The organism is Natrinema amylolyticum (genome assembly GCF_020515625.1).
Classification (GTDB): Archaea; Halobacteriota; Halobacteria; order Halobacteriales; family Natrialbaceae; genus Natrinema; species Natrinema amylolyticum.
Map to the genome: position 1 here is coordinate 110,655 of NZ_JAIWPJ010000005.1, position 54,435 is coordinate 165,089.

Annotated in this window: 56 protein-coding genes (2 of these 56 running past the window's edge); 30 read left to right on the plus strand and 26 right to left on the minus strand. The window is 66.5% G+C overall.

The window, feature by feature from the left end:
• Together LDH66_RS20645 and menD are read left to right on the plus strand one after the other, a co-directional pair.
• Positions 1 to 440, plus strand: partial view of an isochorismate synthase gene (locus LDH66_RS20645; RefSeq protein ID WP_226482968.1) — the 3' end only. It extends 901 nt beyond the left edge of the window; 440 of the gene's 1,341 nt are visible here — the last part of the coding sequence; its start codon lies off the left edge, out of view; its stop codon occupies positions 438 to 440.
• A gap of 10 nt (positions 441 to 450) precedes the next feature.
• Positions 451 to 2,292: a 2-succinyl-5-enolpyruvyl-6-hydroxy-3-cyclohexene-1-carboxylic-acid synthase gene (gene menD / locus LDH66_RS20650; protein WP_226482969.1), complete on the plus strand. Its 1,842-nt coding sequence runs from the start codon at positions 451 to 453 to the stop codon at positions 2,290 to 2,292.
• A 2-nt stretch (positions 2,293 to 2,294) separates the two neighbouring features.
• Here menD and LDH66_RS20655 read toward each other — a convergent pair whose 3' ends face one another.
• Entirely contained in the window at positions 2,295 to 3,305 is a 1,011-nt protein-coding gene (locus LDH66_RS20655) for a J domain-containing protein (protein ID WP_226482970.1), read from the minus strand.
• Positions 3,306 to 3,599: 294 nt separating this feature from the next.
• On the opposite strand from LDH66_RS20655, the gene LDH66_RS20660 reads away from it, so the two are divergent.
• The 8 genes from LDH66_RS20660 (at position 3,600) to LDH66_RS23330 (ending at position 11,223) form a co-directional block, all read left to right on the plus strand.
• A complete protein-coding gene (locus tag LDH66_RS20660; protein ID WP_226482971.1) occupies positions 3,600 to 4,490 on the plus strand; it encodes a 1,4-dihydroxy-2-naphthoyl-CoA synthase in 891 nt (296 codons plus the stop codon).
• 42 nt (positions 4,491 to 4,532) lie between these two features.
• Positions 4,533 to 5,732: a DUF7350 domain-containing protein gene (locus tag LDH66_RS20665; protein WP_226482972.1), complete on the plus strand. Its 1,200-nt coding sequence runs from the start codon at positions 4,533 to 4,535 to the stop codon at positions 5,730 to 5,732.
• A 65-nt stretch (positions 5,733 to 5,797) separates the two neighbouring features.
• Positions 5,798 to 6,742, plus strand: a complete 945-nt coding sequence (locus LDH66_RS20670) for a 1,4-dihydroxy-2-naphthoate polyprenyltransferase (protein WP_226482973.1) — start codon at positions 5,798 to 5,800, stop codon at positions 6,740 to 6,742.
• Entirely contained in the window at positions 6,739 to 7,833 is a 1,095-nt protein-coding gene (locus LDH66_RS20675; protein WP_226482974.1) for a mandelate racemase/muconate lactonizing enzyme family protein, read from the plus strand. Before LDH66_RS20670 ends, LDH66_RS20675 begins: the two co-directional genes overlap by 4 nt.
• The gene (locus LDH66_RS20680; RefSeq protein WP_226482975.1) at positions 7,830 to 9,449 is read left to right on the plus strand and encodes a class I adenylate-forming enzyme family protein; all 1,620 of its coding nucleotides are present in this window, start codon (positions 7,830 to 7,832) and stop codon (positions 9,447 to 9,449) included. The genes LDH66_RS20675 and LDH66_RS20680 overlap by 4 nt, the downstream gene beginning before the upstream one ends.
• Positions 9,450 to 9,530: 81 nt before the next feature.
• On the plus strand, positions 9,531 to 10,346 hold the full coding sequence (locus tag LDH66_RS20685; protein WP_226482976.1) for an NRDE family protein: 816 nt from the start codon (positions 9,531 to 9,533) through the stop codon (positions 10,344 to 10,346).
• A gap of 72 nt (positions 10,347 to 10,418) precedes the next feature.
• Entirely contained in the window at positions 10,419 to 10,769 is a 351-nt protein-coding gene (locus LDH66_RS20690) for a helix-turn-helix transcriptional regulator (protein ID WP_007108567.1), read from the plus strand.
• Positions 10,770 to 10,935: 166 nt separating this feature from the next.
• Positions 10,936 to 11,223, plus strand: a complete 288-nt coding sequence (locus LDH66_RS23330) for a hypothetical protein (RefSeq protein ID WP_425492982.1) — start codon at positions 10,936 to 10,938, stop codon at positions 11,221 to 11,223.
• A 269-nt stretch (positions 11,224 to 11,492) separates the two neighbouring features.
• On the opposite strand, the gene LDH66_RS20700 is transcribed toward LDH66_RS23330, so the two are convergent.
• From LDH66_RS20700 to gatC, 3 genes are all read right to left on the minus strand, one after another.
• On the minus strand, positions 11,493 to 11,906 hold the full coding sequence (locus LDH66_RS20700) for a DUF8048 family protein (RefSeq protein WP_226482977.1): 414 nt from the start codon (positions 11,904 to 11,906) through the stop codon (positions 11,493 to 11,495).
• A 130-nt stretch (positions 11,907 to 12,036) separates the two neighbouring features.
• Positions 12,037 to 13,305: an Asp-tRNA(Asn)/Glu-tRNA(Gln) amidotransferase subunit GatA gene (gene gatA / locus LDH66_RS20705; protein WP_226482978.1), complete on the minus strand. Its 1,269-nt coding sequence runs from the start codon at positions 13,303 to 13,305 to the stop codon at positions 12,037 to 12,039.
• A 2-nt stretch (positions 13,306 to 13,307) separates the two neighbouring features.
• Complete coding sequence (gatC, locus tag LDH66_RS20710) at positions 13,308 to 13,586, minus strand: Asp-tRNA(Asn)/Glu-tRNA(Gln) amidotransferase subunit GatC (RefSeq protein ID WP_226482979.1); 279 nt, start codon at positions 13,584 to 13,586, stop codon at positions 13,308 to 13,310.
• 196 nt (positions 13,587 to 13,782) lie between these two features.
• On the opposite strand from gatC, the gene LDH66_RS20715 reads away from it, so the two are divergent.
• On the plus strand, positions 13,783 to 14,772 hold the full coding sequence (locus tag LDH66_RS20715; protein WP_226482980.1) for a transcription initiation factor IIB: 990 nt from the start codon (positions 13,783 to 13,785) through the stop codon (positions 14,770 to 14,772).
• 139 nt (positions 14,773 to 14,911) lie between these two features.
• The gene (locus tag LDH66_RS23030; RefSeq protein ID WP_264182568.1) at positions 14,912 to 15,037 is read left to right on the plus strand and encodes a hypothetical protein; all 126 of its coding nucleotides are present in this window, start codon (positions 14,912 to 14,914) and stop codon (positions 15,035 to 15,037) included.
• Positions 15,038 to 15,209: 172 nt separating this feature from the next.
• Here LDH66_RS23030 and nirK read toward each other — a convergent pair whose 3' ends face one another.
• Positions 15,210 to 16,298 carry a copper-containing nitrite reductase gene (gene nirK, locus LDH66_RS20720; RefSeq protein ID WP_226482981.1) on the minus strand — a complete coding sequence of 363 codons (1,089 nt, stop codon included), beginning with the start codon at positions 16,296 to 16,298 and terminating at the stop codon, positions 15,210 to 15,212.
• A gap of 236 nt (positions 16,299 to 16,534) precedes the next feature.
• On the opposite strand from nirK, the gene LDH66_RS20725 reads away from it, so the two are divergent.
• Complete coding sequence (locus LDH66_RS20725) at positions 16,535 to 17,473, plus strand: alpha/beta fold hydrolase (protein WP_226482982.1); 939 nt, start codon at positions 16,535 to 16,537, stop codon at positions 17,471 to 17,473.
• Here the strand turns inward: LDH66_RS20725 and LDH66_RS20730 are convergent.
• The 3 genes from LDH66_RS20730 to LDH66_RS20740 all read right to left on the minus strand — a co-directional run bounded on the left by LDH66_RS20730 (position 17,457) and on the right by LDH66_RS20740 (position 18,355).
• Positions 17,457 to 17,720, minus strand: a complete 264-nt coding sequence (locus tag LDH66_RS20730) for a DUF2249 domain-containing protein (protein WP_226482983.1) — start codon at positions 17,718 to 17,720, stop codon at positions 17,457 to 17,459. The two genes, LDH66_RS20725 and LDH66_RS20730, sit on opposite strands and share 17 nt — an antisense overlap.
• 105 nt (positions 17,721 to 17,825) lie before the next feature.
• Entirely contained in the window at positions 17,826 to 18,059 is a 234-nt protein-coding gene (locus tag LDH66_RS20735; protein ID WP_226482984.1) for a DUF2249 domain-containing protein, read from the minus strand.
• Positions 18,060 to 18,127: 68 nt separating this feature from the next.
• Positions 18,128 to 18,355 carry a DUF2249 domain-containing protein gene (locus tag LDH66_RS20740; RefSeq protein ID WP_226482985.1) on the minus strand — a complete coding sequence of 76 codons (228 nt, stop codon included), beginning with the start codon at positions 18,353 to 18,355 and terminating at the stop codon, positions 18,128 to 18,130.
• A gap of 135 nt (positions 18,356 to 18,490) precedes the next feature.
• On the opposite strand from LDH66_RS20740, the gene LDH66_RS20745 reads away from it, so the two are divergent.
• From LDH66_RS20745 to LDH66_RS20770, 6 genes are all read left to right on the plus strand, one after another.
• Positions 18,491 to 19,165, plus strand: coding sequence for a helix-turn-helix domain-containing protein (locus LDH66_RS20745; protein WP_226482986.1), 675 nt, complete (start codon positions 18,491 to 18,493; stop codon positions 19,163 to 19,165).
• Positions 19,166 to 19,403: 238 nt separating this feature from the next.
• Positions 19,404 to 21,071: a 4Fe-4S ferredoxin N-terminal domain-containing protein gene (locus LDH66_RS20750; protein ID WP_226482987.1), complete on the plus strand. Its 1,668-nt coding sequence runs from the start codon at positions 19,404 to 19,406 to the stop codon at positions 21,069 to 21,071.
• On the plus strand, positions 21,068 to 22,420 hold the full coding sequence (gene nrfD, locus LDH66_RS20755; RefSeq protein ID WP_226482988.1) for an NrfD/PsrC family molybdoenzyme membrane anchor subunit: 1,353 nt from the start codon (positions 21,068 to 21,070) through the stop codon (positions 22,418 to 22,420). Before LDH66_RS20750 ends, nrfD begins: the two co-directional genes overlap by 4 nt.
• Positions 22,417 to 22,728, plus strand: coding sequence for a hypothetical protein (locus tag LDH66_RS20760; protein WP_226482989.1), 312 nt, complete (start codon positions 22,417 to 22,419; stop codon positions 22,726 to 22,728). The genes nrfD and LDH66_RS20760 overlap by 4 nt, the downstream gene beginning before the upstream one ends.
• 151 nt (positions 22,729 to 22,879) lie before the next feature.
• The gene (locus LDH66_RS20765; RefSeq protein WP_226482990.1) at positions 22,880 to 23,971 is read left to right on the plus strand and encodes an Mrp/NBP35 family ATP-binding protein; all 1,092 of its coding nucleotides are present in this window, start codon (positions 22,880 to 22,882) and stop codon (positions 23,969 to 23,971) included.
• 148 nt (positions 23,972 to 24,119) lie between these two features.
• Positions 24,120 to 24,446: a cupin domain-containing protein gene (locus LDH66_RS20770; RefSeq protein WP_226482991.1), complete on the plus strand. Its 327-nt coding sequence runs from the start codon at positions 24,120 to 24,122 to the stop codon at positions 24,444 to 24,446.
• A 23-nt stretch (positions 24,447 to 24,469) separates the two neighbouring features.
• On the opposite strand, the gene LDH66_RS20775 is transcribed toward LDH66_RS20770, so the two are convergent.
• Both LDH66_RS20775 and LDH66_RS20780 read right to left on the minus strand, forming a co-directional pair.
• A complete protein-coding gene (locus LDH66_RS20775; protein ID WP_226482992.1) occupies positions 24,470 to 25,603 on the minus strand; it encodes an asparagine synthase C-terminal domain-containing protein in 1,134 nt (377 codons plus the stop codon).
• Positions 25,600 to 26,283, minus strand: coding sequence for a PHP domain-containing protein (locus tag LDH66_RS20780; protein ID WP_226482993.1), 684 nt, complete (start codon positions 26,281 to 26,283; stop codon positions 25,600 to 25,602). Before LDH66_RS20780 ends, LDH66_RS20775 begins: the two co-directional genes overlap by 4 nt.
• A gap of 306 nt (positions 26,284 to 26,589) precedes the next feature.
• Here LDH66_RS20780 and purL point away from each other — a divergent pair, with 306 nt between their 5' ends.
• On the plus strand, positions 26,590 to 28,743 hold the full coding sequence (gene purL / locus LDH66_RS20785) for a phosphoribosylformylglycinamidine synthase subunit PurL (protein WP_226482994.1): 2,154 nt from the start codon (positions 26,590 to 26,592) through the stop codon (positions 28,741 to 28,743).
• Between the two features lie 168 nt (positions 28,744 to 28,911).
• Positions 28,912 to 29,499, plus strand: a complete 588-nt coding sequence (locus tag LDH66_RS20790) for a response regulator (RefSeq protein ID WP_226482995.1) — start codon at positions 28,912 to 28,914, stop codon at positions 29,497 to 29,499.
• Between the two features lie 4 nt (positions 29,500 to 29,503).
• Here LDH66_RS20790 and LDH66_RS20795 read toward each other — a convergent pair whose 3' ends face one another.
• On the minus strand, positions 29,504 to 31,360 hold the full coding sequence (locus LDH66_RS20795) for a PAS domain-containing sensor histidine kinase (protein ID WP_226483037.1): 1,857 nt from the start codon (positions 31,358 to 31,360) through the stop codon (positions 29,504 to 29,506).
• A gap of 236 nt (positions 31,361 to 31,596) precedes the next feature.
• Positions 31,597 to 32,826 carry a GNAT family N-acetyltransferase gene (locus LDH66_RS20800; RefSeq protein ID WP_226482996.1) on the minus strand — a complete coding sequence of 410 codons (1,230 nt, stop codon included), beginning with the start codon at positions 32,824 to 32,826 and terminating at the stop codon, positions 31,597 to 31,599.
• Positions 32,827 to 32,982: 156 nt separating this feature from the next.
• Between LDH66_RS20800 and LDH66_RS20805 the strand changes: the two genes are divergently transcribed.
• Together LDH66_RS20805 and LDH66_RS20810 are read left to right on the plus strand one after the other, a co-directional pair.
• Positions 32,983 to 33,642, plus strand: a complete 660-nt coding sequence (locus LDH66_RS20805; RefSeq protein ID WP_226482997.1) for a helix-turn-helix domain-containing protein — start codon at positions 32,983 to 32,985, stop codon at positions 33,640 to 33,642.
• A 137-nt stretch (positions 33,643 to 33,779) separates the two neighbouring features.
• The gene (locus tag LDH66_RS20810; RefSeq protein ID WP_226482998.1) at positions 33,780 to 34,961 is read left to right on the plus strand and encodes a sensor histidine kinase; all 1,182 of its coding nucleotides are present in this window, start codon (positions 33,780 to 33,782) and stop codon (positions 34,959 to 34,961) included.
• A 43-nt stretch (positions 34,962 to 35,004) separates the two neighbouring features.
• On the opposite strand, the gene LDH66_RS20815 is transcribed toward LDH66_RS20810, so the two are convergent.
• The 3 genes from LDH66_RS20815 to LDH66_RS20825 form a co-directional block, all read right to left on the minus strand.
• On the minus strand, positions 35,005 to 36,162 hold the full coding sequence (locus LDH66_RS20815; RefSeq protein WP_226482999.1) for a pyridoxal phosphate-dependent aminotransferase: 1,158 nt from the start codon (positions 36,160 to 36,162) through the stop codon (positions 35,005 to 35,007).
• A 2-nt stretch (positions 36,163 to 36,164) separates the two neighbouring features.
• A complete protein-coding gene (locus LDH66_RS20820) occupies positions 36,165 to 36,650 on the minus strand; it encodes an Lrp/AsnC family transcriptional regulator (protein ID WP_006430033.1) in 486 nt (161 codons plus the stop codon).
• A gap of 215 nt (positions 36,651 to 36,865) precedes the next feature.
• The gene (locus LDH66_RS20825; RefSeq protein WP_226483000.1) at positions 36,866 to 37,534 is read right to left on the minus strand and encodes a hypothetical protein; all 669 of its coding nucleotides are present in this window, start codon (positions 37,532 to 37,534) and stop codon (positions 36,866 to 36,868) included.
• Between the two features lie 124 nt (positions 37,535 to 37,658).
• On the opposite strand from LDH66_RS20825, the gene LDH66_RS20830 reads away from it, so the two are divergent.
• Positions 37,659 to 38,222: a thioredoxin family protein gene (locus LDH66_RS20830; RefSeq protein WP_226483001.1), complete on the plus strand. Its 564-nt coding sequence runs from the start codon at positions 37,659 to 37,661 to the stop codon at positions 38,220 to 38,222.
• A gap of 93 nt (positions 38,223 to 38,315) precedes the next feature.
• A complete protein-coding gene (locus LDH66_RS20835) occupies positions 38,316 to 39,104 on the plus strand; it encodes an HpcH/HpaI aldolase family protein (RefSeq protein ID WP_226483002.1) in 789 nt (262 codons plus the stop codon).
• Between the two features lie 55 nt (positions 39,105 to 39,159).
• Here LDH66_RS20835 and LDH66_RS20840 read toward each other — a convergent pair whose 3' ends face one another.
• A complete protein-coding gene (locus tag LDH66_RS20840) occupies positions 39,160 to 40,278 on the minus strand; it encodes an NADH:flavin oxidoreductase/NADH oxidase (RefSeq protein ID WP_226483003.1) in 1,119 nt (372 codons plus the stop codon).
• A 138-nt stretch (positions 40,279 to 40,416) separates the two neighbouring features.
• On the opposite strand from LDH66_RS20840, the gene LDH66_RS20845 reads away from it, so the two are divergent.
• Positions 40,417 to 41,256, plus strand: coding sequence for a BtpA/SgcQ family protein (locus tag LDH66_RS20845; protein ID WP_226483004.1), 840 nt, complete (start codon positions 40,417 to 40,419; stop codon positions 41,254 to 41,256).
• 14 nt (positions 41,257 to 41,270) lie between these two features.
• Here the strand turns inward: LDH66_RS20845 and LDH66_RS20850 are convergent, their stop codons facing one another.
• The 4 genes from LDH66_RS20850 to LDH66_RS20865 form a co-directional block, all read right to left on the minus strand.
• A complete protein-coding gene (locus tag LDH66_RS20850; protein WP_226483005.1) occupies positions 41,271 to 42,509 on the minus strand; it encodes a tripartite tricarboxylate transporter permease in 1,239 nt (412 codons plus the stop codon).
• 161 nt (positions 42,510 to 42,670) lie between these two features.
• Positions 42,671 to 43,021, minus strand: a complete 351-nt coding sequence (gene rpl12p, locus LDH66_RS20855; RefSeq protein ID WP_226483006.1) for a 50S ribosomal protein P1 — start codon at positions 43,019 to 43,021, stop codon at positions 42,671 to 42,673.
• Positions 43,022 to 43,039: 18 nt separating this feature from the next.
• Positions 43,040 to 44,080, minus strand: coding sequence for a 50S ribosomal protein L10 (locus LDH66_RS20860; RefSeq protein WP_226483007.1), 1,041 nt, complete (start codon positions 44,078 to 44,080; stop codon positions 43,040 to 43,042).
• Position 44,081: 1 nt separating this feature from the next.
• Positions 44,082 to 44,714 (minus strand): 50S ribosomal protein L1, encoded by a 633-nt coding sequence (locus LDH66_RS20865; protein WP_226483008.1) that lies wholly within the window; start codon positions 44,712 to 44,714, stop codon positions 44,082 to 44,084.
• Between the two features lie 306 nt (positions 44,715 to 45,020).
• Between LDH66_RS20865 and LDH66_RS20870 the strand changes: the two genes are divergently transcribed.
• Entirely contained in the window at positions 45,021 to 45,605 is a 585-nt protein-coding gene (locus tag LDH66_RS20870; protein WP_425492984.1) for a DUF8173 domain-containing protein, read from the plus strand.
• Between the two features lie 228 nt (positions 45,606 to 45,833).
• Here the strand turns inward: LDH66_RS20870 and LDH66_RS20875 are convergent, their stop codons facing one another.
• The 4 genes from LDH66_RS20875 to LDH66_RS20890 all read right to left on the minus strand — a co-directional run bounded on the left by LDH66_RS20875 (position 45,834) and on the right by LDH66_RS20890 (position 48,620).
• A complete protein-coding gene (locus tag LDH66_RS20875) occupies positions 45,834 to 46,322 on the minus strand; it encodes a 50S ribosomal protein L11 (protein WP_226483010.1) in 489 nt (162 codons plus the stop codon).
• Positions 46,323 to 46,417: 95 nt separating this feature from the next.
• Complete coding sequence (gene cutA, locus LDH66_RS20880; protein ID WP_226483011.1) at positions 46,418 to 46,720, minus strand: divalent-cation tolerance protein CutA; 303 nt, start codon at positions 46,718 to 46,720, stop codon at positions 46,418 to 46,420.
• Positions 46,721 to 46,787: 67 nt separating this feature from the next.
• Positions 46,788 to 46,973: an HEWD family protein gene (locus tag LDH66_RS20885; protein ID WP_226483012.1), complete on the minus strand. Its 186-nt coding sequence runs from the start codon at positions 46,971 to 46,973 to the stop codon at positions 46,788 to 46,790.
• A 135-nt stretch (positions 46,974 to 47,108) separates the two neighbouring features.
• Positions 47,109 to 48,620 (minus strand): phosphoenolpyruvate carboxykinase (ATP), encoded by a 1,512-nt coding sequence (locus tag LDH66_RS20890; RefSeq protein ID WP_226483013.1) that lies wholly within the window; start codon positions 48,618 to 48,620, stop codon positions 47,109 to 47,111.
• Positions 48,621 to 48,981: 361 nt separating this feature from the next.
• Here LDH66_RS20890 and LDH66_RS20895 point away from each other — a divergent pair, with 361 nt between their 5' ends.
• A complete protein-coding gene (locus LDH66_RS20895; RefSeq protein WP_226483014.1) occupies positions 48,982 to 52,200 on the plus strand; it encodes a disk-shape morphogenesis protein volactin in 3,219 nt (1,072 codons plus the stop codon).
• 90 nt (positions 52,201 to 52,290) lie between these two features.
• Here LDH66_RS20895 and LDH66_RS20900 read toward each other — a convergent pair whose 3' ends face one another.
• Together LDH66_RS20900 and LDH66_RS20905 are read right to left on the minus strand one after the other, a co-directional pair.
• Positions 52,291 to 52,422, minus strand: a complete 132-nt coding sequence (locus LDH66_RS20900) for a rubrerythrin-like domain-containing protein (protein WP_226483015.1) — start codon at positions 52,420 to 52,422, stop codon at positions 52,291 to 52,293.
• 133 nt (positions 52,423 to 52,555) lie between these two features.
• Positions 52,556 to 53,782, minus strand: a complete 1,227-nt coding sequence (locus LDH66_RS20905) for an MFS transporter (RefSeq protein WP_226483016.1) — start codon at positions 53,780 to 53,782, stop codon at positions 52,556 to 52,558.
• A 178-nt stretch (positions 53,783 to 53,960) separates the two neighbouring features.
• On the opposite strand from LDH66_RS20905, the gene LDH66_RS20910 reads away from it, so the two are divergent.
• Entirely contained in the window at positions 53,961 to 54,143 is a 183-nt protein-coding gene (locus LDH66_RS20910) for a DUF7501 family protein (RefSeq protein ID WP_226483017.1), read from the plus strand.
• A 212-nt stretch (positions 54,144 to 54,355) separates the two neighbouring features.
• On the plus strand, positions 54,356 to 54,435 hold the start of the coding sequence (locus LDH66_RS20915) for a class I SAM-dependent methyltransferase (protein WP_226483018.1). The gene runs 523 nt beyond the window's last position; 80 of the gene's 603 nt are visible here — the first part of the coding sequence; its start codon is at positions 54,356 to 54,358; its stop codon lies beyond the right edge, outside the window.

Below are 54,435 nucleotides of genomic sequence, written 5' to 3' on the forward strand. Positions count from 1 at the left end.
GGCTCGTCGCGGACGCGATCCGGGAGCAACTCGCCCCGTTCGCGCGCGATCTCACCGTGAGCGAACAGACGATCCGCCGGCTGGCGACGATTCAGCACCTCCAGACGCCGATCGAAGCGACGCTCTCGGGCGATCGCCACGTCCTCGAGATCGTCGAAGCGTTGCACCCGACGCCCGCGGTCGGCGGCGTTCCGCCGGACGCGGCGTGGGAGACGATCCGAGACACGGAGACGTTCGAGCGCGGCTGGTACGCCGCGCCGGTGGGCTGGTTCGACGCCGACGGCGACGGCGAGTTCGCGGTCGCTATCCGCTCGGGCATCGCGGCCGACGGAACGGTGACGCTCTTCGCCGGGAACGGCATCGTCGCCGACAGCGATCCGGACGACGAGTGGGACGAAGTACAGCTGAAGTACCGACCGATCCTCGATGAACTGCGGTAGTCCCTGACCGATGTCTGCACCGAACCGCGCGACCCTGTGGGGTCGCGTCCTCGCCGACGAACTCGCGAACGGCGGCCTCGAGGCCGTCTGTATCGCCCCGGGAAGCCGCTCGACGCCGCTGACGGTCGCGTTCGCCGAGCACCCCGAGATCGATGTCTACTCGCACTTAGACGAGCGCTCGGCGGCCTACTTCGCGCTCGGACGCGCCCGCCGGACCGGCGAGCCGACGGCGCTGGTCTGTACCTCCGGGACGGCCGCGGCGAACTTTCATCCCGCCGTGATGGAGGCCGATCAGGCGCGGGTCCCGCTGCTCGTCCTCACGGCCGATCGGCCGCCCGAACTCCGGGACAGCGGCGCGAACCAGACCGTCGATCAGGTCAAACTTTACGGCGACGCGGTCCGGTGGTATACCGAACTCCCCGAACCCGAAGCCGACGAGCGGAAGGTCCGGAGTCTCCGGACGACCGCCGCTCGAGCGCTCTCGGAGACGACCGGCGTCCCGCCGGGTCCCGTCCACCTGAACTGTCCGTTCCGCAAGCCCCTCGAGCCGATCGAGGTGCCGGGCGACGTGCCCGACTCGTTCGCCGAGACGACGGCCGGCTGGGGGCGGGACGGCCCCTTCGTCGACGCCACCGGTGGAACGCGGACGCTCGCCGACGACGACCACCGACGGCTGCTGCGAGCGCTCGCGGCCGCCGACCGGCCGCTGCTCGTCGCGGGTCCCGCCGATCCGGCGACGCTCGCGGCGCTCGAGCCCGCGGCCGTCACCGAACTTGCCGACCGGCTCGGTGCACCGCTCCTCGCGGATCCGCTCTCTGGACTGCGATTCGGCCCCCACGTCGGCGGGGAGAGCGAACGCGACGACGGAAACGGGGGACCGCGGACGATCTACGGCGGTTACGACGCGTATATCGCCGAGTTACCGGCTCCGGACGTCGTGCTCCGGATCGGCGACTCTCCGACGTCGAAACCGCTCCGTCACTGGCTGCGGGACGCCAACGCCCGACAGTTCCTCGTCGATCCCGCGGGCTCGTGGCGCGAGGCGACCTTTACCGCGACGGACCTGCTGGCGGCCGAGCCCGAGGCTGTCGTCGACGGACTGCTCGAGGCACTCGCGGCTTCAGGCGGCGAGATCGAGGAGATCGGGACCGACGACGCGTGGCGCGCCCGGTTCGACGCGGCCGAACGCCGCCACTGGGCGATCCGCGACGAGGCGCTGACCGCGGACGCGCTCGAGTCCGACCCCTTCGAGGGGGCGATCCTCGCCTCGGCGGTGTCGAACGCGCCGGATCCGGCGACGGTGTTCGTCTCGAACAGCATGCCGATCCGGGACGCCGACCGATTCGCCCGGCCGCGAGCCGCCGACCTGACGGTGCTCGCGAACCGCGGCGCGAGCGGGATCGACGGGATCGCCAGCACGGCACTCGGGGCCGGCAGCGCGACCGACGACCCGCTGGTGCTGGTGACCGGCGATTTAGCGTTCTACCACGATTCGAACGGTCTGCTCGCGGTCGATCGGTGTGACGTCGCCGCTACGATCGTCCTCCTCGACAACGACGGCGGCGGTATCTTCCACAAACTCCCAATCGAAGAGTTCGATCCGCCCTTCACGGACCAGTTCAAGACGCCCCACGGCGTTGAGTTCGAGGAACTCGCCGACGCACACGGCCTCGAGTTCGAGCGCGTCGCGCCCGCGGCGTTCGCGGACGCCTACCGACGGTCGCTCGAGCGACCCGGAACGCAGGTGCTCGCCGTCGAATTCGATTCGGATGCGAATCACCGGCGGCGCGACGCGCTCGAAAGGAGGGTCCAGAACGCGATCGGAGCAGGGTCCGAGCCGGAGCGAGACTGATTCTAGGGCCGCAAGACCCACCAGAGCGCAACTGCGTAGCCGAGCGGAACCCAGGCGAAGGCGAGCGCCAGCAAGCCGAACAGGGAGAGGAGTTCGACCGACTCGAACCGAGCGATTCCGACCGGAAAGAGCACGCTCCAGACGCCGAACGTCACGGCCGCGATCCGCGGCATCGTCAGCAGGTAGCCGATCAGCGCGAGCGTACAGGCGGCGACGACCGCGTTGATCGGCAGCGAAAACAGCGGCGTCAGGCTCGCGGCGACGAAGAGCGGATACAGGAGGGCGACGGTCCCGAGCGATATCACCGCGGTCTGATCGAGCGTCGGCCCCTCCCACTCGAGGTCGACTTCGTCGTCCCAGTCGTGGACGGAGTAGCCGGCCTCTTCGGGGTCCCCCGTCTCAGTCGTAGCCCCCGACGCGGCCGTGTCGGCCCTCGAACTCCCGGACTCGTCCGCGCCGAACGGATCGCCGTTCGCCGCTCGCCGTTTCGATCGCTGGCGGCGGCGTTTGGACCGTTGGCGCGCGTGGTGGTTCCCCGTCTGAGCAGTGTCTCCGTTCCCGGTTTGCCCGCCCGTCTGTCGGCCGCTTGCGGTCGTCCGTCCGCCGGCCGCGTCGGACTCGGTCGTTCCCGTTCCGGTCGCCCTCCCCGAGCCGGTCGTCGTCTTCCCAGTGGCTCCCGTCTCGCTACCGGTCGACGTCTGCCGGGAGTGCGTCCGGCTCGAGCCTGCAGCCGACTGCGCGGACCCGTCGCTCGCAGCGCTCGAGTCGTCGGCGGCCGCTCCGTCGCCGGGTCCGACGTACGCCTCGTGACCGAGTCGGTCGTACCGCGCGCGCTCCGTCTCGTCCGTGAGCACCGATTTCGCGGTCATCACCCGCTGGAATCGCTCGGCCGCGTCGGGGTCGTCGGAGTGGTCCGGATGCGTCTCGAGGACGCGGTCGCGGTAGGCCGACTCGATTTCGTCCCGGGTCGCGTCCGGCTCGACCTCGAGGACGTCGTAGTACGTCTCCCCCATCTCGTGGACGGTCGGATGGCTGGGTGAAAAATCACTCGAATGAAATGACTGTCGCCGTCGGCGACTCGTTTCTCGAGCGGAGGGAGTTCGGTCACGAGGCCAGAGCGGTCGATTTCGGCCATTTAAATCACATAGCGATATATCAAATACGGGCCTCGAGCGGAGAGACAGTCCGAACCGGGCACCCCGAATAGCGACCGGCAACGAATCGACGAGACGACGAGTCGCCACCGGACGGTCGAAGCGACGGCGGACGCGAACCTATTTCACGCCCGGCACACCAACGTCGAACCAATGGTTTCGGAACTCTTTGATCCTGAGAAATGGGATCCCACGGAGCTAAACGACGAGTTTCAGGACATCACGTACCATCGAGCGGTCGACTCCGGGACGGTCCGGATCGCGTTCGATCGGCCCGACGTCCGCAACGCCTTCCGACCCGGAACGGTCGATGAACTGTACGACGCGCTCGACCACGCCAAGCGCCAGACCGACGTAGGCTGTATTCTGCTGACCGGAAACGGGCCATCCTCGAAGGACGGCGGCTGGGCGTTCTGTTCCGGCGGCGACCAGACGATTCGCGGCGAGGACGGGTATCAGTACGAGGGCGACGAGGAACGGGCATCGGAACAGGGACGACTCCATATTCTCGAGGTCCAGCGCCTGATCCGCCACATTCCGAAGGTGGTCGTCGCCGTGGTTCCGGGCTGGGCCGTCGGCGGCGGTCACTCGCTGCACGTGGTCTGCGATCTCACGCTCGCGAGCGAGGAGCACGCGAAGTTTCTCCAGACCGATCCGGACGTGGCGAGCTACGACGCCGGCTTCGGCTCGGCCTACCTCGCCAAACAGATCGGACAGAAGAAGGCCCGCGAGGTCTTCTTCCTCGGGAAGACTTACGACGCCGAGGAGGCCGCGGAGATGGGGATGGTCAACGAAGCGGTTCCCCACGAGGAGTTAGAGGAGACCGCCCTCGAGTGGGGCGACCGCATTAACTCCAAGAGCCCGACGGCGATGCGGATGCTCAAGTACGCGTTCAACATGACCGACGACGGGATGGTCGGCCAGCAGGTCTTCGCCGGCGAGGCGACGCGGCTGGGCTACATGACCGACGAGGCGAAGGAGGGGCGGGACGCGTTCGTGGAAGGTCGCGAGCCGGACTTCGACGACTTCCCGTGGCACTACTGACGTGACCGAGCGGTCGCAGCGTTACTCGAGTCCACAGCTGATATGAACCGACGAACGATCCTCCGGCGGACGACCGCGCTCCCGGCGGCACTGGCCGTCGCGGGCTGTGCGGCACCGGGCAGTGAGCCCGGCGAGAGCGACGGCAGCGCCGATGACGGTGGGGACGGGACCGACTCTCCAGACGTCTCGGGAACCGCCCCGATCCCGCAAATAGAGGACCCGCCCGAGGCGGTCTACCTCCCCGGCCACCGGAAGTCGATGCGGGTCCTCGAGCCGGTCACTGCCGGCGAGTACGCGCTCGCGCCGATGCTCTCGTATCCGCATCCGTTCTGGACCGTCACCGGGACCGACCGACACCGCGTCGAACCGACGGCCGGTCGCGGCGTCCATCTCATGCTCGTCTGCTGGGATCGGGAGACCGGCGTCGTCCTCCCCGGCGACGCCGAGCCGAGAGTGACGATTACTCGGCGGGGAGAGCGGGTCACGTCGCGACAGCTCTGGCCCATGCTCTCCCAGGAGATGGGTCTCCACTTCGGCGACAACCTCACGCTGCCGGCGGACGACACCTACACCGTCAGCGTCGACCTCCCGCCGCTGCCGACGCGGCGGACCGGCTCCCTCGCGGACCGGTTCACCGACGGCGGGTCCGCTACGTTCGAGTTCGCGTACGATCGGGCGTTCCGCGAGGCGGTCGTCGAGGGGATCGACCTGCTCGAGCGAGAGCGCTGGGGCGAACGGGGGGCGCTCGAGCCGATGGCGCACGGCGACGGGAGTTCCAACGCCGAACGCCCGTACTCCGCGCTACCGCCGGCCGCCGACGTTCCCGGCACGCGGCTGGTCGAATCGAACGCAGCGGCAGACGCGAACGCCGATGACGACCTTCCCAGCAGCGGCGACGCGGCGTTCGTCGTCACGCTGCTCGAGTCCGACTCGCAGTTGGCAGACGGCGAAGGGCGATACCTGCTCGTCTCGCCGCGAACGCCGTACAACCGCGTTCCGCTGGTGAACACGTCGCTGCGCGCTGTCGTCCGACGGGACGGTTCGACAGTCGAGGACCTCGAACTGACGCAGACGCTCGACGCCGAGGTCGGCCTCCACTACGGACGATCGGGTGCGGACGTTCGACCGGGCGATTCGGTCATGCTCGAGATCGAATCGCCGCCGCAAGCGGCCCGCCACCAGGGGTACGAGACCGCTTTTTTCGACATGGAACCCCTCGAGCTGGTGGTCCCCGCGGCGTGAGGGTAGGTCGGGGCGGCGACTCGCAATGCCAACGTTGACACTCTCTCGAGTGGGACACTCGTACAATGAGTTCGGCCGAGGTCGATATTTCACGGACGAAGGCGTGGCTGATGGCGGCCCGCCCCCAGACCTTGCCCGCGGCTGCGGCCCCGATCATCGTGGGGACGGGGTTGGCGGTCCACGAGGGCGTGTTCGCGCCGCTGCCGGCGGTGATAGCGTTCGTCGGTGCGGCGCTGATTCAGGTCGGGACGAACTTCGCGAACGACTATTACGACGCGGTCAAGGGTGCCGATACCGAGGATCGCGAGGGCTTTACCCGCGTCACCCAATCAGGGCTCATCTCCCCCGAACAGGTCAAGCTCGCGACCGCCGTGACGTTCGGGCTGGCGATCCTCACCGGTACCTATCTCGTCTACGTCGGGGGGCTTCCGATCCTCGTCGTGGGGCTCGTGAGCGTCTTCTGCGGCTGGGCCTACACCGGCGGTCCCTACCCGCTGGGCTATCACGGGCTGGGCGATCTCTTCGTGTTCGTCTTCTTCGGCCTCATTGCGGTGACGGGAACCTACTACGTCCAGGCCGCGGCCGTCCTCGCGGAGCCGCTTGCGACGACGATCCCCGAGGGGACGATCACGCGCGAAGCCGTCGCGGCGAGCCTGCCGGTCGCCGGGCTCTCGACGGCCATCATCATCGTGAACAACGTTCGCGACCGGGAGACCGACGCCGAGACCGGCAAGCGAACCCTCGCGGTCCGGCTCGGCTACCGGTGGAGCCGTATCGAGTACGTCGCCATGCTCGCGCTCGCCTACGTCGTGCCCGTCTGGTTCTGGCTCCGCGCGGACGTCGGCCCCGGCGCGTTGCTCCCGCTGGTGACGCTCCCCTACGCCGCGATGGTCGCCCGAACGGTCTGTACGCGAACCGATGGTGAGGCGCTCAACCCGGCGCTCGAGCAGACGGGCAAACTGCTCGCGATATACGCGATCTGTTTCGCTGGAGGACTGGTTGCGCTATGAGTCCGAACGACGATCTCTCCCTGGAGTACCGCTCGTTCTCGCTGGAGCTGGCCGAGCCCCTCGAGACGGCGGACGGGGCGATCGACTCCCGAGACGGCTTTCTCGTCCGGTTGGTCGACGACGCGGCGAGCGGGGACGGCCCCGGCGACGATCCGGCCGTCGGCTACGGCGAAGCGACGCCGCTGTCGGGCTGGACGGAGTCGCGCGAGGACTGCGAGGCGGCCCTCGAGCGCGCACGGGACGCGATTCGAACGAACGGCCCGAGCGAGGCGCTCGAGGCGGTCGACCGGCAGGTCGCGGCCCGACACGCACTGGCGCTCGCGCTGGCGGACCTGCAGGCGACCCGCGAGTCGACGCCGCTGTACCGCTACCTCGGACAGGGGCCGATGGTCGGTCGCGTGCCGGTCAACGCGACGATCGGTGACGGATCGCCGACCGAGACCGCCGAGGAGGCCCGCGCCGCCGTCGATCGCGGCTTCGGCTCCTGTAAGCTGAAGGTCGGCCTCCGGAGCGTCGAGGAGGACGTCGAACGCGTCCGCCGCGTTCGCGAGACCGTCGGCGACGGCGTCGAACTGCGGGCCGACGCCAACGAGGCCTGGACCTACGAGGAGGCCCGGTCGGCGCTCGAGTCCTTCGGCGACCTCGGCGTTTCGATCCTCGAGCAACCGCTGCCCGCGGGCGCGCTCGAGGGCCACGCGGACCTCCGCGAGCTGCAGACCGGTGTCTCGATCGCGCTCGACGAGGGGCTGCTCGAGCACGGCGTCGACGCGATCTGTGACGCCGGCGCGGCGGACGTCGTCGTCCTGAAACCCATGGCGCTGGGCGGGATCGACGTGGCCCGTAAGGTCGCGGCCTGGCTGACTGAACTCGACGTCACGCCGCTGGTGACGACGACGATCGACGGGGTCGTCGCTCGGACGGGCGCGGTCCACCTCGCGGCGGCGATTCCGGACGTGCCGGCCTGCGGGCTCGCGACCGGCGAACTGCTCGCGACCGATCTGGGTCGCGATCCCGTGTTGCTCGAGAAAGGGTCGGCCGTCGTCCCGCAGGCGAAGGGACTCGGCGTCTCGGACGTGTGGGGCGATCGATGATCGGCGAGCCGGTCGACTGGCCGACGCGCGATCTGGTCGCCCATCGCGCCGCCGCGACGCCACAGCAGACGGCGCTGATCGATATCGAGACCGGGACGGCGTGGCGTTTCCGCGAGTTCGATAACCGCGTCGACCGCGTCGCGTCGCGTCTCGAGGACCGCGTCCTCGCGGGGAGCGGTACCGAGCGAGACGATCGGGAGCGGATCGGCCTCCTCATGGACACCCGTCCCGCCTTCGCGACGCTCTTTTTCGCCGCGATGCGGACCGGCGCGACGGTGGTCCCGCTGAACGTCCGCGAGACGACCGGCGAACTCGCGGCGAAGGTCGAACGGACGGACGTCACCGCGATCGTCTGCGAGCGCGAGACCGAAGCCGCCGCGCTCGAGATCGCTGCCGACACCGCAGTTGACGTTCGCTCGGTGGACGAGCCGGGGAGGGACCGAACGGGGTCACTGGTCCCGTCCGATTCGAGCGACGTGACGGATTCCGGTCTCGAGAGCCGGTCGGTCGAGCCGGTCCCGCTCGAGCGCGACGACACCCAGTTGATCATGTTCACGTCCGGCACGTCCGGGGAGCCGAAGGCCGTCCGGCTGACGGTCGGCAACCTCGTCGCGAGCGCGACCGCTTCGGCGTTCCGGCTGGGCGCGAATCCGGCCGATCGGTGGCTGTGCTGTCTCCCGATGTATCACATGGGCGGACTGGCTCCCGTGATTCGGTCAGTGTTGTACGGGACGACCGTAGTGATCCAGCGCGACTTCGGCGCGGAATCGACCGCTCGTGTGCTCGACGACTACGACGTGACCGGCGTCTCGCTCGTTCCGACGATGTGCAAGCGGTTACTCGACGCCGGCTGGGAGCCGGCCGACGCGCTGCGGTTCGTCCTGCTCGGCGGCGCGCCCGCGTCCGACGAGTTGCTCGAGCGCTGCCGAAGGGCGGGCGTTCCGGCCCATCCGACGTACGGGATGACCGAGACGGCGTCCCAGATCGCGACGGCGACGCCCGCCGAGACCGGAACACACGAGGGAACCGTGGGACAGCCGCTGCTTTTCACCGACGTCTCCGTCGTCGACGGGACGGGTTCGCCGGTCGAATCCGGCGAGCCAGGCGAACTCGTCGTCTCGGGACCAACGGTGACGCCAGGCTATCTCGATGACGAGCAGACTGCGGCGGTGTTCGGCGAACGCGGCTTCCACACCGGCGACGTCGGCTATCGCGACGCCGACGGCCGCCTGTGGATCCTCAACCGCCGCAGCGATCGCATCGTCACCGGCGGTGAGAACGTCGATCCCGGCGAGGTCGTCGCCGCGCTCCGTGCGCATTCCCGCGTCGAGGACGCCGCGGTCGTCGGGCTCGCCGACGAGGAGTGGGGCGAACGGGTCGCGGCGCTCGTCGTTCCCGATTCGGAGACGAGGACAGAGACGGGACCGGACGCCGATCGGGTCCTCGAGCCCCGGTCGCTGCTCGCCCACTGCGACGAGCGCCTCGCCGGGTTCAAGCGCCCGAAGACGATCGGCTTCGCCGACGCGCTCCCCCGGACGGCCTCGGGAACCGTCGATCGCGAGGCGGTTCGAGAGCGCCTGCTCGAGGCGGGGACGGACGTCACCGACGCGGTGTGACCGCCGGTCGCTCGTTATCCGCGTCTCGGTGAGACTGCCGCTGGAACGGAAGTTAAGGCATTGGCGTCCCTACCCCGAGTCGTGTGTACGCTCACGCTCGCCTGGCAGGTCTTCGACGACGCGCCGGTCGCGGTCGCCGCCAACCGCGACGAAGCGCTGGGCCGGGAGTCGACTCCGCCCGCCGTCTACGACGAGGAGCCGCTGATCGTCGCGCCGCGCGACGCCGAGGCCGGCGGCACGTGGATCGGCTACAACGAACACGGCGTCTTTGCGGGACTGACGAACAAGTGGACCGACACTGACCTCGCCGGCGAACGGTCGCGCGGGTTGCTCGTCGCCGACGCGCTCGAGGCGCGGTCCGCCGCGGCGGCGAAATCGATCGTCGAGGACGCGACCGATGCCGACGAGTACGGCGGCTTCTACCTCGTCGTCGCGGACGAAGCGGACGCGTTCTGTTACCAGTGGGACGGCGCGCTCTCCCTGACCGAGTTCGAGCCGGGGATTCACATCGTCGTCAACGTCGCCGTCGACGAGGACGTCGACGTGCCGTCGATTCGGTCTGAAGCGGGACGTGAGCAAGCGGCGAACGCTCGAGCGGTGCGCGAGGCGCTCGCGGCCGAACCGGGAGAGACGGCCGCGGAGTGGCTCGAGCGGGCGGGCGACGTCCTCGGTGATCACGAGTACGGCGTCTGTATCCATCGAGACGGGTTCGGGACCCGGTCGTCGTCGCTGATCGCGCTCGGTCCGGAGCTGACGCGATACGCCTACGCACCCGGCCCGCCCTGTCGGACGAGCTACGAGGGCGTGACCGTCACCGCGGGGTCCGGCACGGCCGTCGACCTCGCGAGCGACCGTCGGGGCGACGACCCGGCAGTCGACGGCGAAGGGCACATTTAAGCGGCTCGCTCCATCTCGTATGGATATGGACGCACTCCTGCCAGTAGCGACGCACACGGTGAGGTGGTCACCGTGAGCGTTTCCGCGGCCGAAGCCGAACTCACCGACGACGAGCGGGCCGGTCTCGAACTCGTTCGTGAGTCCGGCGGCATCCACCAGAGCGACTTCTGGAAGGAATTGGACGTCTCCTCGCGGAAGGGTAGCCGGATCGTCGAGTCCCTCGTCGAGAAGGAACTCGTCGACCGAGAGGAGACGGTCTACGACGGTCACAACACCTACTACATCTCGCCGACCGCTCGAGACCTCGATTTCACCCTCTTGATGGCCGGCGACATGCTCTCGCCCTTTATCGGCGAGGAAGAGGTCGATCCCAACAGCGACGCCTTCTCGCAGTGGATCATGAACCTCGCGTACGAGGAATAATCGCCGCCCCGGCCGACCGAACGAGCCGAAAACGGATTTTGCGGATTTGTCGCCCGGAAGCGCCTCGAGCGCTCGGTGTCGAGTCGTCCGCGTTTCGGCGTCTCGGCCTGGTTCGGCATGCTCGCGAATTTACGCTCGATTCCTCTGCGCCCCGCACCTGAGCGACGTGCGTGAACGTGACCAGCCCGATTCCGCCGACGAGGTTCCTCGCGGTCGCGACGACGACCGTCTCGACCAGCGCACCGTAGCCGACCGCGGCACCGAAGCAGATCCCGAAAAAGACGTGGATCGCAGTGACGACGACGTGGTCGAAGGGGCCGAGGGCCAACAGGAATCCGACGACGTACCCGAACTGGGGTTCGACCAGCCCGTCGACGACGCCCAGCGCGGCGATGCCGAAGACGATGTGAATCCCACGATGAAACTCGTCGACGCGAACTCGAGCAGCGACTGATCGAGTTGTCATTGCCCTTCCGTGACCGCCCGGTCGAATACTTCCGCGGGATCCGGTGCGATCGGCACACGGTACGTACGGTTCGCTGACAAATAAGCGCGTGACATGAATACACCGTAGCGATGAGCGACGGTGGAGGCACGCAAAGCGTCACCGAGCGATTCTCTCACGCGAACGATATATTCGTATAATCTGATAGGTACACGTTCGAGCAGGCGACAGATATCGGGTTCCACGACGGAGTCCGGTCGGGCCCGAATTCGCGACCGCTACTCGTAGAGATCGAATCGCTCGATGAGGACGAACGGGTCTCGTTCGCGATTGTAGTAGGAGACGTCGCCGTCGACGGCCTCGATGACCCGCCGGTGGACCTCGCGTGCGGCCCGGCCCTCGTCGGGATCCAGGTGGTGTTTCCCGCGCATGTCGGTCCAGAACCCGCCGTCGAGCCACAGTAGGGTCTCGTCGGTGGACTGGTAGACGACCTCCCCCTGATCGGTCAGGCCGTCGATCGCGAACTGGCGGCCGGAGAGCTGTGCGCGAGCGAGGACGGCGATGAGCTGCCGACGTGAGATCGGTGCATGGAGCGCGACGTCGTCGATGGTTTCGCCGAAATACGCCTCGACGAGGTCACACGCCCGCGAGAACTCGTCGAACTCGACTTCCTGATCCTGTGCGATCTTCATAACGGTCTAACCGAGCGATTCTTTCGGTTAGATGGCTGTTAGGAAAACCAGTATAAAAATCTATGCCTCGGTCAGTCACCCCGTCACCACCGTCATTGGGTCGATCCCGGTCTGCAGGCGCTCGAGCGGGTTAGGCGAGCGCACTCGCAGCGCGGATCAACCGCTCCTCGCCGAAGGCGGGACCGACGAGTTGGAGGCCGACGGGGAGGCCGTCGGTTTCGCCCGCCGGAACCGAGATAGCGGGCAGATCGGCGAGGTTGACCGGCACCGTGTTCGCGTCGGCGAGGTACAACTGGAGCGGATCGTCCAGGCTCTCGCCGAGTTCGAACGGCGGGACCGGCATCGTGGGGCTCGCGAGGACGTCGGCCTCCGAGAGCGCCTCGTCGAAGTCCTGCTTGACCCACGCGCGAGCGTCTTGGGCCTTCTTGTAGTACTTGTCGTGGTAACCTGCCGAGAGCGCGTAGGTACCGAGCAGGATCCGTCGCTTGACCTCGTCACCGAAGCCCTCCTCGCGGGCCCGAGCGAAGGTCTCGTTCCAGTTGCCGTCGTAGCCGCCCGAGTGCCCGTAGCGGACGCCGTCGAACCGCGCGAGGTTCGAAGAGGCTTCCGACATCGCGATCACGTAGTAGGCCTCGACGGCGTGCTCGACCGACGGCAGCGAGACCTCGTGATACTCCGCACCGCGGTCCTCGAGTTCGCCAAGGGCCTCCCAGAACGTCTCGACGACGCCCTCGTCGGCCCCCTCGAGCAACTCCGTGGGAACGCCGATCTGGAGCCCGTCGACGTCGCCGGTCGCGGCGTCGGCGTAGTTCGAGTCGTCGCCCTCGCTGCGAGTGGTCGCGTCGCGTTCGTCGCTCCCGGCGATCACGTCGAGCAGTTCGGCGGCGTCCTCGACGGTCTCGCCGAAGGGACCGATCTGTTCTAAACTGTTGCCGTAGGCCACGAGGCCGTACCGCGAGACCAGCCCGTACGTGGGTTTGATGCCGACGACGCCACAGAAGGCGGCCGGACAGCGGACCGAGCCGCCGGTGTCGGAACCGAGCGCGAGGTCGGCCTCGCCGGCGGCGACGGCGGCCGCAGAGCCGCCCGAAGAGCCGCCGGGCACGTGGCCCGGTGCGGCGGGGTTGTCCGTCTCGCCGAAGTAGGAGGTCTCGGTGGTCGTCCCCATCCCGAACTCGTCCATGTTAGCCTTGCCGACGATGGTCGCACCGGCGTCTTTCAGGCGCTCGACGACTGTCGCGTCGTAGGGCGGCACGTAGTCCTCGAGCATCCGCGAGCCGCAGGTCGTCCGGACGCCCTCGGTCGAGATATTGTCCTTGACCGCGACCGTTTTGCCGGCGAGAGGGCCGTCCTCGGCTCCCTCGATCCCCTCCTCGGTGATGAAAATGTTCTCCGACATGGTTATGAGACGTTCGGCCCCTTGAAGTAGCCGTCCTCGGTTTCCGGCGCGTTCCGGAGCGCTTCCTCGCTGTCCAGCGAGGCGCGTTCCTCGTCCGGTCGCATCACGTTCGCGAGGTCGGCGTCCCGATCGACTTCCGGCACCTCGTCTAACGTCTCGAAGTACTCGAGGATGTCCGCGAACTGCCCGGTGAACCGGTCGACCTCGTCGTCTGCGAGGTCGACGCGAGCCAAATCCGCGACGTGGCGGACCTCCTCGGGACTGACGGCGTCGTCGCTCATACGTGTTCGCACCGGCCTCCGGAGAGTAAGGGTTTCGATACGGCCGGCGCGACCGCAGGCCGCGTTCCCGCGCGTCGGGTGTCGGAGCCCGTCTCGGTTTCGTCCCGTCCTCGTTACCCCCAGCGTTTAAGTGACAGGAATCCGTTAAAATAGACGAGAGAACGTTTTCCAGCGATTGGTTCCCGATTCGCTGACAATGACCGATACTCCCATTCGAACGCGGACTGACGAGCGAGAGCAGACCGAGCCCGAAACCGAGAGCGAAGCGTCGGCCGAAACCGCCCGCGAGCGAGAGCAGTGTCCGGAGTGTGGCGGCCGACTGGTCGCCGACGACGAACACGCCGAGACCGTCTGCGAGGACTGCGGACTGGTCGTCGACGAGGGCGAGATCGACCGCGGCCCCGAGTGGCGCGCCTTCGACGCCGCCGAGAAAGACGAGAAGTCCCGCGTCGGTGCGCCGACGACCAACATGATGCACGATCAGGGGCTCTCGACGAACATCGGCTGGCAGAACAAGGACGCCTACGGGAAGTCCCTGAGCTCCCGCCAACGCGAGAAGATGCAGCGCCTGCGCACATGGAACGAGCGCTTCCGGACTCGCAACTCCAGGGAACGCAACCTGAAGCAGGCGCTGGGCGAGATCGATCGGATGGCCTCCGCGCTCGGCCTCCCGGAGAACGTCCGAGAAACCGCCAGCGTCATCTACCGGCGCGCCCTCGAGGAGGACCTCCTGCCGGGTCGCTCGATCGAAGGCGTCGCGACCGCGTCGCTGTACGCCGCCGCTCGCCAGGCCGGCACCCCGCGCAGCTTGGACGAGATCTCGGCCGTCTCCCGCGTCGAGAAACCCGAGGTCGCCCGCACCTATCGATACGTCGTCCGGGAACTCGGACTGGAGGTCCAGCCGGCCGATCCCGAGAGCTACGTTCCCCGCTTCGCCAGCGACCTCGACCTCTCCGACGAGACCGAACTGCGCGCTCGCGACCTGCTGGCGACGGCGAAAGAGAAGGGAATTCACAGCGGTAAGTCCCCGGTCGGCCTCGCCGCCGCGGCGGTCTACGCGGCCGCGCTCCTGACGAACGAACAGGTCACCCAGAACGACGTCAGCGAGGTCGCCAGTATCTCCGAAGTGACTATCCGAAACCGCTACCACGAGCTGCTCGAGGCCGAAGACGGAGCGACGGTCTGATTTACCGGTGGAATCGCCCCTCGAGTCGTTCGTTCAATAGCTAATTACCGGATCTTAATTCGTTACTACCGCGCCGAATGCTCGCGTTCGATCGGTTAAGAACTGTATACTCAAGGACTATTTCATCGGTGTTGATAGTATGCACTGTGATAACTGTGACGCCGACGAGGTTGCATACACGTTAACGACCCACGTCGAACCGGCGGGGCAGGAGCACGTCCAACTCCACTTCTGCTCGACCGACTGCCTCCGCGTCTGGACGTGACGTGGGTCTCGGGCGGACCGGCCGGTTCACGACGGCGAGACGACTCCGCAGCCGGTATCGTCCGCGAGCGGCGGCTCCGAATCGCCTCGAGCGGCGTCGAGTCGAGCAGGCAGGTCGAACGGGGAACGGATAGGTTCGGAAAAGAGCTGATGGGGGAGCGGGACGGTCCCGCTCACGGGTCTTCGTCGTAGACGTCTCGAGTGGGCTCGCCGCTGACGTCGATGACGCCGAGGGCGCCGCGGCGGGCCGCGCGGGTCAGCGCGTGGTCGACGATCTTGACCGGCCCGGGCACCGGGAACTCCATCTCGGCGGCGGCCGTCGTCCCCGGCGCGACGGGTGCGGTTTCGATATTGCGCTCGGGTTCGGTCAGGAGGTCGCCATCGCGGTAGTAGCGGCTCCAGACGTTCCCGATCGGGTGGAGCGAGCTCAGCAGGTTCGGACCGCCGTTGGCGAAGTAGACCCGTGCGGTCTCGCCGGTCTCGGCCTGCATCGGCTGGCCGCCGTCGGGGGCGAAGCCGTAGGCCTGGCCGTTGAACACGACGTAGGTCGGCTGTTCGGCGAGCATGGCGTCGAAGTCGAAGCCGTGGTGGCCTTTCTCACCGACGTCGCCGTCGGTGTAGATCTCGTGCTGGCCGAGGTAGTACTCGGTGTCGACCTCGGGGAGGCCGTCCTCGGGCTCGACGAGGATCGAACCGAACATGCCGCTGCTGATGTGCTGATCCATGTTCGGGATCGCACAGTGGTAGATGAACACGCCCGCGTAGTCAGCGGTGAAGCTGATCTGGGTGGGGTCGTCGCCGGGCGCGATCGTGGTCGCGTCGGCCCCGCCGCCGGGGCCGTAGACCGCGTGGAAGTCCATGTTGTGGGCGGCCACGTTCAGATCCTCCGGGACGTCGAAGGTAAGGTTCACCCGGTCGCCGCGCCGGACTCGGACCATCGGGCCGGGGACCTGCCCTTCGAAGGTCATGTAGTCGAAGGTGACCCCCGGCTCGATCTCGGCGGTCACCCGCTCGGTCCGGATCGTGACGTCGTGTTCACGGGGCTCGTCCCAGTCGACCGGTGGGGGAATGTCCGTCGGATCCCGCGCGATCCGGTCGACGTCGGCCGTTTTCGCCGCCGGCAGTCCCTCCTCGGCCGCCGGCTCGTCGGTTCCAGCGCTGTTCCCCTGGGCGTCGCTATCGAGACAGCCGGCCACCGCCAGCGCGCCGGTCACCCCGATCGCCTGCAGTACATGCCGCCGGTTGAGTTGGGATTGGGTCATTGTCCTCACTCGGGGATAGGAGTGGACGTATGATCAACCATCACGACGGTTCTCGACGAATAGTAATCGAGTCGACCGAACCCCCGATATCGTGGGCAGTTAAGTACCCCTCGCCGCTGACTGTCTGCAGGGCGATTTCCGACCGCTCGACGTCCGTGTATCGGCGGCTCGAGGCCCGGGATTTCGCGGCGGTGCCTGCCCAATCGATATGAGGGGCGGCGATGCACGGAGACGTGATGGGCGCAACTTCGCGGTCGATGGTCACGAGCGGGGAAATCGGGTCCGTCATCCCGTCGACGGTCGACGCGGAATCGACCTATCGGACGGTCAACGGGATCGAGTTACACGTCGTCGCGGCCGGCGACGAGACGGATCCACTGGTCGTCTTGCTCCACGGCTTTCCCGAGTTCTGGTACAGCTGGCGGTCCCAGATCGCACCGCTGGTCGAGGCCGGATACCGAGTCCTGGCCCCCGACCTGCGCGGATACAACCTGAGCGAGAAACCGACCGGCGTGCGACCGTACCGGATTCGCGAATCGTCGCGAGACGTCGCCGACCTGATCGCGACGGAGGACCGAGACGCCGCACGCGTCGTCGGCCACGACTGGGGCGGCATGGTCGCCTGGGATCTCGGACTCCACCGCCCGGAGACGGTCGATCGACTCGCCGTCGTCAACGCCCCCCACCCAACCGCCTATCGGCGGCAACTCGTCTCGAACCCCGAGCAACTGCGCCGCAGTTGGTACGCCGCGGCGTTCCAACTGCCGTGGCTCCCCGAGTTCGCCTGCCGATACGCTGACTATCGCTTGCTCGAGCGAGCCCTTCGCGAAACCGCCGCGCCGGGGGCGTTCAGCGACGATGACCTGGCCCGCTACCGTCGCGCCTGGGACCGGGACGGTGCGCTCACTGGCATGCTCAACTGGTACCGAGCGACCGCACGATACCCGCCGAGTCCGTCGACTGACCGGGTCGACGTGCCGACGCTCGTCGTCTGGGGCGAAGCGGACGCAGCGCTGGTGTCCGAACTCGCGGTCGACAGCGCGGGGTTCTGCTCGGAGAGCCGTCTCGAGTTACTGCCGGACGCGAGTCACTGGGTTCACCACGAAAAATCCGAGCGAGTAACGGACATCCTGCGCGAGCACCTCGAGCCGGCGGGCGTCAGTCGTTCCAGATGACTGTCACGACCTCGTCCTCGAGTTCGGTGGTCTCGTAGCGGTAGCCTCGGTCCTCGAGTTTCGGGTAGAGGAACTGCGGAGCGCGGTCGTTGCGCTGGACAAGTACCGTCTCGTCGGGCAGTTCGACGAGGCGCTCGAGGGTCTGCTGGAGCGGGTTCGGCGGTCCGAGCGACCGCACGTCGAGGGTCTCTCGCGGGCGGTCGTTCGGCGCATCGGTGCGGTCGGCGACGGTGGTGGGTGTCGACATACGTGCTCGTTCGGTCCCGCGGGAGCTATCGTTCGCCCCGTACGTGTTCGGTCAGAGCGGAGCCAGCGAGCGGACAATCGTCCGCTGCGTTCGATCCCGCCCGAATTACGTCTCTACTTTCGGGAAGGTGGCGACGAACTCGTCAGGGGCGACCTGTTCGACCTCGTAGCCGTCAGCATCGAACTCGTCGACCTCGGCCTCGAACTCGTAGAACAACGGCTTCGGCTCGTGATCGTTGACGATGGTCAGCGACTCGCCCGGCTCGAGGGCGTCGAACTCGTCGTGGATCGTGGGATGGCGGTTCACCGGCGGAATGTCCCTGACGTCGAGTCGTGTCATGCACTTCGTACTCGGAACGAGTCCCGCATCGTCCTTCGTGCGAACATGATCGGTTCCGGGCCGGGTCGCTACGCGTGTTCGATGAGGACGTGCCAGACGCCGCCCTCGCGTTCCTCGCTCTCGTGAGTGAACCCGCGGTCGTCGAGCACCTCATAGAGCGGTTCCGGCTCGAACGGAGCGATCAGTCGCAGCCGGTGCTCCGCCTCGAGGTCCTCGAGGGCGGCCACGATGTCGTCGAACGGCGGGCCGTCGATCTCTCTGACGTCGAGCGTTCGGTCGGTGGATTTCGTTGCCATCGGTTTCGGGTTCGATCCGGGATCGGTTGGTCGTTCGTCCGAACGTGTTCGCGATTCCCGATCTTCCCGCCGGACGGGAATTTGCCGAACATATTCGTAGCCACCGGTATATAGTTTCGAGCGGAACACGTTCGTATGGCCCAAGCAACCCTCACTCTCACGATGCCCGAGGACGTCTGGATCCAGCAGATATCGACGGACTATCCCGAGTCGACCTTCCGGGTCCTCGCAGCCGTCCCCGGGTCCGAGTCCGGCTTCGCCCTCGTCCGGATCGCCGGTCCGGCGGTCCCCGAGGTGATCGAGGCCATGAACGATCACCCACAGCTCACCGAAATCACGCTCGCCCAGTGGAGCGACAACGAGGCGACGGTCCACTTCGAGACGACGGCACCGCTCCTGTTGTTCTCCTCTCGAGAGTCGGGAATGCCCATCGAGCTCCCGGTCGAAATCCAGGACGGCGAGGCGAAAATCGAGGTCACCGGCTCCCGCGAGCGCCTCGCCGAACTCGCCGAACAGCTCGAGCACTTCGGCCTGCAGTATCGGATCGATCACGTTCGCGAGCGGCTCCACGAGAGCCAACTGCTCTCGGAGCGCCAGCTCGAGGTGATCGTCGCGGCGGTCGACGAGGGATACTACGACACGCCGCGCCAGTCCTCGCTGACCGAACTGGCCGACCACCTCGACATCGCCAAGTCGACCTGCAGCGAGACGCTCCATCGGGCCGAGGAGGCGGTAATCAAACGATTCGTCGAGGACCTCCCGGGCGTCGACAGCAACGAACCGCTCGAAGAGGAACTCGCGAGCACCTAAACGGGATCGTTCGACGCGAGACGCTATCCGATCGATCGCCGGCCGTGCTCCGACCCGTCCTACTTATACTTGCGAATATGTTCGCGTCGATTCTCACGCGCTGGAAATCGGGTCGGTAGTTCATCCGAGTACGGTTGTGAGAGGGGGAATGAGGATAGATAAATGAACGATTTCAAGTGTATGCCGTCGAGTACCTCCGGCATGACACCAGTGTCATATTCAGAGGTGTTCTGATCTAATGAGCACGGACGATGAATCATTCCACCCGCTCGGCGAAGAGTGGGAGGACGAACTCGAGACGATGCTCGACGATACCGAGTACGACAGCGACCTCGGTATGGAAATGGCCCAGGACGCGATGCGGGTCACCAAGGGCGAGCTCTCCGAAGCCGAATTCCACGAGAAACATCACGAGGACGTGATGGAGGAGTTCGGCGAGGACGAGCGTCCGACCAAAGCGGCCTACGAGGCGGCACAGGAGGAGGCGAAGGGAACCGCCTCCAAGATGCTCGACGCTTTCGACGGCGACGGCGACGAGACCCGTCGCGAGACGATGAAGAAGATGGGGGTCGGCGCGGCGGCCGTCGGGCTCGGTGCCTGGGGGACCGTCGACGACGGTCCGGAAGAGAACCTCGCTGCTGAAGAAGGCGGACACAGTGAACCCCGTCAGGAGACCACCGAAGAGCGAGACACCCAGTGGGGGATGACGATCGACCTCGAGCGCTGTGACGGTTGTCTCACATGCATGACGGCCTGTACGCAGGAGAACGACCTCGATCAGGGCGTCAACTGGATGTACGTCATGGCCTGGGAGGACGAGCTTCACGGTGGGCCAGGAGAAGACGACAACACCGACGTCTACTCCGACTTCAACATGGGGAGCGAGTTCAACATGCTCGTGCGGCCGTGCCAGCACTGCACGGACGCTCCCTGTGAGAAGGTCTGTCCGACGACGGCCCGTCACACTCGCGACAAGGACGGTCTCGTCCTGACCGACTACGACGTTTGTATCGGCTGCCGGTACTGTCAGGTCGCCTGTCCCTACGGCGTCAACTACTTCCAGTGGGACGAGCCCAGCGTGGCCTACGAGGACATCGACGGGAACGAGAATCCGGAGAATCCTGACCAGATCACTCACGCGAAGTACGAACACGGCGAACGGTGGGTCGACAGCCGCGCACCTCGAGGGACGATGAGCAAGTGTACGATGTGTCCGTCCATGCAGGACGGCAAACAGGGCGAAGACAAGGTCGGGACGAGCGCCTGCGAAACGGCCTGTCCGCCGGGCGCGATCCAGTTCGGGAACGTCGAAGACGAGAAGAGTGACCCGTCTCAGCACCGCGAGCACCCGGTCAAGAGCCGAGCGATCATTCATCTAACAAACAGTGTTGACAGCACCAAAACCGCTCCGTCGGCGGACCAGATCGATAGCGCCCTCAGCGACGGCGACGACCTCGAGACCGCGATCGAGAATATCGACGGTCTCACCGAGGACATCCTCGCGATCATGAAGGCGATCGAAATCGTCAGCGAGGGGACCGAGCCCGGCGACGAAGAGAACAACACCATCCTGGAGAACGAACAGAATATCATCGCCGCCGTCGAGGCCTTCGAGCAGTACGTCGATCTCGAGAGCGAGGAGGCGCGCGACGACCTGCAACTCGGCGAGGGTAGCGAGCGGGACGCACAGTTCCGCCTCGAACAGTACACGGGTAATCCGAGTTCGTTCCAGCTACTCGAGGACGTCGGGACGAACCCGAACGTCACCTACCTCGGGCAGGAGCCTGGACCGGAGGCCCACCAGGTCGAGGGGCCGACCAAGTACGAGGACGTCGACCTGCTCGACAAGCGGCAGGAGGCTCTCGATAACGAGACTGTCGGCGGCATCGACGGGGTGTCGCTATGAGCACGAAGGAGCCAACCGAAGCGGACATCCTCCGTCCGATCAACACGCTCACGAAAAAGTACTTTATCGTCTACGGGATCGCAGCACTGGGACTCGTCGCGTTCCTCATCGCCTGGGCCTACCAGCTTCAGCAAGGGCTGATCGTTACTGGCCTCGGCGACTGGGGGAGCGGTGGCGGCTCGACGTGGGGACTGTACATCGGCGCGTTCATCTGGTGGGTCGGTGTCGCACACGGCGGCATCATCCTCTCGGCCGCCGTCAGACTCCTCGGAATGGACCGGTATATGCCGGTCGCCCGGCTCGCGGAGATGACCACGATCGGTGGCCTCTCGGCCGCCGGCTTCTACATTCTGGTCCACATGGGCCGTCCGGACCGGATGGTCACGAGCGTCATCGGCCACTACCATATCACGGTCAACAACTCGCCGCTGGTGTGGGACGTGACCGTCATTACGGCCTACTTCGTGCTGTCGGCGACCTATCTCGGCCTGACGCTGCGCTACGACGTCAACCGGCTGCGTGACGATCTGCCGGACATGTTCGAGCCGATCTACAAGGTGATGACGATCGGTTACACGAAGAAAGAAGACGAGGTCATCGATCGGATGGTCTGGTGGCTCGCAGCCGCAGTCATCATCATGGCCCCGCTCTTGCTCCACGGCGGCGTGATTCCGTGGCTGTTCGCGCTCCTGCCGGCGATGCCCGGCTGGACCGGCGCGATTCAGGGGCCGATGTTCCTGAGCATCGCGCTGATGTCGGCGATCAGCGGTATCATGATCATCTCCTATGCGTTCCGCCGCGCCTACGACTGGGATCACATCATCACTGACGACATCTTCCGCGGGCTGCTCCTGTGGCTCGGGTTCTTCACTCTGCTGTTCCTGTGGTTCCAGCTCCAGACGATCATCAACGGCGTCTTCCTCGGACCGACCAACAATGCGGTCGCGATCGAGGCGAAGATCGCCCACCCGGTCTACCAGGTTGCGATGACGATGATTTTCGGCACGCTCGTGTACATCTTCCTGCAGGGAATCCGTCCGGCCCTGTTCAGCAAGAAGCGAGCGCTCATCGCCAGCGGTATCATCCTTACCGGGACTCTGACCGAGAAGATCCTCTTCGTCGTCGAAGGATTCCTGCACCCGACGTTCGACATCTACGCCAACACGCCCGGGACCTACTTCCCGAGCGCGATCGAGTGGCTCTCGCTCGTCGGGACGACCGGGCTGGTTGTACTTTTATTCCTTAACCTCTCGAAGCTCGTCCCGGTGGTCGAACTCCACGCGATCGAACACATGCGCGGCGACCACGAGCACAGTGAGGAAGCGACCGAACCGGAGGTGGAAGCATGAGTTCAGCACTGACAACGATCCCGTCGGAACTCCTGTATCACGGATACGACGGCACGGCCGGCTTCACCGGTTTCGCCAACGAGGGGACCTACATCATCTTCGCCGTCATCCTGGTCCCGGTCTACATCATGCTCGCGGCCTGGTTCCTCGGTGAACCCCGCGACACGAAGGCCGGACTGACCGGCGTGAGCTACCTCGTCGGCCTGACGACGTCGATGTGGGTCGGGATGTTCGTCCTGACCGTGCTGATCGGCGTCGTCTTCTACGGCGGCCCGCCGGAGCCGATCAGCAGCGTCGGCCCGCCGTAACCGCTCCTCGAATCGCATCCGAACACCGCGTTTCATTTTTCGCACCTCGCTCCCGCAGGGCCCACTCCGTCACCCGTGAGCCCCACCTCTCGAGTATCGAACCATCACACGTATCCCGTTGCACGCCCTCTATTCGCAGCACACAGTCACTATGAGCATCACAGAACACGAACTCGAAATCAAACTCGAGGGGGTCGAGGATCCGGACATCGGCGAGGATATCGTCTCGCTGGGTCTGGTCAACGACGTCACCATCGACGACGAGACCGCCCGCATCTCGCTGGCGTTCAACGCGCCCTACGCGCCCTCCGAGATGGAGATCGGCAATCAGGTCCGCGAGATCATCCAGGACGCCGGCCTCGAGGCCGATCTGCGCGCCCACGTCGGCGAGGACCACGGCTTCGACGACGAGGTCCTCCCGCGAGTACGCAACGTCATCGCCGTCTCCTCCGGGAAGGGCGGCGTCGGGAAGACGACGGTCGCGGCCAACCTCGCCGCCGGACTCGACAAACGCGGTGCGATGGTCGGGCTGCTCGACGCCGACATTCACGGGCCGAACGTCCCGCAGATCCTCCCGCCGGAGAGCGATCCCGGCGTCACGCCCAACGAGGAGATCGTTCCGCCCCGTTCGGACGGCGTCCGTATCATCAGCATGGGGATGATGATGGAAGACGAGGACGACCCCGCGATCCTCCGCGGCCCGATGGTCAACAAGTTCATGATGAAGTTCCTCGAGGGCGTCGAGTGGGGCCGACTCGACTATCTCATCGTCGACCTGCCGCCGGGGACCGGCGACGCGACGCTGAACCTGCTCCAGTCGATGCCCGTGACGGGCTCGGTCGTCGTCACGACGCCCCAGGAGATGGCGTTAGACGACACTCGAAAGGGGATCCAGATGTTCAACAAACACGACACGCCGGTTCTGGGCGTCGTCGAGAATATGAGTTCGTTCATCTGTCCGTCCTGTGGCGACCAACACGGCCTGTTTGGGACCGGCGGTGCGGACACCATCGTCGACAAGTACGACGTCCCGCTGCTGGGCCGGATCCCGATCCACCCGGACTTCGGGGCCGACGGCAGCGAGGGCGCGCTCGTCAAGGACGACGACAGCGAGGTCCAGAGTCACCTCGAGGATGTCGTCGGCGAGGTCGCAGACCGGATCGGCGAGGCCAACCGCCGGACGGTCTCGGAAAACATCACGCAGGAACCCGCGAACAAGCTGCCGACCGAAACCGAAGACTAACTCCTCCTCGCCTCGAGACCGAGTCGTTTGGACCGCAGATCGAATTTTTCGCGCCGATCACGGAACCGAAGCGGTGCATCCGCTCAACAGCCGGTTTCGGTCTCCGTTTCCCCCGCCGTTATACCGCGTCCCGTCGAACCGACCGACCATGCTCGATACGTACGCCGATTCGATCGCCGACCTCGAGCCGGCCGACGGTGAGGTCGAGACCGCGGAACTGGTCGTCACTGATGACGTGCTCGTGAAGGCGTTCGCACTCGGACCGAACGCGGAACTCGAGGCCCACGAGCACGCCGACAGCACGAACGTCTTTCACGTGCTCGAGGGGACGGTGACCGTGATTCAGGGGGAGGAGAGCGAGCGGATCGACGCGCCCGGAGTGGTCCACCACGAGCGCGGCGTCACCCACGGCGCGAGAAACGAGACCGACGAGACGGTCGTCTTCACGGCGAGCCTCTGTCCGCTGCCGTCCTGACGGAGCAGAGCGCTCAGGGCAGTTCAGTCGCGTCGGGTCTCGTCGTCCCCGAGCAGCGCGGCGACGTACTTGGTGACGTGATCGTCGATCCGGCGCTTGTAGCCGGCCTGCCGAGCGAGTCGATCGAGTTCGCGGGCTACGAGGCTGCCGTACTGGACCGCTTTCTTGTCTCGGCCCGCGACTTCGTCGGGGAGATACTGGGCCGCGACCCGACGGAAGCCGCGCTTTCGTTCGTCCTCGTCGGCCAGTAGTTCGTCCGGGAGGCGGAGCGCGGCCTCGACCACGGTGTCGTGGAGGAAGGGTGCGACCGGCTCGAGGCCCGTCGCCTCGATCGTCAGCACGTCCCGCGGGAGCTGCTCGGGCAGGCTCCGTATCTGTTCGCGGACGGCGCCCCGAACCGTCTCGGCCTCGACGCGGTGGTCGAGCCGGACGACTTTCTCGTAGCCGCCGAACAGTTCGTCGGCGCCCTGGCCGACGGCGAGCGCGTCGAACCCGTCGGCGGCGACGCGCTCGCCGACCAGATACAGCGGCAGCGCGATCTGGACGTCCATCGCGTTCGTCCGACCGGTCGCTCGCGCCACCTCGGGCACGGCGCGCTCCAAGTCGGCCGGCTCGAGATCGACGACCGTCAGCTCGCGGCCCATCGCGTCGGCGGCCGTCCGCGCGGCCTCGACGTCGTGGCTGTCGGGAAAGCCGACGACGTACAGCGGCGCGTCGAGCAACTCGGCGACCAGCGCCGAGTCGACGCCGCCGGAGAAGGCGACGGCGATATCGCGGTCGTCCCGTCGAACCGCGTCGGTCGCCGTCTCGATCGCGCGCTCGAGGTCCTCGAGGGCGGCGTCGGGCTCGGCGGGCTCGGGATCGGGCAGCGACCACTGAGATTCCGGCTCGGGGAGCGGGCCGTCGACGGCCGCGGCCGCGCCGGCCGGAAAGAGCGTCGGCTCCTCGAGTTCGGTCGGCTCGAACGCCCACGCTCGGTTTGCGGGCGCAACGTCCGGGGCCTCGTCGACGAACAGGGGGACCCGCCCGAGCACGTCGCGAACGAGTCGGTCGTCGACCGCTCCCGCGAAGCCGGTCGTTCCCGGGAGCGGGTCGCGGTTCTCGAGGGCGGTGCGAACGATCGACGGCTCGGTACCGCGAAGTGAGTGGTCTGTCATCGGAGGAGTTTCAAAACGCGGCTCACTCGTCGCGTGACGCCGCCGGCGAACTGCTGGACGCTGATCCGCCAGGGGGTTCGCTTTCCCTCGACGGTCGTCCGTCCCGCCGCGATCGCGTCCAGAATCGCGTCGACGGAGCGTTCGTCGGCGTCGACGCGGGTGACCGCTTGTCCGACCATCTCACTGATGTGTGCGTCGCTCCCGGCAGTCATCGGCAGGTTCCGCGATCGGGCGTAGCGTTCGGCCTGTCGGTTGGCGCGCCCGGTGAACAGCCGGGAGTTGTAGACCTCGATCGCGTCGCCGAAGGCGAGTTGCTCGCGGGAGATCCGGGCCATCACGCCGTGGCGGGACTCCTGAAACGGATGGGGGATCACGGCCAGGCCGCCCTGCTCGTGGATCGCCTCGAGCGTCGACTCGAAGGAGAGGCCCGGCGGAACGGCCTCCTCGAGCCCCAGGCCGAGTACGTGGCCCGCCTTGCTCGAGATCTCCATCCCCGGAATGCCGACCAGTCCGTAGTCGGGGGCGCGCTCGGCGGCCTCGAGGCTCGCGTCGATCTCGTCGTGGTCCGTCACCGCGATCGCGTCGAGACCGACGGCCTCGGCCTGCTCTAAGATGAGCTCGACCGGGTCGCGGCCGTCGTAGGACAGCGACGAGTGCGTGTGAAGTTCGACCGACAGCACGAACGCACGTTTAGGCGGCCTGATGAAAAACGACTCGGTCCGATCCCGATCGCGAGCGTCGCGCTCGCGGCGTCGAGAACGGATCTCACGTGTCAGACGGAATCGATCGATGCGCCGGTAATCGACTGGGGTCGCCCGGCCGCGGGGTCTGTGCAATAGCGAGATCCGCTCGAGCCCATGGCCGGCGGTGCGGTGACGCGAGCGCCGAGCGGGGTGCGGTCCCGGCGTCCGCACGATGCCGGCGGACTAATACACGAACGTGCATATAGAAACCCATTTACCGGCCGACTTTCACCACCTAGGTGAATGAGTCTTGCCGATTCGGACCGCGAACTCGTCGTCTCCGAGTTAGATCGAGAGCCGACTCGAGCGGAGGCGGCGCTGTTCGAGAACCTCTGGAGCGAGCACTGCGCGTACCGCTCCTCGCGACCGCTGCTGTCGGCGTTCGACAGCGAGGGCCAGCAGGTCGTCGTCGGGCCGGGCGACGACGCGGCGGTTGTCGCGCTTCCCGGGAGCGAGGAGGGAGACGGCGACAGCACATACATCACGATGGGGATCGAGAGCCACAACCATCCCTCCTACGTGGACCCGGTCGACGGCGCGGCGACGGGCGTCGGCGGCATCGTCCGAGACACGCTCTCGATGGGTGCCTACCCCATCGCACTCGCGGACTCGCTGTACTTCGGCGAGTTCGACGACGACCACTCGCAGTACCTCTTCGAGGGCGTCGTCGAGGGAATCAGTCACTACGGGAACTGTATCGGTGTTCCGACGGTCGCCGGCAGCGTCGACTTCCACCCCGATTACGAGGGGAATCCGCTGGTCAACGTCGCCTGCGTCGGGCTGACGAACGAGGACCGACTCGTCACCGCCGAGGCCCAAGAGCCCGGTAACAAGCTCGTCCTCGTCGGGAACGGAACGGGTCGCGACGGGCTCGGCGGCGCGAGTTTCGCCAGCGAGGACTTAGCGGAGGACGCCGAAACCGAAGACCGGCCCGCGGTTCAGGTCGGCGACCCCTACGCGGAGAAACTGCTCATCGAGGCCAACGAAGCGCTCGTCGACGAGAACCTGATCGAGTCCGCCCGCGACCTCGGTGCCGCCGGCCTCGGCGGTGCCTCGAGCGAGATGGTCGCCAAAGCCGATCTCGGCGCACACATCGAACTCGAGCGAGTCCACCAGCGCGAGCCGAACATGAACGCACTGGAGATCCTGCTCGCCGAGTCCCAGGAGCGGATGTGTTACGAGGTCGAACCGGACAACGTCGACCGCGTGCGCGAGATCGTCGAGCGGTTCGAGCTGGGCTGTTCGGTCATCGGCGAGGTGACCGACGGCAACTACACGTGTACCTTCGAGGGCGAGACGGTCGTCGACGTCGACGCCTACTTCCTCGGCGAGGGCGCACCGATGAACGACCTCGAGAGCGAGGAGCCGGCGGTCCCCGAGACGGATCTGCCCGATGCGACCCTTGAAGATGCCTTCAATGCCGTCGTCTCGAGTCCGAACACCGCCTCGAAGCGGTGGGTCTACCGCCAGTACGACCACGAGGTCGGCGTACGGACGAGCGTCGGGCCGGGCGACGACGCCGCGATTATCGCGGTCCGAGAGGCCGAACAGGGGCTCGCAATTTCCTCCGGTGCCGCGCCGAACTGGACTGCCACCGCACCACGCGAGGGGGCCCGCGCGGTCGCCCTCGAGAACGCGACGAACATCGCGGCCAAGGGCGCGACGCCGCTGGCCGCGGTCGACTGTCTCAACGGCGGTAATCCCGAAAAGCCTGACGTCTACGGCGGCTTCGAGGGGATCGTCGACGGGCTCGCCGAGATGTGCGAGACGCTGTCGACGCCGGTCGTCGGCGGGAACGTCTCGCTGTACAACGACTCCGTCGCGGGGCCGATCCCACCGACGCCGACGCTGGCGATGGTCGGCTCCAAGGACAGCTACGACGCACCGCCGCTGTCGGTCGGGTCCGACGGCGACCTGCTTCTCGTCGGCGACCTCGGGCTCGCAGCCGACGACGCCCGACTCGGCGGTTCGGAGTACCTCGCTCAGTTCGACGGCAACGACCGATTCCCCGCCCTCCCCGACGACCCCGCGAGCCTGATCGAGACGCTTGCCTCGGTCGCGGACGACGACGCGACGCTGGCCGTCCACGACGTCAGCCACGGCGGCCTGGCCGTCGCGCTCGCCGAAATGGTCACCGAGGACGCCGGCCTCGAGGTGTCGATTCCGAGCGACGATGCCGCGGGCGCACTGTTCCACGAACAGCCGGGTCGCGCGCTGATCCAGACCGACTCGCCCGAGGCGGTCCGCGAGGCCTTCGACGGCGTCGCGCCGGTCGTCGAACTCGGAACGGCGACCGACGACGGGACGCTCACGGTCCACGTGGGCGACGAGACGATCGAGACCGACGCGGCCGCGATCGGCGAGCGACGCGCGACGATCGACCGCGAACTCGAGTAACGGCTCGTTCGGCGGCGGTCGGTGAATCAGTCGAACACGGGGCTCATATCCTCCCGCGGGACGGCGATACCGTCCTCCCGCTCGGAGTTTTCTCGAGCGATTGTCCGGTATATTGATATGCTGCCGGGACGATTCATCCAACGAACCGATACTTCCGGAGAAACGCCGATGACAACTGACACCCCGTCCGTCCTGATCGTCGAAGACGAACCCGACCTCGCGGATCTCTACGCCGCCTGGCTCGAGGGCGACTGCGACGTCGAGACGGCCTACGACGGCAACGAAGCGCTAGACGCCATCGACGCTGCGATTGACGTCGTCCTCCTCGATCGGCGGATGCCGGGTCTCTCCGGTGACACCGTCCTCGATACGATCCGAGAGCGGGACCTCGACTGCCGCGTTGCGATGGTGACGGCGGTCGAACCCGACTTCGATATCATCGGAATGGGGTTCGACGACTACCTCGTCAAACCCGTCTCGAAGGACGAACTGATCGATATCATCGAGCAACTGCTGCTCCGGGCGACCTACGACGAGCAGCTCCAGGAGTTCTTCGCGCTCGCCTCGAAGAAGGCGCTGTTAGACGACCAGAAAACCGACGCCCAACGGAAGTCGAGCCAGGAGTACGCCGAGCTCAGGGATCGGCTGGCGGTCCTCCGCGTCGAGGTCAACGACACGATGCAGGAACTCCTCGAAGAGGACGGCTACCGCCAGCTCTGTCGCGATATCGCGAACGAGTCTGTTATTCAGGAGTGAGCGCTCACTCGAGGCGGCGCTCGAGGGTCGTTACGTCCCGGATTTCGATCCGCGTGCCGCCGTTGTTCCCGTCGGTGACAGTGCACTCCCAATCGTGAGCGTCGGCGATGGCCCGAACGAGCGCGAGGCCGATCCCGTCGATCGCGGTCTCGTCGTCGGCGGTCGGGTCGAGCACGCGGTCGCGTGCGTCCGGTGGGATTTCCGCGGCGTCGTCGAGGATGAAAAAGCCGCGACTACCTCCGTCGTCGAACCCGACTAGACCGACCCGGACCGTCACGTCGCCGTCGGCCCGCGCGACGGCACCGTCGAAGGCCGTCTCGAGGAGGTGGACGAACCGGTCGGGGTCGGCTCGGAGCGCGGCCGAGCCGTCGACGATGACGGCGTCCGCGTCGAGTCGCGACCCGTCGACGGCGTCCGCGACCGCCGACTCGAGGCGGAGCCGGCTGCGGGTCCCGACCCGCGAGGCGTTGCGAGCGAACTCTCGGACGTCGTCGACGAGCCCTTCGGCGCGCTCGAGCGTCGTTTCGACCGTGTCGCCGGCGAGCGGGAACTCCCACTCGCCGGCCCGCTCCTCTTCGAGCGCGTCGGCGACGGCCTCGAGCTGGCGTTGCAGGTCGCTCGAGAGGACGTCGGCGACGGCCTCGAGGCGCTCGGTCTGGCGCTCGAGTTCGGCCGTCCGATCCCGCAGGACGCGCTCTCGGTCGGCGCGATCGAGGGCGGCGCGCGTGTTCTCGACGAGCGTCGAGATGAGATCGACGTCGGTCTCGTCGAACCGGTGGGGATCGAGCGAGCCGGTCATGAGGACGCCATGGGTGCCGATCGGTGCGATGATCTCCGATCGGAGCGGCGTGTCCGGGTTGTAGAGGTCGTCGACGGTCCCGAGGTCATCGAACAGTTCGACCTCGCCGCCCTCGAAGACGTCCCAGACGAGGCCTTCGCCGGGGTTGAACCGCGGGAGGCCGCCGAACTCGTCGTGGGCCCCGGCGGTGCCGGCGACGGGGTCGAGGTAGCCCTGTTCCTCCTCGAGGAGCCAGACGCCGCTGATCGGGAGATCGAGCAGGTCGCCGCCGGCGTGGACGGCGATCGCACAGATCTCCTCGGGATCGTCGGACTCGAGGAGCCAGCGCGTGACCTCGTGGAGCGACGTGACGACGCGGTCGTACTCGTGTCGATCGGTAACGTCTCGGATGACGGCGGCGACGGTCGCCGTGTCGTCCTCGATCGGAACGAACCGGAACTCGGCCATTCGGTCGTCGCCGTTCGGACCGACGTAGGGGAGTTCGAGCTGGCGGCGGTCGGCGTTCCTGACGTCGATGTCGGTGATCGCTCGGCCGATATCGACGGCGTGGTGGTCGTCGATCCCGGCCAGTTCGGTGAGCGTCTCGACGTGTTCGCCGACGAGGGACGACCGGTCCGCGTCCAGCATCGACTCGGTCGCGCCGTTGATCGTGACGATTTCGCGGTCGCGATCGAGCGTGACGACGGCGTCGTGGACCGCCTCGACGACGGCGGCGTGTTGGGCCAGCGTCGTCTCCTGAGCTTTCCGTTCGGTAACGTCGCGCATGTACACCGAGAGCCCGGTTTCGGACGGGTACGCCCGCGCTTCGAACCAGGTCTCGAGTGGCATGTGATAGATCTCGAAGGAGACCGGCACCTGCTCGTCCATCGCGCGATGGAACCCGTCGGGGAACTGCGTCTCGACGGTCTGAGGGAACTCGTCCCACATGACCCGCCCGATCAGTTCCTCGCGGGAGCGCTCGAGTAACGTCTCGGCCCGCTCGTTGAGATAGGTGAACCGAAAGCCCGTATCGAGTGCGAAGAAGGCGTCGGTGACCCGGTCGACGATCGGAACGGAGCGCATCGTCACGACTCTCTCCCCCCCTCCACCGACCGATTCGGTCCCCCCTCGTGCTCGAGGCAATCGCCTCTCACGGCCGTTGTCATCATCGACAGACAATCAGGATATAGTTAGTGAACGGGCTATTTCAGTGTCGTGGCCGAGCGGTGGCATGCCCCTCAGTAGCATGCGTCGCCGCCCGGTCGCGGCTCCCGTCCGCCATCCCGAACCGAATGACTCCCCACGGGCCGCCGAGCCGTTCAGAACTGGTCTCCGAGAAAGACCGTCGTTTCGGGAAAGAGCGTCGAAATCGTCTCGAGCGACGCGCCTGTCGCCTCGAGTCGCCCCGTTCGCTCGAGAGTGGCCGCGGACTGGAACCCGACGACGAGCTGTGAGAGCGCGCCGATATCGAGGCGGATGTCGACCTCCGGCTGGGTGTCCGAGCGATCGCGCAGTCGGCGACAGTCCGCGCGACCGCCCGAGGCCGCGAGTCGGAACGTGCCGTCGTTCCACTCGGCGAGCGAGTCCTCGACGGCGATCGTCACGGTCGCGTCGCGGTCCGGATAGGAGAGCGCGGACAGCGTCTCGGCGACGTCGACGACGCGGACCATCGGCCCGTCCTCGACGGTCGTCTCGATCTCGTCCGGCTCTCGAGCGAGCGCGCGAATCGGCACGTCGTCGGACACGCGGAGGCGAACGCGCTGAACTTGTGACTCGTGGTCGTAACAGAACGACAGCAGCGCCAACACGGCGTCGTGATCGGCGGCGACGAGTTCGGAGACGACCATCGTCCGGTCGCCGTCGATCCCGTTCATCGTGTAGACGAGATATCCCCGCACCCGCCCGTCGCGCTCGTACGCGTAGATGAAGGGATTCTGCTCGTGGCCGGCGAAGACGCGGTAGCGCCACCACTCTTCGTCGCGCTCGAGGGCGAGCGAGTACCGCTCAGCGTACGTCTCGTAGGCCGGTTCGAGCGCCTCGTACTCGTCGGCCTCGAGTCGGCGGAACGAACCCGCGTCTCGGTCGACGGCGTCGGCCGCGACGGAGAGCACGCCCGGTTCGCACTCGTGAGTGACGATCCGGGTGCAGGTGTCCCAGCCGTACTGCCCGTAGAACCGATACCGGAACGGCCACAGGACCGAGAACCGCACGTCGCGATCGCGATATTCGGCGAGCGATCGGGCGAGCAACTGCCGGACGTAGCCGCGACGACGGTACTCGGGTGGGGTCGCAACGGACGCCAGCCCGACGGTTCGATGGACGTCGTCGCGCACGCGGGACTCGAGCCAGTAGTGCCGGCAGACGCTGCGTGGCTCCGCGTCGTCAGCCGCCCCCTCCTCGTACACTCCGCGCCGAGAGCCGAGGGCGTCCCGCGGGGTTTCGTGGTCCTCGGGATCGTACGCCGGAACCCCCTCCTCGGGCCGGAACGCATAGCTGCGATACTCGTGGAACACGTCCCGTTCGTCCGGAATGGGACGATAGTCGACCATACTACGGAGAGCGCGGGCGAGCGAGAAAACTGTTGGCGAAAGTGACGGGGTACTCCGACGGTCGATTCGCGGAAACGCGGCGACGGGCCGTCGGAACGCGACCCCGGGACGCCGATTAGGAGAGCACTTTACTGCCGGTGCGTCGTGTTCCGGACAATGGCTACCGAGGCGACGTTTACGATCCCGTCCGACGAGTTCCCTCTGGGGAGTATCTTCGAACGAGTGCCGGACGTGACGGTCGAACTCGAGCGGATTATCCCCGCTCGAGACGTCGTCGTGCCGTACTTCTGGGTTCGCGGGACGACGGTCGACGACATCGAGAGCGCGTTCGCCGACCATCCGGGCGTCACGGATATCAAGCTCGTCGATTCCGTCGCGGACGAGTACCTGCTTCGCGTCGAGTGGGCGCTGGACTACGAGGGCGTCCTGAGCACGTTGACGGAGACGAAGATCCCGCTCGTCAAAGCGGTCGGCACGAGCCAGCAGTGGACGTTCGACGTTCGGGGGGACGACCGAAGCGACATCGCGACCTTTCAGCGGCGCTGTCGAGAACAGGGGATCCCGATCACGCTGACGAGACTTCACGCGCTCACGCCGATCGAGACCGACGCCGAGACGATGCTGACCGATGCGCAGCGGGAGGCGCTAGTCCTCGCCTACGATCGGGGCTACTTCAACAGTCCGCGGGACGTGACGATGGCGGAACTCGGCGACGAACTCGGGATCACACAGCAAGCGGTCGCGTCTCGACTCCGTCGCGGGACCGATCAGCTCCTCGGGACTGCGCTCTCCGACCTCGACGCGCCGTCCCGATAGAGTACTTAAGCGTCTTGTATACTAAAAAGCGAAGTTGAACCGGACGGCCCGTCCCTATTCGATTAGTGGTTGGGAATCCCATCGGGTCCGACACGGCCCCTAGTGCAGACCGAACCGACACGAGCCGTTGGCACCGTGTGATCCCCGTCCTCGGCGGGGTACTTCTCATCAGTGCGATCGGGAAATCGGTCTCGGACCTGACCGGGAACGGCGCGGTTCTGGAAGCGGTACTCGACCTGCTCCTGATCAGCTTCCCGGGAATCGTGATGTTGTATGTCGGGCGCTGGTTGCCGAAATCATCGATCAAACCGTCGTTTTATCGCCGCATCGTGCTGTGGGTCGGCGGCGGCGTCGTCGTGATGGGGATCGTCCTCGGCCTCCGCATCGTCCATCCCGGTGTGGGAGTCCAGTTCACGTTCGGGACCCAGGCGGTCCTGTTGTCGATCGGCTCCGTCGCCGGGCTGGGGATCGGCGTCCACGAGGCGCAGGCGCTCACCAACGCCAGAACGCTCGCGGAACGGAACGACGCGCTGAAGCGAACCGAGGCGCGCCTCGAGGAGGCGGTCACCGAGTTGGAAGCGTCCAACGAGCGATTGGAACAGTTCGCCTACGCCGCCTCCCACGACTTACAGGAGCCCCTGCGGATGATCACGAGCTACCTGCAACTCATCGAGAGTCGGTACGGCGACGAACTCGACGCGGACGGCGAGGAGTTCATCGACTACGCCGTCGACGGTGCCGAGCGGATGCAGAACATGATCGACGGGCTACTCGAGTACTCCCGGGTCGAGACGGAGGGCGATCCGCTCGAGGCGGTCGACCTGGACGCCGTTCTCGACGACGTGTTGACTGATCTACAGTTCAAACTCGAGGAGACCGATACCGAGATCACGCGAGAGCCACTCCCCACCGTCGACGGAGACGACCGACAGCTCCAGCAGCTGTTTCAGAACCTGGTGAGCAATGCGATCGAGTACAGCGGCGACGAGCCGCCGCGGATACACGTCTCGGCGGTCCGGGAGGGAGGGACCTGGACGGTTTCGATCCGCGACGAGGGCGACGGGATCGATCCCGCCGACGCCGATCGCATCTTCGAGATCTTTCAGCGCTGTCACTCGGCGGACGAACAGCCCGGCTCTGGAATCGGACTGGCCCTGTGTAAACGGATCGTCGAGCGCCACGACGGAGAGATATGGGTCGATTCGGAGCCCGACGTCGGATCGACGTTCTCGTTCACGCTCCTCGCCTGTACGGAACCGGAAACCGAGTCCGAAACCGCCACGCGACTGGCGGACGCTCCCCCGTCGGCGTGTCGATAGCGAGACGGCAGGTGGTCGGCCGGCGTCGGTCCGGTAGCGCGATTCAGGCGTGTTCTTCGACGAACGCTTCGATCCGGTTGAGCGCCTGCCGGAGATCCTCGAGTCCGGTCGCGTAGGAGACCCGGAGGTGATCCTCGAACCCGTCGCCGAAGATATCGCCGGGGACGACGGCGACGCCCTGTTCGCGCAGGACCGACTCGGCGAACTCCTCGGCGGTGAAGCCCTCGGGCACCTCGGGGAAGCAGTAGAACGCGCCCTTGGCCTCGAAGACGTCCATCCCGATCTCGCGGAACCGCGAGAGGACGAACTGCCGGCGGCGGTCGTACTGCTCGACCATTTCCTGCACGTCGTTCGCACAGGAGTCCAAGGCCTCGATCGCGGCGTACTGGGCCGTGGTCGGGGCCGAGAGCATCGTGTACTGGTGGATCTTGTTCATCGCGCCGATGGCGTCCGCTGGGCCGAGAGCGTAGCCCAGCCGAAGCCCGGTCATCGCGTGGGCCTTCGAGAAGCCGTTGAAGACGATGGTCCGCTCACGCATCCCCTCGAAGCTCGCGATCGAGGTGTGCTCGCCGTCGTAGGTCAGTTCGGCGTAGATCTCGTCGGAGAGGACCGTCAGGTCGTTCTCGCGGGCGAATTCCGCGACCGGCTCGAGGTCCTCGGCGGGCATGATCGCGCCCGTCGGGTTGTTGGGATAACAGAGGACGAGCATGTCCGCGTCGGCCGCGCCGGCCGCCTCGAGGGCCTCGACGGTCAGTCGGAAGTCGTCTTCCTCTTTCGTCGGCACGGGGAGGACCTCCCCGCCGGCGAAGATGACGCCGGGTTCGTAGGAGATGTAGGCCGGCTGGGCGATCGCGACCGTATCGCCGGGATTGACGAACGCACGGAAGGCCAGATCGACCGCCTCGCTCGCGCCCGCCGTGACGATGATCTCCTCGTCGGGGCCGTAGCCCAGATCGAACCGGTCTGCGACGTAGTCGGCGATCGCCTCCCGAAGCTCGCGCTTGCCGCGGTTGGCCGTGTAGGAGGTCTTCCCCTGCTCTAAGGACGTGATCGCGGCGTCGCGGGCCGCCCACGGCGTCGCGAAGTCGGGTTCGCCGACGCCCAGCGAGATGACCTCGTCGCGTTCCTCGGCGATCTCGAAGAAGCGCCGAATCCCCGAGGGCGGCACCGTCTGCACGCGGTCTGACAGTTCGAACGTCATGGTCAGGGGGAGAACGAGAGGCGGTCGTCACCCTCGCCGTCGCCGAGTTCGATCCCGTTCTCCTTGTAGGAGGTCATCACGTAGTGGGTGACCGTCTGGGTGATCTCGGGGACGGGCGCGACCTTCTCGCTGATGAACTGCGAGACCTCGCGGATGGAGTCGCCCTCGACCTCCATGTCGAAGTCGTAGTCGCCGCTGATCAGTCGCAGGGCCTTGACCTGCGGGAACCGTGCGAGGCGCTCCGCGATGTCGTCGTAGCCCGTCTCGCGGTCGAGCGTGACGTTCAACTCGACCTCGGCGCGGACGCGCTCGTCCTCGAGCTTGTCCCAGTCGACGACCGCCTGGTAGCCCCGGACGACGCCCGCTGCCTCGAGCTCCTCGATGGTCGCTTCGACCTCGTCTTCCTCGAGGTCGGTCATTCGCGCGATATCCGCCGTGGAGTAGCGCGCGTTCTCACGAAGCAACTCGAGCACCTCGCGTTCGCTCATACCGCGTGAAAGCGCGAGCGCGAGTAAAGTTCTAACGTTGTTCGTCCGTGCATCATCGACGTCGCCATTCGCTCGAACCGGTCAGATAGCTCCGTCTCCGCACTGGTCATCCGGCAGCAATGGCGCACGCTGTCCGGGAGGGCGTGGCGATCCCCTGCTGCCACGATAGCAGCCAGTTTCCCAGGTAGTGGCGAACGAACGACCGTCTCCTCGAGTTACCGATAGTTCTTGAACAGCAGCGCCCGCACGTCGTCTTTCGTCTGGACCTGCTCGCTCGAGCCGTCGGGGAGTTCGACGGTGTACCGGAAGTCAGCCGAGTTCGATTCCTCCCACTTGTCGTCGTGGGTCTCGAGCAGGCTCATCATCTCGTCTAACATGTCGTCGTCGTCGGCCGATCCGTCGCCGTCGCTGCCGTCGTTGGCGTCCTCGCCGTCACCATCGGCGTCCGGGTCGTCCTCGCCGTCGTCCGATTCTCCCTCGGTATCGTCCGATTCGTCGGTCGGGTCCGCCGCGCTCGAGTCGTCGATATCCGACCCGCCCGGTCCGTCCGACTCGGCCTCGCTGTCGCCGTCCGCGTCATCTCCGTCGTCCTCGTCCGCGTCGACCGCCGCCTCGTCCTCGATATAGGAGACCGCTTCGAGTTCGTGCGGATCGGTCGCGCCGTCGATAGCGGCTCCGACGGACGCCGACACGTCGTCGGTGGCCGAGGACTCGAATTCTCCGTCCGCCTCGAGTTCGATCTCCTCGTCCAGGTTGTCGATCAGGAACTGGACGGCGTCTTGCTCCCGGACGAAGCCGTACTTGCCGACGACCGATTCGGAGATCTCCTCGCGGAGGTGCTGGATGAACGCGTACTGTTCGTCGGTGACCTCGAGCGTCTTCATACCCTGTCGATGCGGCCGGGGGTACTAATATGTAAGTCGTCACGGTCGTTCCCGCGCCGCCGCTCCGAGCGAACCGACCGCCGCGAACGTGACGATTAAGGACGAACGGGCCGAATCGTCCGGTATGGTTCTCAAAGAGTCCGAGTCGGAACTCGAGGCCGGCGATCTCGCACCCGAGTTCGAACTCGAGGGCGTCGACGGAGAGACGTACTCGCTCGAGTCGTTCGCCGACAGTGAGGCGCTGCTGGTCGTGTTCACGTGCAACCACTGTCCGTACGCGCAGGCGAAGTTTGACCTGCTGAACGAACTGGCCGACGAGTACGACGACGTCTCGGTCGTCGGGATCAACCCCAACGACGCCGACGAGTACCCCGACGATTCGTTCGAACGAATGCAGGAGTTCGTTGCGGATGGGCGAATTGACTACGACGCGTACCTCCGAGACGAGAGTCAGGATGTCGCTCGAGCCTACGGCGCGGTCTGTACGCCGGATCCGTTCCTGTTCGCCCGCGACGACGGTGAGTTCCGGCTGGCCTATCACGGCCGGCTCGACGACGCGCCCAATCCCGACGACGAACCGAGCCGCTATCAGATCCGCGAGGCCATCGACGCCGTCCTGGCCGACGAAGCGGTCGACCTCGAGTGGCAGCCGTCCCGCGGCTGTTCCATCAAGTGGAACGGCGAGTAAGACGCCCCCGAACTGCTGTTTTCGGCGAAGTCAATTCGGAGCCAGCGCGTCGTTCGGCCCCAGACTTTAGTCGCGGGCAGGTGTGGACGAGGTATGAGTCAGGAACCGCGCGCCAACGCGCTCCGCGAGACGCTCGAGTCCGGCGAGGTCGCACTCGGCGTCCTCGAGAACACCTACAGTCCAACGGTCGTCGAACTCTACGCGGCGCTCGGCGCCGATTTCGTCTGGATCGACCTCGAGCACGGCGGACCGAGTCCGCGGGACGCCGGGAAACTGGAGGAACTGCTCCGGGCGGCGGACGGGACCGACACGGAGCTGCTGGTCCGCGTTCCCGACACCGATCCGTCGCTGGTCCGGAAGGCCCTCGACGCCGGCGTTCGGAACGTCTTCCTCCCGCGGGTCGGGAGCGCCGAGGAACTCGAGGCGGCGGTGCGAGCCGGCCGGTTCGAGTACGACGGCGAACCCGGCCGGCGCGGCATGGCGAATCCGCGCGCCAGCCGCTGGGGCATGACCGACGAGTACGTGACTGGCGAGGACGAGTCGGTCGTCGTCGGCGTCACGATCGAGACGCAGTCAGCCCTCGACGACCTCGACGACATCCTCTCGGTGCCGGAACTCGGCTTCGTCTTCATCGGCCCGCTCGATCTCTCGGTCTCGCTGGGTCATCCGGGCGAATTCGACCACCCGGACGTCGAGGAGGCCGTCGAGACGATCCGATCCGCCGCTGTCGAGGCGGACGTTCCGGTCGGCGGGCTCGGATTCGGCATGGACGACGTCAACGAGAAAGCGGCGAACGGCTACCAACTGCTGAATATCGGGACGACGACCGGTGCGTTACGGTCCTCCGTCACCGGGTGGCTGGACGACTACGACGGCGCGTAACTCGAGCCCCCTGCCTGTACCAAACCGATTCGAAACTTCGGTCGGAAAGCTCGTGTTACCGCTGAACGGCGCGCCGGTACTGGACCGGCCACGCGTTCGCGACCTCGTCCGGATCGCGCTCGAGGTCGCCGGACGCGCGGAGTCCGAAGTACGGATCGCGTAGGAACTCCCGGCCGACGAGCACGAGGTCGGCACGGCCGTTACGGACCAGTGCGTCGGCCTGCTCGGGTTCGGTGACGCCGCCGACCGCGCCGACGGCGACGTCGGCCCCCTCACGGACCCGCTCCGCCAGCGGCACCTGGAAGTTCGGGCCGCCCGGCACCGCCTGTTCGGGGTGAAGTCCGCCCGAACTCACGTCGACCAGATCGACGCCGAGATCGGCGAGGTCGTCCGCCAGTCGCACTGACTGCTCGATGTCCCACGACTCGCGGTCGTCGAGCCAGTCCGTTCCGGAGATGCGGACGAAGACCGGCTTGTCGTCCGGCCAGACCTCGCGGACGGCCGCGACGACGTCGCGAGTCAGCCGCGTGCGGTTCTCGAAGCTGCCGCCGTAATCGTCCTCGCGAGTGTTCGTAACCGGCGAGAGGAACTCGTGGAGCAGGTAGCCGTGAGCCGCGTGGACCTCGGCGACCTCGAACCCGGCCTCGAGCGACCGCTCGGCCGCCGCGCGATAGGCGTCGATGACGCCCTCGATATCGTCCTGATCGGCCTTCCGCATCGCTGGGCGATCGCCGTCGAACGGCGGATAGGCCTCGGGCGACGGCGAGAGGACCTCCCAACCCGACGCCCCGCTGGGGCCGGTCCCGTCGGGCTGGATCGGAACGTGGCCCTCCCAGGGCCGCTCTTTGCTCGCTTTGTGGCCCGCGTGGGCGAGCTGGATCCCCGGCACCCCACCCTGGTCGCGGATGAACTCGGTGGTCGGTTCGAGCGCGGCCGCGTGTTCGTCGCTCCAGATCCCCAGGTCGTGGGGCGTGATCCGGCCCGCCGGTGAGACGGCGGTCGCTTCGGTCATCACGATGCCGGCACCGCCGACGGCCCGGCTTCCGAGGTGGACGCGGTGCCACTCGGTCGCGACCCCGTCCGGCTCACAGGAGTACTGACACATCGGCGAGACGGCGATTCGGTTCTTCGTCTCACTGTCGCGCAACGATAACGGAGAGAGCAGATCGGTCATCGCCGGGTATAGCCACGGCGGAGAGAAAACGGCCGTGGAGGGAGAGGCGCTTGCCGGATCGCGGACGACCGACACGAACGCCGTCCGCCGGCGAGCGTCTCCACAGCCACTTATCCCGCTCGCTACCCCAGCACCGATATGGTATCGGGCACGCCCCTCCGGACGCGATTCGACGCCGATCACCCCGTTGTCGGCATGGTACACCTCCCGCCGCTCCCCGGCACACCGGATTTCGACGGCGATCGCGACGCCGTCCGAACCCGCGCGCTCGAGGACGCCACCCGGCTCGAGGCGGGCGGCGTCGACGGGATCGTCCTCGAGAACTTCGGCGACGCGCCGTTCCATCCCGACGACGTACCGAAACACGTCGTCGCGTCGATGACTGCCGTCGCGACGGCCCTGACGGACGCCGTCGACGTGCCGGTCGGGATCAACGTGCTCCGAAACGACGCCCGGGCCGCGATGTCGATCGCCGCGGCCGTCGACGCCGACTTCGTCCGGGTCAACGTCCACGTCGGCACTGCGGCGACCGATCAGGGGATCATCGAGGGCCGGGCCCACGAGACCCTCCGGCTTCGCGACCGGCTCGCCGCCGACGTCGCGATCCTCGCGGACGTCCACGTCAAACACGCGACCCCCATCGGCGAACGGGAGATCGAGCGCGCGGCCCTCGAGACGGTCGAGCGCGGCGGAGCCGACGGCGTCGTCGTTTCCGGCCCCGGGACGGGCGTCGAAACGTCGCTCGCGGACGTCGAGCGCGTCACCGATGCGCTCGCCGATCGGGGACACGATGAGACGCCGGTGTTCGTCGGCAGCGGCGTGACGAGCGAGACGATCGGCGACTGTCTCGAGACGGGTGCGGACGGCGTCATCGTCGGTACCGCACTCAAAACGGACGGCGTAACGACGAACCCCGTCTCGGAAGCGCGGGTCGAGGAACTCGTGACCGCGGCTCGAGCGGCGGGCTCGAGCGACTGAGGACGCGAGAGTCGTCAGAGCCCGAGCATCAACGGTCCGATCAGTACTCCCATCAGGTGGACGCGTCGGCACCGCAATCGAACCGGAACCAGTCCGATAGCGGTCGCGACGGCGAAGATCGCGATGCCGACCGGCCCGGTGAACAGATACGAGAGGGCGAGCAGCACCGCGAGGACGGCGACCGAAATCTTCCAGTAGGGCAGCCGGCCGACCAGCTCGAGGTAGGCGTCACCGACGACGATCACGAACGCGAACCCGAGCAGTCCCGCGAGGACGACGCCGGCGAGCAGGATCGGTAACTCGAGCGGCGCGGCCGTGCCCTCGAACGCGACTAACACGCCGGTCCGGGGCTGGCCGATGGCGACCAGCGCGAAGAGCGCGAAGATGGTATTCGACGTGTCGACGCCGCTGGTGGCGACGATGTAGCCGCGGTCGCTGGCATCGCCCGGGACGAGCGCCAGCACCGCGACGGCGGCGATCGCCGCCGTGATACCGGGTAGGTAGCCGACGACGGCTCCCGCGAGCGCGCCGGCGACGGCGGTAACGCCGACGAACGGTCGCGAGGCTCGTATGCCCTCGCCCGCCTGTCGCGGAATGCCGCTGCCACGGATCGCATCGATCAACACCGGCGCGCCGAAGAGCCCGGCGAAGAGGGGCGCGAGCGTGCCGCCCGCCTCGAGCGGGGCGTCCGCAGTGATATCCAACGTGAGTGCGCCGAGGCCGGTCGCGAGCGCGAACGAGAGTAGCCCGCCGAACCGGCCGCGCCACGTCGGTTCCGACGCGATCAGTGCGACCGCGACCATCGCGAGGACGAGCGAGAGGTGGGCCCGGATCGTCGGATACGCGGCCGTCACGGCCCAGGTGACGGGGACGGCGAGCGGAACCGCCGCGATCACGGCGAGGACGCTGCCGAGCGCGGAGAGTCGGATCGCCTCGTAGCCCCGCCCTTCGAGGACCATCCGATGGCCAGGCAGTGCGGTGACGGCCATCTCCGCGTCGGGGACCCCGAGCGCCATCGCCGGGACGGCGTTGCAGAAGGTGTGGACGACGCCGGCCGCGAGCATTGCACAGCCGACGAACAGCGGCGACCCGGGAACCGACGGCACGACGCCGGCCAGCAGGAACGCGAAGTTGTTGGCGTGGAGTCCGGGAACGAGCCCGCTACAACACCCCAGCAGCGAGCCGGCGACCACCCACGCGAGCAACTGGAGCGTGAGTGCCGGCTCGGTGACGACCTCGACTGGGGCGGGCATCGCCGACTCTGGCCGCGTCCTCGTTTATAGTGTCTCGGCTCAGCGGGGCACTGCTCGAGTCGCGAACCGCCGCGTCCGAGCAGGCGGCGTCGCCACTCGCCGTCCAGCATCGAGAAAAAATCGGGGTTGACAACTCGTCGAAACCGGATCGACGGGACGCGTTATCCGAAGAGTTCGCCGAGACCCTCGCCGTCGGCCTCGTCGTCCTCGTCGTCGTCCTCGTCCGTCGTGTCCGGCACGTCGCTGGTCTCCTCGGCTTCTTCTTCGTCGCCGCCTTCGTCGGCAGCGGCCTCGCCACCCGCGGCACCGCCTGCGGCGGCCCCACCAGCGGGGACGGCAGCGGCCTCGGAGACTGCCTCGTCGATGTCGACGTCCTCGAGTGCGGCGACGAGCGCCTTCACGCGAGACTCTTCGACGTCGACGCCGGCAGCGTCGAGCACGTTCGTCAGGTTGTCTTCGTTGATCTCTTCGCCCGATTCGTTCAGGATGAGTGCAGCGTATACGTATTCCATTGTTGGATCCTCCGTTACTTAACCGAACATCTCGCCGAGACCTGCTGCGCCGTCGCCGTCGTCTTCGTCGTCATCGTCGGCGTCGGCGTCTTCGGTCTCGGCCTCGTCTTCAGTCTGGTCGTCTGCCGATTCGTCTTCGTCGTCGGCCGCCGCCGGTTCGGCGGGGGCCTCGACGTCCTGAAGTTCGTCAGGAAGCGCCTCCTCGTCGTCGATCTGGCCCGCGAGCGCACGCAGCTGTGCGTCGGCCTTGCTGACGAGGTCGGGCATCAGGTCTTCGTCCTCGATGGCGGCCTGCAGGCCGAGGCTCTTGGCCTCGCCCGTGGCCTTGGCGATGAGCGTCGGAGCCGTCGACGCGGTCGGGAAGCTCGCGTTGAGCGCGAGGTTCCGAGCGCGGGCGGCGGCCGTCGACACGTCGCTCCGGTAGGCCTCGACGTCGATGTCGAGGTCCTCGGGGTCGAAGAGCACGCCCTCGGCGATGACGGCGCGCAGGTCGAGACCGACCTCCTTGGGCTCGATACCGAGCTCGTTGAGGACGTTCGCCAGGTCGGCGGAGACTTCCTCGCCGGCCTCGAGGACCGTCGAGTCCTCCATGACCTGGATCGACCCTTCTTCGATGCGCGCGTTCGCGCCGATACCCTGAAGTTCGCCGACGAACGGCCCCGGATCGACACCGGTGTCCCCTTCGGGGATCACGATGTCGTTCGGAGCGATTTCGCCCTCGTTGATCGGCGCGGGCGTCTTCGACGCCTCGAGTTCCTTGTACAGCGAGAACGGGTTCTCGTCGGTCGCGATGATCCCGACCTGTCCACCGATGTGCTCGACGAGGTCGCCGAGTCCGGCGTCCTCGAGCGCGCGCGTCTGCAGGGTGTTGCGGCTGACGCGCAACACGGCAGTACCGTACAGGTCGCGGCGCATGTCTTGGAGCTGCTTCGAGGGAATGCCGGCGATACCGACGACGCCGACGCTCTCGTACTCGTCGATGATTTGTGCGAGGTCGTCGACTTCCTCTTTCTTCCACTGGGGAAGGTTCTCGGTTTTGCGTTCAGCCTGTGCGCTCATTCTAGGCCACCTCCACGGACGGGCCCATCGTCGTCTTCACGTAGACGGCGTCGATGTTCTGGGGCCCCTTCTCGAGGTCTGCGTGCAGGCGACGCAGGATGACGTCGATGTTGTCGCCGACGTCCTCGGCGTCCATCTCTTCCGACCCGACGAGCGTGTGGAACGTTCGTCGGTCGCCGGAGCGAAGCTGCACGGTGTTTTTGAGCCGGTTGACGGTTTCGACGACGTCGTCGTCGGGCGCGAGCGGGTCCGGCATCTTCCCTCGGGGACCGAGAATGGTACCCAGGTGCCGGGCGATGTCTTGCATCATCGCCTCTTCGGCGATGAAGAAGTCCGTCTCGTCGGCCATGTCTTTGGCGTCGTCGTCGTCCAGGTCGGCTACGTCGTCCACCGAAAGGACCTCGTCCGCCGCCTCTTCGGCGCGGACTGCGGTCTCTCCTTCGGCGATGACGACGATCCGAGTCTCCTGGCCGGTTCCGGCCGGCAGGACGATCGACTCGTCAACGCGGTTCGACGGTTCGTTTAGGTCTAAGTCGCGCAGATTGATCGCGAGGTCTACCGTCTCGGTAAAGTTCCGGTCGGGCGAATCCTCGAGTGCGCGCGCTACTGCTGTTTCAATATCCGAATCTGCCATCGTTCACCTCCGTAGTACGCAGGACTGCTCCTACGGGTCAGTGAAACAGGCGATGCCTGTCTCCCTTGGACCGAGGGTCATGCCGAACTTAAACCCGTCGAACTGCCAGTACGCTCGTCTCGCGGCAGATCTCGCCGACTCATCCACCCACGACGGTACTGTCAGCGAGCACGGCCGTTCCACGCGGACGCGTTCGTTCCCTCACATTTCATTATAGTAATTTATTATTCACACTCACAATAACCGAAAACTCTATTATGCGTGCTACTGTAGCATGCATCCATGTGGCCAGTAGACTTATATAATATGATTGGTCCGTCGGGGATCGAGTCGGTCGCTGTGCTGACACCGTTCGGCGGTGAACTCGAGGCGTATCGATCGTTCGAACCGATCGTTCGAGTGGGGATTCAGTTTGCTGCGACCGCCCTCGTGTCGATGATCGTGCTCGGTTTGGCTCAGACCTACAGTAGACAGGCGGTGTCGAAATCGCGCCAGAGCCCCGTCATCTCGCTTTGCGTCGGGCTCCCGAGCCTCCTCGTCGTCGGTGGGCTCGCGAGCACGGGATATCTCATCGTCGATACGGACATCGGGATATTCTTCGGGATTCCGATGGTGATACTCGGCGCGGTCGTCCTCCCGGCGGCGACGGCGATCGGCTGCATCGCGACCGGACGCACCGTCGCTTCGCGACTCGGTGACAGTCGGCTCGTGACCGGACTGCTCGTCGGAGCGCTCGCGTGCGGGGTTGCCGGGTTGTCGCTTCCGGCCACCGCCGCCCTTCTCGGACTCGCCGGTGCGCTCGGTATCGGAGCGAGTATCCGAGTCCTGTTCGGAACGGCCGGGACGACGCGCCCGGGCGATCGAACCGTCCCGCCCGCGAACAAAGTATAGGAAGCTGCCCACGATCGTTCCCCGCGACGGACCGAACTCGGCTCGACGGTCCATTTCGTTCTCTCCGCTCCGCCGGTCATCGAACTCGAGAGACAGCGACGCCGAACGGTCGAGACGGTACTGAACAGATCCGTCGGAAGCCGAATGGCCGTCGACACCCGCCTCGAGCAGGCGTGGCTGACGCTAGCGTCGGTCTGCGAGAACGAAGAAGTACTCGCTGCGCCGTATTCAGGCGCTCGCTTCGCCGGCCAGCACGTCGTCGTACTCGCCGTCGTCGACTCGCTGCTTGAACTCTCGGGCGTCGTTGCCCTCGATGGTGACGCCCATCGAGGCACAGGTACCGACGACTTCCTTCGCGGCGTTGATCGTATCGTAGGAGAGCAGGTCGGGGTGTTTCTGCTCGGCGATTTTCTTGACCTGATCGACGGAGAGATCGGCGACGAACTCCTTCTGGGGCTCGCCGCTGCCGGTCTCGAAGTCGGCTTCGTCTTTGATCAGTGCCGCCGTCGGCGGGACACCGACGTCGATCTCGAAGGAGCCGTCCTCCTCGTAGTCGACGGTGACGGGAACTTCGGTCCCGTCGAACGCTTCGGTCTGATCGTTGATCTCCTGTACGACGGCCTGCACGTCGACGGGGGTCGGTCCGAGCTCGGGACCGAGTGGTGGGCCAGGATTGGCCTGGCCACCCGGAACGAGCACTTCGATGGTTCCAGCCATACCCGTGATAACCCGTGCGCGAGTTTTAAGGGTTGCTAATTCGGGTAGTCATCGTCTGTGACCGTCTGACGTGGATTACTCGTGGCGGTCGCTCCCTACTCGACGCACTCTGATCGCCACTCAGCGAACGACTCGAGGAGATCGGTCTCGTCGAAGCGCTCGATACAGGGGACGTCGTACGGATGCAGCGTTCGGACGCGGTCGACTAATTCGTCGTACGCGTCGTCGGTGGTCTTCGCGAGCAACACGGCCTCGTCGTCGCGGTGAATCTCATCCTCCCAGCGATAGGTCGAGGTCGTCGACAGCCGGTTGACACACGCGGCGAGTCGCTCTTCGACCAGCGTTTCGGCGATTTCGTCGGCCGCGTCGGGCGGCGCTGTCATGTAGACGGTCGGCATGAGAGCCGCTACGCTCGAGTCGGGGAAAAGAGTAATTTCTCTTCGGCGACCGGTCGGCGACGGCGAGTCAGCTGTCGTCGACCGGTGTGAACGTCCCGGTGATGTCCCACTCGTGGATGCAGTGTGGATTGCCGACCTGTTTCTCGCCGTCGTCGCGGGCGATCTGCCAGGCCTCGAGGTTTTCGTCCCACTGTTCGCCTCGACCGCACGCTTCACAGATTCTCGCGGTCGGTTTTCGTACCTGTGCGCTCATTATCGAACCGTGAGAACTCGACACATATAATGGTATTCGTGTGCGGCGAGTGCCGCCCCGCTGCCGGGGGATCTCGACTTATCTGAAAAACCGGGGGCGATCGGTCGCGCTCCGAGAGGGAACGGAGAGCGGCGATCAGTAGACGGCGTCTCTGATCTCCTCGCGGAGGTCGTCGAACTGCGACAAGTATTCGCGACGGTCGGCGCGTAGTTCCGCGAGCGCCTCGTCGTAGTCGTCGACGTGGTCCGGCACGTAGTAGTCGTCGACGTCGAGTCCCGGGACGGAGTCGGGGATCGTCAGCCCCATCCGTTCGTCGTGGCTCCACTCGATGGTCCCGCGGGCGGCCTCGGTGAGGATCGTCACGGATTCGGTGACGCCGATGTCTTTCGACTCGTCGCCGAGATAGCCCGTGTTGATGATGTAACAGTCGGCTTCGAGGAGGTCGATGAGTTCGTGGAAGATGTTCCCCTCCTCGCCTTCGGAGCCGATGATGAAGGGGTTCGTTCCGACGACGCGGATCGACTCGCCGGCTCGCGACGGGTCGCCCGCGCTGGTCTCGATCGACTCGCCGAGCATGAAGGCGACGGCGGCCTGCTCCTCGTCGAGTTTGGCGACCGGGGGCATCAGGGGGTTCCGGGTGATGAAGAAGACCTGATCCATGCTGCCGAGATCGATCTCCTCGTCGGCGCTCTCGAGTTCGTCGCGCTGGATGATGGCTCGAGAGTTCGACGTATAGCGGTCCTCGTCGAAGTGGACGGTGCCGTCCTCGTCGACCGCGACGTTCTCGAGGATCGCCGATTCGGTGGTCGCGGCCTCGTAGAGTTCCGGCTGCTCGTCTTCGCCGAGGCCGATCGTCTTGATGAACAGTCCCTCGCCCTCGCTGCCGGCGACGGAGCCGTCCGAGAGGAGGCCACAGACGTCGTCCTGCAGCATGGACGCGTCCTCCGGGTCCTCGAGCCAGCAGCCGTGAGAGGTCAGCGTGGACTTGCCGGTCGCGGAGAGGCCCATGAACACCTGGCCGACGGTCCGTAGCTCGCCGTCAGCGTCGCGGACGCGGACGCGCTTGCTGCCCGCGTGGAGTCCGAGACCGCCCTGCTGCTTGATGCGGTACATGTACAGCCGGAGGAACGACTTCTTGGCTTCGCCGATGTAGTCCGTGCCGAGGACGGTCGTCACGCCGATGTTGGGACGGACTCGAATCTCGGTCTCGTCGTAATCGGGCAGGTGGACGGTGTAGAGATCGGGATCACGTCCGTCGGTCGGCTCGAACAGGCTCGCCCACGCGTACGCGATCCGAGCGTGCTCGACGGGGACGAACAGGCGACAACAGAAGGTCGCGTCCGGGTGACGGCCCATCAGTCGATCGACGCAGAGCATCTCACGGTCGCTCGTGAGACCGATCGCGTCGTCGACGAGTTCGTGATCCCGATCGGTGAACTCGTCGTCGACAGCGTTTTTCGTCCGATCGGCGCTCCGCGAGCGGACCTCACTGACGTACGACGCCGATCCGAACTCGGTCGTCGTCTCGTCGGGCTCGGCGAGTTCGCGCAGTTCCTCGAGCGACAGATCGTACCGGACGTTCGACGCTGTAGTCGGATCCGGAAGCTGTCGGACCAGTGGACGGGACTCCGTCCCGGTTTCAGACATATACGTAACACACCACTGTCCTGACTGATAAACATGGAGGATTATGATCGCTGTATGGTACGACTCCCCAGACCTATATCGGAGTCCGGCATTTCGAACCCCTGTATCTGCTATGAGAAACGGTTTCATTCTCACGCGAGAAATAGTCTCTTATCTGGTAGGTGTAAACAAGAACTCGAGTAAGAAATAATTTTGATCGGCCCCGAATATCGGGCGTACGGACGTGATCGCGATCGGAACACGGCTCACTTGACGGTGGGCCACTGCAGCCGAGCGAACGCGAGGCGACGACGCCGAGCCGATTTTCACATCTGGTACTGCGGGGCAAACTTCCAATAGGGTCGTTCGAGTCACCGGGGGCATGGATTACGGTCTCGATATCGGACCGGAGGCGATCCGGGCCGTCACCGACGCAGGCGACGGGCCGACGATCGACGCGGTCCCGCCGGTGGTGGTACCGGTCGACGCCGCCGCATTCGACACGGTGGGACTCTCGGAGGGGAAAACGACGATAGACGTGGACGGCGAGACGTACGCGATCGGCGCGACCGCTCGGGTGGCCGCCGACGCCGCGGACGAGAGACCGCAGCCCCTGTTCGCGAACGGCGTCCTCGCGACGGACGCGACGGCGTACGCACGGCCCGCGTTGGATGCGCTCATCGACGACGTCGTGGCCGACGCGACGGACGGTCGGCTCTGTTATACGACGCCGGGACCGCTCGTCGACGCGGCGGCGCCGACCGACGCGCACCGCGAGGCAGTCGAGTCGATTCTGGCCGACCGCGGACTCGACGCGACGCCGATCAGCACGGGATTCGCCGTCGTCTACGACCAACTGGCGGCCGACAACTACACCGGACTCGGCATCTGTATGGGGAGGCAGACGACGAGCGTCGCGCTCGCGTACTACGGCGTCCCGGCGATAGCCGTCTCGCTCGCCACGGGCCGCGAGTGGATCGTCGACCGGGTAGCCGACGAAACCGGTCGCGAACCGGCGCGGGTCGCCGACGTCCTCGAGGGGTTCACGCTCGACCCCGACACGGCGGCGGGCGAGATCGAGAGCGCTCTCGCTCGGGCCTACGACGCCCTGCTAGCCGAGGTGATCGAGGCGATCCGAGACGCGGCCAACGAGAGCGACGTCCAGCAGGGGGTGTCCGTTCCGATCGCGGTCGCCGGCGAGGCCGCCATCGACGGCGTCGAGTTCCTGATCGGCGGCCGATTCGACGCGGCGACGCTCCCGTTCTCTGTCCGCGGCGTCCGACTCGCGGACGACCCCGCTGCGAGCGCCGCTCGAGGCGCGTTCGCGGCGGCCAGGGACGAGGTCGAGGCCCACGAGGCGGTCACCTGGTCCGCCTCCGCCGCTCCCGGCGAGGACACCGGCGACTCCTCGAGCGAGAACGAGGCGTCCGCGGCGAGCGAGGCGACCGAACTCGCGTTCGACGACGACGCAGCGACCCGCGGAGATGCCGAGCGCACCGACGACGCGATCGATCAGCTGTTCGACCGGCTCGCGAACCGCGACGCCGAGATCGAGTCCGTCCGCGAGGACCTCGAGACACTGTTCGAAGACCTCGAGTACATCGAGGAACGCGCGGCCGCGGCCGAAACCGTCGACGAGATCGACGACCGCCTCGAGTCGTTCGCCGACGATCTGGCGGATATCGAGGATGAAAGCGAGACGCACGCAAGCGACGACGACGTGACGGAGCTCGAGGACGACGTCGAGAGCGTCGACGACGACCTCGAGGGCCTCGCGGACGACCTCGCTTCGGTCGAAGCGACCGCGGCCGACGAACGAGCCGCCCTCGACGAGCGACTCGCCGAGCTGGCGGCCGACCTCGAGACTGCCGCGGATCGGACGGAGTCGCTGGATGACGCTCTCGACGCCGTCCGGGCCGACCTGGACGATCTCGAAGCGACCGCGGCGACCGAAGCGGCGCTCGAGGCGGTCGAGGAACGCGTCTCGGGACTGACCGACGAGTTCGAGGCTCTCGAGGCGGACGTCGACCGCGCTGGAACGCGAATCGAGGGCGTCGCGGGACGGCTCGAGGAACTGAGCACGCGGATCGACGGCGTGTCGGGGCGACTCGAGGAGCGCTCCGAACGAACCGACGCGCGCTTCGAGGCGATCGACTCGACGCTCGACGAGGAGATCGCAGCCGTCGACGACGAACTGGATGCCCTCCGGGAGCGGGTGGACGATCGCACCGCAGCGCTCGATGCCGATCTCGAGACCGTCCGGGACGCGATCGACGACATAGAGGAGACGGCGGCGGACGCCGAGCGAGTCGACGCCGTCGCGGACGGGCTGTCGACGCTCGAGACGGCGGTCGACGACCTCGGTGAGACGATGTCGGACGCGACGGACGCGCTCGCCGACCTCGAAACGCGGGCGGCCGGCCGGGGAACAGTAGCGGACCTCGCGAGCGATCTCGAAACCGTCGATGCGGACCTCGAAACGCTCGATTCAGAGCTCCGATCGCTCGAGGACGCACTCGATCGGCGGATCGACGACGCGGTCTCGACGCTCGACGCCCGGATCGCGGACGCGACTGACGGGATCGAGGAGGATCTCGCAGCGCTCGAGAACGCCGTCGAGCGGCTCGACGACGAGACAGTGCCGGAAGACGACGTCGCCCAGTTGCGCGAGTCCCTCGCCGACGCGACCGACGAGATCGAGTCGGTGACGGCGGACGTCGACGCCATCGCGACGGACCTCGCGGCCGTCGAGGACCGGATCGACGACCTCGACGACGAACTCGAGGACCGAGTGAACGAGGTTCGGACGAGTCTCGAAGCGCAGGTGAGCGACGTTCGAACGACGGTTACCGACCGAGTCGACGACGTAGAGGCGACGGTCGACGATCGAGCGGCCGAGATTCGGGCGACGCTCGAGGACGACGTCGCGGCGCTGCGGACCGACCTCGAGGACGAGATCGAGTCGCTCGCCGAGACGCTCTCGGCGATCGACGATCGAACCGATGCCACCGAAGAGCGATTGGACGCTCACGAAACCCGTTTCGAGGACCTCTCGTCGGCGCTCGAGGACGATATTTCCGCGGTCGACGACCGCCTCGAGTCGCTCCGGTCGGATCACGACGATCTCGCTCGGGCCGTTGAGTCGGAGCCCGACGAATCGGCGGTAGCGGAGCTCGACGGCGACGTGCAGGCACTCGACGGTGACGTCCAGAGGCTCGATAGCGATGTCGGGACGTTGGAGACAGACGTCCGGTCTCTCGACGACGAATTCGACGCCGTCGACGAGCGGCTGACGACGGTTTCCGACCGGCTTTCGGGGCTCGGAGAACGGGTCGAGGCGATCGAGACGCGAACCGAAGACGTCGAGACTCGCGCGGACCGGACTGAAGCGATCGAGTCGCTTCGAGCGGACCTCGAGGACGTCCGGGCTGAGACGACCGCAGCACCGGCTCTTTCGTCGGCGGTCGTCGCCGGCGGTGGGGGTGCGGGGGTCGTCGCCGGCGGCGTGACCGCGATCGCGGGCGAGACGACGGTCGGTGGCGGCGCAGTCGTCGTCGGACTGGTGTTGATCGCGGTCGCGATGGTGCTCGCCCGCACGTGATCCGATGCCGATGGCTGCTGGCTCGAACCCTCGTGAAACGGCGGCACCGCTGGAGGAAACCAACACTGTCCCGACCGACGCTGGACGCGGTCAGTCGTGGATCAACTCGACGTTTCGCATCTCGCCCCCGCACTGTTGACAGGTGCTGAGGAGTGCGTCCCCGACCGTCTCCCGCCGGCCACACTGGACGCAGACGTATTCGCGTTGCTCCTCGAGTGCCATAGTGTACCATACGCAGAAAGGCATGTTAACTCTTTTCACAGTAGCTGTCCCGCAGGCGGTCCGGCGAGCGTCACGAGTACGGGTTTCGGCGCTGGCGTGGACAGTTGGCGATAGTGCTCGGATCGCGAACCGATCAGGACCGCTCGAAGACCCAGAGCAGACAGCCGAGTAGCGTGGCACCGACGACCGCCGAGGCGAGCAGCCAGAACGCGGCCCGGAAGCCGGCGGTCTCCGAGAGGGTTCCGACGACCGCGGGCGAGATCGCGCCGGCACCCATCAACAGCGTTCGAACGACGCCCAGTCCGCCGCCGGCGACGTCGTCCGGAATGGCCGACATCAGGTACGCGCCCCTGACCGGTCGGAAGCCGTGCGAGCCGAGGCCGACGGCGACGAGCAATCCGCCGAGCAGGATCGGATCGCTCGTTCCGGTCAGCGAGACGAATGCCACCAGCGCGACCGAGGCGAGGCCGAGCGTCGCGACGATGATCGGCAATCGGCCGACCCGATCGCTGAGGTTCCCGGTCACCAACTGCACCAGACTCGCGAGGAAGAGCCCGCTGTAGAGCAGGCTCGCGGTCGCCGCCGTGAGCCCCGCCTCCGCGGTGAGGTATCGAGGTGCGAACGCGACCAGCCCGTTGTAGGTAAAGGAGAACAGGACCGTCAGCAGGGCGAACGTCGAGAACCGCCAGTCGCGAAAGAGCGACGCGTACTGCGCGATCTCGCCGCCGCGATCGATCGGGTTCGTGTCGATGCCGCTCGATTCGCCCGGCAGTCGCTTCGGGACCCGAACCCGGAACGCCGCCGCGAGCGCCAGCCCGACGAGGCCGGCACCCAGAAAAACCAGCCGCCAGCTCGAGATCGGACCGAGCGCCAGCGACGCGACCCCGACGGCGGCGGCGGGCGCGACGACGCCGCTGAGCGCACCGAACGTGTCCAGCACGCCGAGCGCTCGCCCCGTCCGGGCCGGATAGGCTCGAGCGAGGAGCCGGACGGCGACGGTCTTGTGCGCGCCGGTTCCGGCTCCGATCACGAGCATCGCGCCGACGAGGACGAGAAACGGCGAGTCGACGACCAGTGCGAGCGCAGCGATGGCCGCGACGAGCGCGCCGGTCGTGATGACGGTCACCGAACCGAGCCGGTCCGCGAGCACGCCGGAGGGAAACTGCATGGCCGCGTAGACGAGCATCAGCCCGGAGAACGCGGTTCCGAGGACGGCATCGGAAACGCCGTAGCTCGACTGAAACGCGTCGAACAGCGGTGGGAAGGCGTATCGGAGGAACTTCGCGAGAAACCAGATCGCGGCCGTCAGTACGAGCGCGTCGTAGCTCGCCAGCCGTCCGGCCGCTCGTCGAACCGACATTCGTTCTCGCCGAGAGTCGCGACCGGACGACGGAGTATCCATCGATCCCGACTGTCGTCCGTCCGGTAGTGAGAAAGGAACTGCTAATTGGGTGAATATGGCATTATATGCCACACTAATTATAATAGATGTTAACGGACGAGTCTTATATGATAGTTCCTGATATACACCGATACCGATGACTGCTATCACGACGACGGAGTGGGCCGACCCGATCACCTGTCCCTTCTGTGGCGACGAACTCTCATCGCCGGGCGCCGGATTCGTCGATCACATCGACGACAACGCCGACTGCGAAGACGGATTCGATCAGTGGCGACGGAACATCGCCGGCGACCTGGCCGGCGAATGGTCCGGCTGACGGTCTCACCTCCTCGAGTCGCGTTTCGGACCGCGAACAGCCCGAGTAGCGCCGAACGACCGGGTCGATGCCATCGTCGATCCGGTTTCCACTCGTAGCACAGCACCGGTCCGTTTCTCCCTGCGGCACAGCACCATTCGATCGACGCGTCCGACTCCGTTCGGTTTCGGTGGGAACGCAACGCCGAAGGCCGGTCGGTCCGGAACGGACGTATGGGATTTCACACGTATCCGGTCGATCGAGCGGACGCCCTCGAGGACCCGTCTCGCTACCGATACTGCTCCCGCGAGGA

Excerpts from the sequence above, each read along its gene's own strand:
- menD (WP_226482969.1), top strand. The coding sequence starts at position 451 with ATGTCTGCACCGAACCGCGCGACCCTGTGGGGTCGCGTCCTCGCCGAC.
- LDH66_RS20655 (WP_226482970.1), bottom strand. The coding sequence starts at position 3,305 with ATGGGGGAGACGTACTACGACGTCCTCGAGGTCGAGCCGGACGCGACC.
- LDH66_RS20660 (WP_226482971.1), top strand. The coding sequence starts at position 3,600 with ATGGTTTCGGAACTCTTTGATCCTGAGAAATGGGATCCCACGGAGCTA.
- LDH66_RS20665 (WP_226482972.1), top strand. The coding sequence starts at position 4,533 with ATGAACCGACGAACGATCCTCCGGCGGACGACCGCGCTCCCGGCGGCA.
- LDH66_RS20670 (WP_226482973.1), top strand. The coding sequence starts at position 5,798 with ATGAGTTCGGCCGAGGTCGATATTTCACGGACGAAGGCGTGGCTGATG.
- LDH66_RS20675 (WP_226482974.1), top strand. The coding sequence starts at position 6,739 with ATGAGTCCGAACGACGATCTCTCCCTGGAGTACCGCTCGTTCTCGCTG.
- LDH66_RS20680 (WP_226482975.1), top strand. The coding sequence starts at position 7,830 with ATGATCGGCGAGCCGGTCGACTGGCCGACGCGCGATCTGGTCGCCCAT.
- LDH66_RS20700 (WP_226482977.1), bottom strand. The coding sequence starts at position 11,906 with ATGAAGATCGCACAGGATCAGGAAGTCGAGTTCGACGAGTTCTCGCGG.
- gatA (WP_226482978.1), bottom strand. The coding sequence starts at position 13,305 with ATGTCGGAGAACATTTTCATCACCGAGGAGGGGATCGAGGGAGCCGAG.
- gatC (WP_226482979.1), bottom strand. The coding sequence starts at position 13,586 with ATGAGCGACGACGCCGTCAGTCCCGAGGAGGTCCGCCACGTCGCGGAT.
- LDH66_RS20715 (WP_226482980.1), top strand. The coding sequence starts at position 13,783 with ATGACCGATACTCCCATTCGAACGCGGACTGACGAGCGAGAGCAGACC.
- LDH66_RS23030 (WP_264182568.1), top strand. The coding sequence starts at position 14,912 with ATGCACTGTGATAACTGTGACGCCGACGAGGTTGCATACACGTTAACG.
- nirK (WP_226482981.1), bottom strand. The coding sequence starts at position 16,298 with ATGACCCAATCCCAACTCAACCGGCGGCATGTACTGCAGGCGATCGGG.
- LDH66_RS20725 (WP_226482982.1), top strand. The coding sequence starts at position 16,535 with ATGGGCGCAACTTCGCGGTCGATGGTCACGAGCGGGGAAATCGGGTCC.
- LDH66_RS20730 (WP_226482983.1), bottom strand. The coding sequence starts at position 17,720 with ATGTCGACACCCACCACCGTCGCCGACCGCACCGATGCGCCGAACGAC.
- LDH66_RS20735 (WP_226482984.1), bottom strand. The coding sequence starts at position 18,059 with ATGACACGACTCGACGTCAGGGACATTCCGCCGGTGAACCGCCATCCC.
- LDH66_RS20740 (WP_226482985.1), bottom strand. The coding sequence starts at position 18,355 with ATGGCAACGAAATCCACCGACCGAACGCTCGACGTCAGAGAGATCGAC.
- LDH66_RS20745 (WP_226482986.1), top strand. The coding sequence starts at position 18,491 with ATGGCCCAAGCAACCCTCACTCTCACGATGCCCGAGGACGTCTGGATC.
- LDH66_RS20750 (WP_226482987.1), top strand. The coding sequence starts at position 19,404 with ATGAGCACGGACGATGAATCATTCCACCCGCTCGGCGAAGAGTGGGAG.
- nrfD (WP_226482988.1), top strand. The coding sequence starts at position 21,068 with ATGAGCACGAAGGAGCCAACCGAAGCGGACATCCTCCGTCCGATCAAC.
- LDH66_RS20760 (WP_226482989.1), top strand. The coding sequence starts at position 22,417 with ATGAGTTCAGCACTGACAACGATCCCGTCGGAACTCCTGTATCACGGA.
- LDH66_RS20765 (WP_226482990.1), top strand. The coding sequence starts at position 22,880 with ATGAGCATCACAGAACACGAACTCGAAATCAAACTCGAGGGGGTCGAG.
- LDH66_RS20770 (WP_226482991.1), top strand. The coding sequence starts at position 24,120 with ATGCTCGATACGTACGCCGATTCGATCGCCGACCTCGAGCCGGCCGAC.
- LDH66_RS20775 (WP_226482992.1), bottom strand. The coding sequence starts at position 25,603 with ATGACAGACCACTCACTTCGCGGTACCGAGCCGTCGATCGTTCGCACC.
- purL (WP_226482994.1), top strand. The coding sequence starts at position 26,590 with ATGAGTCTTGCCGATTCGGACCGCGAACTCGTCGTCTCCGAGTTAGAT.
- LDH66_RS20790 (WP_226482995.1), top strand. The coding sequence starts at position 28,912 with ATGACAACTGACACCCCGTCCGTCCTGATCGTCGAAGACGAACCCGAC.
- LDH66_RS20795 (WP_226483037.1), bottom strand. The coding sequence starts at position 31,360 with ATGCGCTCCGTTCCGATCGTCGACCGGGTCACCGACGCCTTCTTCGCA.
- LDH66_RS20800 (WP_226482996.1), bottom strand. The coding sequence starts at position 32,826 with ATGGTCGACTATCGTCCCATTCCGGACGAACGGGACGTGTTCCACGAG.
- LDH66_RS20805 (WP_226482997.1), top strand. The coding sequence starts at position 32,983 with ATGGCTACCGAGGCGACGTTTACGATCCCGTCCGACGAGTTCCCTCTG.
- LDH66_RS20815 (WP_226482999.1), bottom strand. The coding sequence starts at position 36,162 with ATGACGTTCGAACTGTCAGACCGCGTGCAGACGGTGCCGCCCTCGGGG.
- LDH66_RS20820 (WP_006430033.1), bottom strand. The coding sequence starts at position 36,650 with ATGAGCGAACGCGAGGTGCTCGAGTTGCTTCGTGAGAACGCGCGCTAC.
- LDH66_RS20825 (WP_226483000.1), bottom strand. The coding sequence starts at position 37,534 with ATGAAGACGCTCGAGGTCACCGACGAACAGTACGCGTTCATCCAGCAC.
- LDH66_RS20830 (WP_226483001.1), top strand. The coding sequence starts at position 37,659 with ATGGTTCTCAAAGAGTCCGAGTCGGAACTCGAGGCCGGCGATCTCGCA.
- LDH66_RS20835 (WP_226483002.1), top strand. The coding sequence starts at position 38,316 with ATGAGTCAGGAACCGCGCGCCAACGCGCTCCGCGAGACGCTCGAGTCC.
- LDH66_RS20840 (WP_226483003.1), bottom strand. The coding sequence starts at position 40,278 with ATGACCGATCTGCTCTCTCCGTTATCGTTGCGCGACAGTGAGACGAAG.
- LDH66_RS20845 (WP_226483004.1), top strand. The coding sequence starts at position 40,417 with ATGGTATCGGGCACGCCCCTCCGGACGCGATTCGACGCCGATCACCCC.
- LDH66_RS20850 (WP_226483005.1), bottom strand. The coding sequence starts at position 42,509 with ATGCCCGCCCCAGTCGAGGTCGTCACCGAGCCGGCACTCACGCTCCAG.
- rpl12p (WP_226483006.1), bottom strand. The coding sequence starts at position 43,021 with ATGGAATACGTATACGCTGCACTCATCCTGAACGAATCGGGCGAAGAG.
- LDH66_RS20860 (WP_226483007.1), bottom strand. The coding sequence starts at position 44,080 with ATGAGCGCACAGGCTGAACGCAAAACCGAGAACCTTCCCCAGTGGAAG.
- LDH66_RS20865 (WP_226483008.1), bottom strand. The coding sequence starts at position 44,714 with ATGGCAGATTCGGATATTGAAACAGCAGTAGCGCGCGCACTCGAGGAT.
- LDH66_RS20870 (WP_425492984.1), top strand. The coding sequence starts at position 45,021 with ATGATTGGTCCGTCGGGGATCGAGTCGGTCGCTGTGCTGACACCGTTC.
- LDH66_RS20875 (WP_226483010.1), bottom strand. The coding sequence starts at position 46,322 with ATGGCTGGAACCATCGAAGTGCTCGTTCCGGGTGGCCAGGCCAATCCT.
- cutA (WP_226483011.1), bottom strand. The coding sequence starts at position 46,720 with ATGCCGACCGTCTACATGACAGCGCCGCCCGACGCGGCCGACGAAATC.
- LDH66_RS20885 (WP_226483012.1), bottom strand. The coding sequence starts at position 46,973 with ATGAGCGCACAGGTACGAAAACCGACCGCGAGAATCTGTGAAGCGTGC.
- LDH66_RS20890 (WP_226483013.1), bottom strand. The coding sequence starts at position 48,620 with ATGTCTGAAACCGGGACGGAGTCCCGTCCACTGGTCCGACAGCTTCCG.
- LDH66_RS20895 (WP_226483014.1), top strand. The coding sequence starts at position 48,982 with ATGGATTACGGTCTCGATATCGGACCGGAGGCGATCCGGGCCGTCACC.
- LDH66_RS20900 (WP_226483015.1), bottom strand. The coding sequence starts at position 52,422 with ATGGCACTCGAGGAGCAACGCGAATACGTCTGCGTCCAGTGTGGCCGG.
- LDH66_RS20905 (WP_226483016.1), bottom strand. The coding sequence starts at position 53,782 with ATGTCGGTTCGACGAGCGGCCGGACGGCTGGCGAGCTACGACGCGCTC.
- LDH66_RS20910 (WP_226483017.1), top strand. The coding sequence starts at position 53,961 with ATGACTGCTATCACGACGACGGAGTGGGCCGACCCGATCACCTGTCCC.